The organism is Massilia sp. 05N420, assembly GCF_056397205.1.
The window spans coordinates 227,807-277,054 of the sequence record NZ_JBFTMX010000015.1; the positions used below are offsets into that span (position 1 = coordinate 227,807).

The following is a 49,248-nucleotide window of genomic DNA, read 5'->3' on the forward strand; positions in this document are numbered from 1 at the left end:
TATTTTTTCATCGGTTACACTCATGGTGGAAGTATATCCGAATTGCGAAAGCAAAAAACTTGCCAGACGTAACAGAGCGCACATATTTACGGGATCGTGACCACACCCCAGCATGACATCAGGCCTTGAATTAACTCTTCTGCTGCTGGGCAGCGCCGTTCTTGGCGTGGTTGCGTTCCGGATGCTCCACCTCCCCCCGATGCTGGGTTACCTGGCCGTCGGCGTCCTGATCGGCCCCCACGCCCTGCAACTGGCCGACAACGGTCCCAGCACCCATGCCCTGGCCGAATTCGGCGTGGTGTTCCTGATGTTCTCGATCGGCCTCGAATTCTCGCTGGCCCAGCTCAAGGCGATGCGGCGCATCGTGTTCGGGCTCGGGCTGGCCCAGGTTTCGCTGACCATCCTGATCACGGTGCTGGCCTCGCTGCTGGCCCCGCGCCTGCCGGCGCCGTTCAACACCGGCTGGCAGGCCGCGCTGGCGCTCGGCGGCGCGCTGGCGATGTCCTCCACCGCGATCGTCTCCAAGCTGCTGACCGAACGCCTCGAGCTCGAGAGCGAGCATGGGCGGCGCATCATCGGGATCCTGCTGTTCCAGGATCTGGCCGTGGTGCCGCTGCTGATCCTGATTCCCTCGCTGGCGCGGCCGGCCGAGGAACTGGCGATGAACCTGGCCTGGGCCGCGCTGAAGGCCGCCGCCGTGCTGGCCCTGCTGCTGTTCTTCGGCCAGAAGCTGATGCGCAAATGGTTCACCATCGTCGCCAAGCGCCGCTCGCAGGAACTGTTCATGCTGAACCTGCTGCTGGTGACCCTGGGCGCGGCCTGGATCACCGAGCGCGCCGGCCTCTCCCTGGCCCTCGGGGCTTTCGTGGCCGGCATGCTGATCTCCGAGACCCAGTATAAACACCAGGTGGAAGAGGACATCAAGCCCTTCCGCGACGTGCTGCTCGGCCTGTTCTTCATCAGCATCGGCATGCTGCTCAACCTCGAGCTGGTGCTGGCCAACTGGTGGCTGGTGCTGGCCATGCTGGCGATTCCGGTGCTGCTCAAGTTCGCCCTGATCGGGGCGCTGGCCAAGGCCTTCGGCTCCTCCGACGGGGTGGCGATGCGCACCGGCCTGGCCCTGGCCCAGGCCGGCGAATTCGGCTTCGTGCTGCTGAACCTGGCCTCCGGCTCGAAGCTGATCGATCCCTTCCTGATCCAGCTGGTGCTGGCGGCGATGGTGCTGTCGATGCTGCTGGCCCCCTTCATGATCGCCAACAGCGACAAGATCGTGATGAAGATGGCGTCCAACGAATGGATGCTGCAGTCGCTGCAGCTGACCCAGATCGCCAGCCGCACGATGGCGGCGCAGAAGCACGTGATCATCGCCGGTTTCGGCCGCAGCGGGCAGAGCCTGGCTACTCTCTTGTCGGAGGAAAAGCTGCCCTGGTATGCGCTCGACCTCGATCCCGAGCGGGTCCAGGAAGCGCGCGCGGCCGGCGCCAACGTCTCCTACGGCGACTGCTCGCGGCGCGAATCGCTGATCGCGGCCGGCATCAACCGCGCCAGCGCGCTGGTGATCACCTTCGCCGATACGCGCCTGGCGCTCAAGGTGCTGCACCTGGTGCACGAACTGGCGCCCAAGCTGCCGGTGATCGTGCGCGCCCACGACGACACCGAATTCGACGTCCTCAAGCGCGCCGGCGCCACCGAGGTGGTGCCGGAGGCGCTGGAATCGAGCCTGATGCTGGCCTCGCACGCGCTGGTGGTGATGGGGGTGCCGCTGCGGCGCGTGGTGCATCGCGTGCAGGCCGCGCGCGACGAACGCTATTCCTCGCTGCGCGGCTTTTTCCACGGCGCCAGCGACGTCAGCGACGATCCGGAGCACAGCTACGTGCGCCTGCACTCGGTGGTGCTGGCCGAGGATGCCGGCGCGGTCGGCCGCTGCATCGGCGACCTGGGCTTCGACGAAGTCGGCGCCGAGGTGACGGCGGTCCGGCGCGGCAACCAGCGGATCGAGCCCGAAGACGATACCGAGCTGCGCGCCGGCGACGTGGTGGTGCTGCGCGGGACCGGGACGGCGGTCAACCGCGCCGAGGGCCGGCTTTTACGGTAGAGTGGGCTCGCCGAGCCCGCCCTACGCGGCGCTGACTACCTGATTGCGGCCGTTCTGCTTGGCCTGATACAGCGCCTGGTCGGCTTGCGCCACCAGCGCCGAGGCCACGTCCTCGATGGGATCGTCGCCCTCGGCATCGTCCAGCGCCGCCACGCCGATCGACACCGTCACCGGCAAGGCCTCCCCTTCCGCCAGCAGGAAATCCTGGCCGGCCACGCCGGCGCGGATCCGCTGCGCCACCAGCTTCGCGCTCTCGAGGTCGGCGTCGATCAGCAGCACCACGAATTCCTCGCCGCCGAAGCGGCCCAGCGTGTCGGACATGCGCAGCTCGTCCTTGATGCGCGACGCCACTTCGCGCAGCACGTCGTCGCCGGCCTGGTGGCCGTGGGTGTCGTTGACCTGCTTGAAGTGGTCGACGTCGATGTACATACAGGCGATGCTGTAGCCCTGGCGGCGCGCACGGCCGACCTCCTCGGCCAGGCGGCGGTCCATGTAGCGGCGGTTGTAGACGCCCGTCAGCGCATCGGTCAGGCCGATGTACTTCAGCATCTCGTTGCTGATCACGTTCTCCAGGCAGATGGCGATGATCGACCCCATGTGCTCGACGAAGTCGGTGCCCAGCAGCGGCGTGAAGCGGCTCGGGTCGCGGCTGCCCAGGTTCAGGCAACCGATCAGGCGCTTGTTGCGCAGCAGCGGCACCAGCGCGACGCTGGCCAGGCCGGCCGGCGGATGGGGGAAGGCGCTCGCGTGGCTGACCGGGTGGTAGGGCACCAGCCGCGGCCGCGGCGGATGGCCGGACGCGAAGTCGAAGCCCAGCTCTTCGGGATGTTCGTGGAACAGCAGGTTGGGCAGGCTGTCGAAGTCCACGCCCAGCTTGTGCATCACGGTAAAGATGTCGGCGCCGCTGTCGACCAGCGACAAGGTCACGATGTCGAGGCTGGACACGATCGGCAGCTGGCGGAAGATGGTGGCGACCAGCTCCTGGAAGCTGCCCGCGCCCACGAGCTCGAGATCGAAGGCCTGGTGGCGCATCATGATCGCGTGGTTGCTCTCGGCCTGGTCGATCAGGCTGGCGAGCTGCCTGCGCAGCGCGGCGTTCTCGGCCATCAGTTCGCGCACACTGGCGCCCTGCTGCTCATGCATGGACATTCCTTTCCGCAATTAGCCCTAACATTACGCCAACTCGGCCGTATTGCAAATGGGCGCCACGAAAACGTTGTCAGAATGCGAGTTCGGCCGTCAAGTCCTGGTTCACGCGCAGCACGCTGCCGGCGCCTGCGGAAACGATGCAGTTCATGCCAAAACAGATCCCGCCGTCGAGTTTCGGATTGGCGCGGTAGGTCTGCAGGATGTCGAGCGGATCGGGGCCGGGCACGCCGGTGCCCTGGTCGATCGACGGAATCGGGCAGCGCGCGCAGGGTTTCACCGGACGGATCTCGGCCGCGCCGGTGCTGAGGAAGGCCGTGTAGTCCTCTTCGTAGGCTTCCAGTCCCGCCACCACCAGGTTGGGCCGGAAGCGGTCCATCGGCAGGGCCGCGCGTCCGGCCGCGCGCAGGCGGAGGTTCAGGTCGTCGAGCGAGGACTGGCCGATCAGCAGCAGCGGATAGCCGTCGGCGAAGCGGGTCTGCGAAGGCAGGCCGCCGGTCCACTTGACGCTGGTCGGGCGCACCACGTCCTGGCGGAAGCGCACCAGGCGCAGGCGTTCGCGCGCGCCGAGGGCTTCGGTGAACCAGCCGGCGGCGACGTCGCCGCAGTCGGCCGCGCGGACGGCGTCGTCCCAGATCTGCACGTGGCGGACAGGTTCGTCATGCCAGGCGAGCGGCAGCAGCAGGTCGCCCATGCCGGGGCTGCTCACGCGCAGGTTGCCGCCGTCGGGACGCGGCCGGATCAGCGCCATGCGCGGGAATTCGCGCTGGGTCAGGAACTGGCCGGACTCCGTGACCAGCATCCATTCGCGGTCGTGCACGCCATGCGCGGCGAGGCCAGTTTCGAGGAGAGTGGCTTCCCGCACCGACATGCCGGCGCAGGATTTGATCGGGTAGAGGAGCAGCTGGGACAGGGTGGGCATTGCGGCGCTTGAATCGACTTCAGGGCCGCATAGTATCGCACCAAAGCCTGCCGGCTTCAGGACTTTTGCCGGAATGCCGACGCCAGGACCGGGCCGTCGAAGCCGGGTGCATCGCTGCCGTAGAGGGCGTAACGGTACAGCACGGCGGAATAGATGCCGGTCAGCGTGGCGTGCATCAGCACGCAGCCCAAGAAGGCCAGCAGGACGATGGCGGCGAACACGCCCACCGCCACCGGCCCGGCGGCAACCTTCGCCAACAGCATGGCCAGCACGACGGCGCCGGCCAGCAGGCAGAGGTACAGCAGGCTGAAGGCGACGTTCAGGCCGACCTGGCCGGCCACGTTCTCGCCCCAGCTCCGCTTGAGCAGGGCCGTGCTCTCGGAGATCGAATCGAGCGCGCCGCGGTCGCTGGTGGCGATCACCGGCACGACCAGGAAGGTGGCGACCGCCCAGCCGGCGCCGAGCAGGCCGGCGATGAGGCGGCCGATGAAGCCGACCCGCTCCTGGATGGCGCGCAGGATCACGCCGATGGTGGCGGAAATGACCGCATAGCCGAAGATCGTGCCGATGCGGCTGTTGGCGATGCGCAGGCCGTCGCCCAGGGTCGGGCTGCCGCCTTCGAGCCGCATCACGACCGCGCCCACCAGCGCCGTGTTGAAGTAGAAGATGACGAAGTACTGGACCACGTAGAACAGGAAGGCCGTCGAATACAGGCCGCCCTGCTTGACGCCGTCGATCGAGTCCAGGCCGAGCAGCGGCAGCGCGAAGGCGAGCAGCACCAGGAACAGGGCGAGGCCGGAAATGATGGGGAACAGCATCAGGTGCTTATCCTGCCTGAGCACCTGGGCGCTGGCGCCGACGAGGCGGAAACTGCGGCTGAGACGGTCGAACATGGTTTTTCTCCTCGGTGAGTTAGCGGGCGGGGTAGTCGCGCCACGGGGCCAGCTTCTGCGTTACAAAGGCCAGCCATCGGTCGTCGGGATTCGGCCTGCCGCCGGCCATCTCGATCTTCTCGAAGCTGCGCCAGGTCGGCTGCAGCCCGAGAAACACGAGATAGGTGTTGCCGACCACGAAACCAGGGCGCAGGACGCAGTCGGAGCCGTTGATGGTGCGGCCTCCGCCACGCTTCCAGAACGCGGGGTCCCAGTGGTTGTTGAAACTGGTGTCCTTGTCGTTGAAGCCTTCGGGGCCGCCGATCACGGTGAATACCTGCCGGCCCGTCCCCCTCAGCTGCTCCAGCGTCTGGAATCGGTATTCGACCAGGTAATCGCCCAGTGGCGTGGCGCCGATCGCCTGCGCGACAGCCACATCCCCCGCCATCAGGACTTGCTCGTCGGGTGTGACGATCTGTCCGGCCGGCGGTACACGGCATGCCTCGGATGCCGCCGCGTGCAGGGCCAGCAGCGTGAACGCAAGGCTGCGAATGGTCGTCATCTTTTTCATCGTGCGAAGCTTAGCAGGACGGATGGCGCAGAAATGCGCGCATTCTCACGGGCGATACGCACGTTCGATGCGACCACATTGCCATTGTCCCAAAACCCACGTACACTCCGCCCGTCGCCTTTTCATGAGGCGGCAACAACGCTAGGGGTCCTGCGCCATCAACCGCGCGGGTGAGAAATACCCTCCGAACCTGATCTGGATAATGCCAGCGAAGGGAAGCTACAGAGTCCGCGTACGCCCTCGTGCTACGTTTCTTTGCACTCCTCCGCTGGATCGCCGATCTTCAGTGATACAAGGAGTGCACTTGAACGCCGATCCGAAATTCCTGTCCGCCAGCGCCACGGTCGATGCCGCGGCCGTGACGCCTCTTCCCAACTCGCACAAGGTCTACGTGGCCGGCTCGCGTCCCGACATCCGGGTGCCGATGCGCGAGATCCACCAGTCGCCTACACCGGCATCCTTTGGCGCGGAGCCGAATCCGCCGGTCTGGGTCTACGACACCTCAGGGCCCTACACCGACCCCGAGGCGCGCATCGACATCCGCTCCGGCCTGCCCTGCCCACGCTCCGGATGGATCCGCGAGCGTGGCGACACCGTCGAACTGGCCGGTCCCAGCTCGCGCTATGGCCAGGAGCGCCTGCGCGATCCGAAGCTGGCCGAACTGCGCTTCGACCTGCAGCGCAAACCGCGCCGCGCGGCCGGCGGCCGCAACGTCACCCAGATGCACTATGCGCGCAAGGGGATCGTCACGCCGGAGATGGAATTCGTCGCCATCCGCGAGAACCTGCGGCGCCAGGAATACCTGCGCAGCCTCGAAGCCGCCGGTCCGACCGGGAAGAAAATGGCCGCCCTGCTGGGGCGCCAGCATCCGGGCCAGTCCTTCGGCGCTTCCATTCCCGCCGTGATCACGCCCGAATTCGTGCGCGACGAGATCGCCCGCGGGCGCGCCATCCTGCCGGCCAATATCAACCACCCGGAATCCGAGCCGATGATCATCGGCCGCAACTTCCTCGTGAAGATCAATGCGAATATCGGCAACTCCGCCGTCACCTCTTCCATCGGCGAGGAAGTCGAGAAGATGACCTGGGCGATCCGCTGGGGCGGCGACACGGTGATGGACCTCTCGACCGGCAAGCACATCCACGAGACGCGCGAATGGATCATCCGCAACAGCCCGGTCCCGATCGGCACCGTGCCGCTCTACCAGGCGCTGGAAAAGGTGAACGGCAAGGCCGAGGAACTCACCTGGGAAATCTACCGCGACACCCTGATCGAACAGGCCGAGCAAGGCGTCGACTACTTCACCATCCACGCCGGCGTGCGCCTGCCCTTCATTCCGATGACGGCGGACCGGTTGACGGGCATCGTCTCGCGCGGCGGCTCGATCATGGCCAAGTGGTGCCTGGCCCACCACAAGGAATCCTTCCTCTACACCCGCTTCGAAGAGATCTGCGAGATCATGAAGGCCTACGACGTCGCCTTCAGCCTCGGCGACGGCCTGCGCCCCGGCTCCATCTACGACGCCAACGACGAAGCCCAGCTGGCCGAGCTGCGCACCCTGGGCGAACTCACGCAGCTGGCCTGGAAGCACGACGTGCAGACCATGATCGAGGGACCGGGCCACGTGCCGCTGCACCTGATCAAGGAGAACATGGACCTGCAACTGGAACAGTGCCATGAAGCGCCCTTCTACACCCTCGGCCCGCTGACCACCGACATCGCTCCCGGCTACGACCACATCACCTCGGGCATCGGCGCCGCCAACATCGGCTGGTACGGCACCGCCATGCTGTGCTACGTGACCCCGAAAGAGCACCTGGGCCTGCCCGACAAGGACGACGTCAAGGACGGCATCATCACTTACAAGATCGCGGCGCATGCGGCCGACCTGGCGAAGGGCCATCCGGGCGCGCAGATCCGCGACAACGCCTTGTCGAAGGCGCGCTTCGAATTCCGCTGGGAAGACCAGTTCAACCTCGGCCTCGATCCGGACAAGGCGCGCGCCTTCCACGACGAGACGCTGCCGAAGGACTCCGCCAAGGTGGCCCACTTCTGCTCGATGTGCGGGCCGCATTTCTGCTCGATGAAGATCACCCAGGAAGTGCGCGACTACGCGGCCGGCGGCATGCAGGAGAAGGCGGTCGAGTTCATGCGCAAGGGCGCCGAGCTTTATCTCAAGAACTGAGCACAAGGAGTAGCGATGCTGGAGATAGAACTGAACGGCGCCCCGCACGTACTGCCAGGCGCATCCAGCCTGCACGAACTGGTCGACATGCTCGAGCTGTCCGGCCAGGCGCTGGCACTGGCGGTCAACCACCGCGTGGTGCCGCGCGAGCAGTGGCGCACGACCCTGCTGCAGCCGCGCGACCAGGTGGACGTGGTGCGCGCCATCGGCGGCGGCTGAAACTTTACGGAATCGGAGAACACATGAACCAGACCAAGGACCGGCCGCTCGTCATCGCCGGCAAGGAATACAACTCGCGCCTGCTGGTCGGCAGCGGCAAATACCGCGACCTGGAGCAGACCGCGGCGGCCACCGCGGCCGCGGGCGCCGAGATCATCACGGTGGCGATCCGCCGCGTGAACATCGGCCAGGATCCGCATGCGCCCAACCTGCTCGACGCGGTGCCGCCCTCGCGCTACACCATCCTGCCGAACACCGCCGGCTGCTACACGGCGAAGGATGCCGTGTACACGCTGCAGCTGGCGCGCGAACTGCTGAACGGGCACAAGCTCGTGAAACTCGAAGTGCTGGGCGACGAGAAGACCCTGTTCCCCAACATGCCCGAAACCCTGCGCGCCGCCGAGGAGCTGGTGCGCGACGGCTTCGACGTGATGGTCTACTGCAGCGACGACCCGATCCAGGCGCGCATGCTGGAGGACATCGGCTGCGTGGCGGTGATGCCGCTGGCCTCCCTGATCGGCTCCGGCATGGGCATCCTGAATCCCTGGAACCTCTCGCTCATCATCGAGCAGGCCAAGGTGCCGGTGCTGGTCGATGCCGGCGTCGGCACGGCTTCCGACGCCACGGTGGCGATGGAGCTGGGCTGCGACGGCGTGCTGATGAACAGCGCCATCGCGCTGGCCCAGGACCCGGTGCGCATGGCGCGCGCGATGCGGCTCGCGGTGGAGGCCGGCCGCGAAGCGTATCTGGCGGGCCGGATGCCGCGCCGTTTCGCGGCTTCGCCCTCGTCGCCGATGGCGGGACGGCTCATGGGAGTCAAATGAGATGAAACCCTGCGTGCTGGTGTTTTCCGGCCTCGACCCCTCGGGCGGGGCCGGCATCCAGGCCGACATCGAGGCGATTGCGGCCCAGGGTGCGCACGCGCTGCCCATCGTCACGGCGCTCACGGTGCAGGACAACGAGCGGGTGTTCGAGGTGGCGCCGGTGGACGCCGGCCTGCTGACGCGCCAGGCCGCACTGCTGGCCGACACCATGCCGATCCGCGCGGTCAAGCTGGGCATTCCGGGCAATCTCGAGAATGCCGAAGCCATCGCCGGCATCGTCCTGTTGCTGCGCGCCCGTCAGCCGGCGCTGCCGGTGGTGCTCGACCCGGTGCTGGCCAGCGGCCACGGCGATGCCCTCGCGCGTGGCAATGCGCTGGCGGCGCTGGCGCCGCTGCTGGCGGTGGCGACGGTTGCCACGCCCAACCTGCCGGAAGCGGCGGCGCTGGCGCTGTCCGGCTGTCCGCACGTCCTCGTCACCGGCGGCCATGACGATGGAGACGAGGTCGTCAACCGCTGGCACAGCCGCGACGGCATGCGCGAATGGCGCTGGCCGCGCCTGCCCGGCGAATTCCACGGCAGCGGCTGCACCCTGGCCTCCAGCCTGGCTGCCCGCCTGGCGCTGGGCGACGCCATGGCCCAGGCCCTCGAGCGCGCCCAGCGCTGCTGCAACCAGTCGCTGGCGGATTCCTATGCGATCGCCCCCGGCCAGCGCATTCCGCGCCGTATCGAACATCGAGGAGCATGAAGTGACAATGAAAACACTGAAAGGACTGTATCTGGTGACGCCCGACTGGATCGATACCGGGCGCCTGCTGGAGGCGACGCAGCGCGCACTGGAAGGCGGCGCCGCGCTGGTCCAGTACCGCAACAAGACGGCAAGCGAGGCGCTGCGCGAGGAACAGGCGGCCGCCCTGCTCGCCCTGTGCCGCCGGCATGGCGTGCCGCTGGTGATCAACGATCATCTGGAGCTGTGCCTGCGCCTGGATGCCGACGGCGTGCACGTCGGCGGCACCGACGCGCCGGTGGCCGCCGTGCGCGCGGCGCTCGGGCCGGGCAGGATCGTCGGCGCTTCCTGCTATGGCCAGTTTCCGCTGGCTCTGGCGGCGCAGGAGGCGGGCGCCAGCTATGTGGCGTTCGGCGGCTTCTATCCGTCGAAGGTGAAGGTGTACGAGGTGAGCACGCCGCCGGACATCGTCGTCGGCGCCAGGGCGCGGCTGGCGGTGCCGGTGGTGGTGATCGGCGGGATGACGGCGGAGAATGCGCGGCCGCTGGTGGCGCGCGGGGCGAATATGGTGGCGGCGATCAGCAGCGTGTACCTGGCGGAGGATCCGGCTGCGGCTGTGAGGAAGTTCGCGAACCTGTTCATAGGGTGGGCGCGGCCTGCGTAGGCACCCCGTGCCCACCCTGCATTATCAAGCCTTGGCCAGCTTGAACTGGGTCAGCTCGCCGGTCAGGTAACCCACCGCCGCACCGAACTTGTCCTTGTAGTTCGCGCGGATCAGCGGATCCAGCGTGGTCTTCACGTTGGCGTGGATGCTGCCCCAGTCGCCCGCGTGCTGGAAGTTGCTCATGATGTAGGTCCAGCCGTTGATGTCGTCGACCGCGTGCAGGCCGGTCGACTCGCCGCCGGCCGGCACCGACAGCAAGCGCGAGAGCTGCTTGGTGTCGACGTTGTAGGCCCACAGGTAGTTGTTGACGTGCTGGCTGCTGTCCTCGCCGATGAACAGGGTGCGCATCTTTTCCGAGAACTTCAGGTTGTCCGGATTCGCGACCTTGTTCGGGTTGGCGGTATTGCCCAGTGCGTCGGCGGCGATGTCTTCGCCCACCAGCAGGGCCTTGGTGTCGGCCGGCATCCACTCGCTGTTGATGGCGTTGCCCGCGGTATCCTTCTGGCCGCCCTTCAGGCTCAACATCATGACGGCGCCGGCAACGATCGCTTTCGGGATCGAGACGCCGTTGCCCGGCACGTTCAGTGCATTACCGGCCACCATCGAGCTCTGGCAGTTCTGCAGGGCCGAGTAGGCGATCTTGTCCTTCAGGTTGACGGTCGTGCCTTCCATCTTGGTGAAGCCCATCGAGGCGCCGACCAGCGCGGCGTAGCGGTGGGTCTCGAGGAAGGCGGCGGCCTTTTCCATGCCCGGCTTCAGCTTGAGCCACTCGGTGCGGCCGTTGGCGGCAACCTTGGTGTGGCTGGCGTCCTGCGGATCGCTGCTCTTGACGTCCATGATGTCGGTCGGCTTGAGCGAGGCGGCCAGCGAGCGGATCTCGTCGCTGGTGGCGGAACCCAGCTTGATCCAGCTGAGCGGCGCGGCGGCGGCGGCCGGATCCAGCGAGAAGCCGGCGCCCACCTTGGCCACGTACAGGGTGCCCGAGGACAGGTCTTTTTCCTTGTCGGCGACGAACACGAAGTAGCCGCTGTTGGTGGCGTCGTCGCCCATGATCACGGTGCGGTTGTCGCCCAGCACCTGCACCAGCTCGTGCGAGATGCGGCCCATGCAGTAATGCTTCCTGATGCTGCCGGTGCCGTCGGCATTGACGGTCACTTCCGGCAGGTGGCCGTAGTTGTAGGGGTTGGCGCGGGTCTCGTCGCCGTACAGGTTCTTGCTGAAGGCCTTGAACTGGGCGTCGGTGGCGGCGGTGAAGGCGTTCGGCTCGTATTCCTCGCTCGACAGGTGGGTGCCCCACGGCGACAGGCTGGCACCGCAGGTGATCCACAGGCCGTTCACGCCCGAGGTGTCGACGTTGTGGTATTTCACCAGGCTCAGCTTGCCGTTGGCCGGGTCCTGGTCCAGGGTCAGCACGGCGATCGGCGACGGCAGCTTGCCGTACATGTCGCTGGTGCCGTCCTGGGCCCAGGTGGTGTATTCGAACTGCACCACGGCGAACACGGTATTGCCCTTCACGCCCGCCACTTTCGCATTCGGGACCGTCAGCAGCGAGGTGCCGTCCGGCGAGTCCGAGAAGAACTGGCGTTCCTTGCCGGCCACGGTGGTGTCGACGATCGGGCGGTTAGCGATGTCGTAGTAGCCGCCGGCCAGGATGGTGCCGCCGCTGCCGTTCGGGACCATGTCGCCGGTGATGAAGAAGGGTTTATAGGACAGCTTGAAATCGAGCTTGCTGCTGTCGCTGAAGCTGACCGTCATGGTCGAGGCGACCGAGGTGGTGGCCATCGCGGCGGCGTCCGTCAGGGTCGGCGCATTCATCGAGCCGAACGAGACGCTGGACAGCGTCACGGCCGGCGGCGTGGTCTGGCCCGGGGTGGTCGGCGCCGTGGTCACCGGGCCGTCGTCACCGCCACCGCAGCCGGCAAGCATGGCGCCCACGGTGCCGGCGCCGATCGGCAGCATCGGGGTTGCGCCGAGAAGGCGCAGCAGGCGGCGGCGGGACAGGTCGGTATTCGCATTCATACGTCAACACTCCAGGATCAGGTCATTGGGACCGCGCCGATGGCACGGAGAACGCTGGGCAGGATAGTGGAGACGTATGTCAGGAAGATGACGGAAATTTAACGGTTCTGTGACACGCGCAGCCAGGCCGCGTAACAGCGTTTTCCGTTCGCTCTTCAAACTTGTAAGTATTCGCAACAGAAACGCATTTACCATCTGCCGCCAATTTGCAGCGATACCCCTGCCAACTTCACTCATCTTTCCGATCATAAACACATGCATATCTGACTTTTCAGTCATTTATATGCACACAGGTAACAGTTTCTTACCAACTCGACAGTTTTTAAAAAGAAACAAGCTGCTATCGTTTTTCACGCCGCGATGCCCGCTGCATCCCGGCAAAGTGAAAACCAAAACAAAAGGAAGAACGATGAAAAAGACGATTTTCGCAGTGCTCGCAGGGTTCCTCGCCATGGGCGCCGCCCAGGCCCAGTCCACCGCCAATGACGCGCCGCGCACCTACCTGGGCATCGGCGTGGGCGCCGTCAAGGATTCCATCACCGGCGACCACAAGCGCAGCACCAAGATCTTCGGCGGCTACGAGTTCGACCAGAACTGGGCCGTCGAGGGCGGCTACAGCTACCTGGGCAAGAGCGGCTTCTATGTGCCGCTGGAGAACGATATTTACCACGTCGGCGTGAAGAGCCAGAGCTTCTACGCGGCCGCCAAATACACCTTCCCGCTGACCGAGCGCACCGCGATGTACGGCAAGCTCGGCCTGGCCCATACCGAGGCCAAGTACTCGAGCCCGTTCAAGGGATGGAACTTCAAGGACAACACCAACGGCGTGTATGCCGCGGTGGGCGTGCAGACCAGATTGACCGAGAACGTGTCCCTGTTCGCCGAATACGAGCGTAACGGCAAGCAGCTGCGCAACGGCGCGGACAACAAGGTCTTCAGCGCCGGCGTGAAGTACGGTTTCTAAGCCGCCGCCACATTCAGCGCATCGAGGGAGGCGACCAGGTCCGTAAAGCGCTGGCCCTGCACCGCCACATGGCTGCGCAGCAGGTCGGCCGCCTTCTGGCCGTCGCCCTCGATGATCGCATTCACCACCGCATCGTGCTCGCTGAACGAGTGCTTCATGCGGTCGCGCACCCTGAGCTGCAGGCGCCGGTAAGGACGGAGCCGGCGCGACAGGGCGCCCGCCTGTTCCGCCAGAAAATGGTTGTGGCTGCCCGCAAAGATCGTCTGGTGGAACACCTCGTTGCGGTAGTAGTACTCGTCCGGGTCGCGCGCCTCGTAGGCGCTGCTGCAGGCCCGGTGCGCTTCCAGCAGCTTGTCGTGCTCGGCGGCCGACATGCGCCGCGCCGCCAGGCGTGCGCACATGGCTTCCAGCTCGGCCATCACCTCGAACATCTCCACGATCTGATGCGGCGACACCGTCGCCACCACCGCCCCGCGGCGCGGACGGATCTGCACCAGTCCCGCCGACGCCAGCTGGATCAGGGCTTCGCGGATCGGGGTACGCGACGCCCCGAATTCGGTGGCCAGTTCCGTCTCATCCAGATGCTGTCCGGGGAGTAATTTCCCGGTGGCGATCTTCTCTTCAATCTGTTCGCGTAGCCGATCAGAGAGCTTTTTCATGGTGCTGCTTCCCGCTCAAAAAAATCATAGTAACCAGATTGACATTGTATTTTTTCTACGTCATCTTGTATACACAGACAAAAAACTTGCATGCACCAGCATGTGTTCCCGTGAAGAGAACTGAGGAGATAGCATGGTATCAATCAAGCGACGCAGCACCCTGGGCGCCCTGGCACTCGGCATGAGCATGGTCCTGGCCGCATTGCCGGCATCGGCCCAGAACACGGTCATCAAGATTTCGCACCAGTTCCCCGGCGGGACCATCGACAAGGGCGATTTCCGTGACCGCCTGGTGCGCATGTTTGCCGCCGAGGTCGAAAAACGCACCAAGGGCAGCGTCAAGTTCGAGATCTACCCCGGCTCGTCGCTGATGAAGACCAATGCCCAGTTCTCCGCGATGCGCAAGGGCGCGCTCGACATGTCGCTGGTGCCGCTGTCGTACGCCGGCGGCGAGGTCCCCGAGACCAATATCGGCCTGATGCCCGGCCTGGTGACCTCCTACGAGCAGAGCGCCGCATGGAAAAATGCCGCGGTCGGCAAGGAACTCACGAAGATCCTCGCCGACAAGGGCGTGGTGATGGTCAGCTGGATCTGGCAGGCCGGCGGCATGGCATCGCGCGGCAAGCCGATCGTCGAGCCGGAAGACGCGAAGGGCATGAAGATCCGCGGCGGCTCGCGCGAGATGGACCTGATCCTGAAGGAAGCCGGCGCCGCCGTCGTGACCCTGCCGTCGAACGAAATCTATGCCGGCATGCAGACCGGCGCCATGGATGCGGCACTGACCTCCTCGACCTCGCTGATCTCGTTCCGCCTGGAAGAAGTATCGAAGGCGCTCACCACCGGCCGCGGCAAGTCCTACTGGTTCATGCTGGAGCCGCTGATGATGTCGAAGGCCGCCTTCGACCGCCTGAGCAAGGAACAGCAGGCCGTCATCCTGCAGGTCGGCGCCGACATGGAAGCCTTCGCGCTGAAGGCCGCCAAGGAAGACGATGAAGAAGTGGCCAAGGTGTTCGCCAAGGCCGGCGCCAAGACCGTCGACCTGAGCGACGCCACCGTCAAGAAATGGCAGGACATCGCCCGCCGTACCGCCTGGAAGGACTTCGCCGCCAAGAACCCCAACACCGCCAAGCTGCTGCAGCTCGCCGAACAGGTGAAGTGATGAGTGCCCACGGTTACGAGGCCCAGGCGCCGCAAGCACCTGCGCTGCCCTCGCACCGCGGGGTGGCCACCCTGGCGGTGTTCCTCAACAGGGTCAACCACCTGCTGCTGGTGATCTCCATGCTTGCCATGATCCTCACCGCGCTGGTGCTGAGCTACTCGGTGGTGATGCGCTACTTCTTCAAGGTCGCCACCGACTGGCAGGACGAGGCCGCGGTCTTCATGCTGGTCGGCGCCACTTTCTTCTGCGCCGCCTACGTGCAGTCCTTCCGCGGTCACATCGGCATCGAAGCGCTGGCCGGCCTGCTGCCGGCGAGGGTGAACCGGGTCCGCCTGATCCTGGTGGACCTGCTGTCCTTCCTGTTCTGCGCCTTCTTTTCCTGGAAATCGTGGACCCTGTTCCACGAAGCCCTGGTCGAAGGCCAGACCACCTCGTCGACCTTGGCGCCGCCGCTGTGGATCCCGTACTCGCTGATGGCGTTCGGGATGACCTTGCTGACGCTGCAGATCCTGGTCCAGCTGATCGGCCGCCTCACCGAAAAGGAATAAACCCATGAGCGCACTTTCCCTCGGCGTCGGCTACGCCGCCGCCACGCTCGTCGTCATGTTTTCGGGCATGCCGATCGCCTTCGCGCTGGGCGCGGTCGCCACCGTGTTCATGTATTTCTTCATGCCGGCTTCCTCGCTCGACACGATCACCCAGAACGTGTACGAGGAAATGGCATCGATCACGCTGCTGTCGATCCCGCTCTTCATCATGAAGGGCGCGGCGATCGGCAAGTCGCCGGCCGGGCGCGACCTGTACTCGGCCATCCACGCCTGGCTGAACAAGGTGCCCGGCGGCCTCGGCATCGCCAACGTGTTCGCCTGCGCGCTGTTCGCCGCCATGGCCGGCTCCTCGCCCGCCACCTGCTCGGCGATCGGCTCGGCCGGCATTCCGGAAATGCGCAAGCGCGGCTATTCGCCCGGTTTCGCGGCCGGCATCATCGCCGCCGGCGGCACCCTCGGGATCCTGCTGCCGCCGTCGATCACGATGATCCTGTACGCGGTGGCCGCCGAGCAGTCGCTGGGCCGCCTGTTCCTGGCCGGTATCGGCCCCGGCCTGATGCTGGTCCTGCTGTTCGCCGGCTATGCCGTGCACCGGGCGCGCAAGGAATACCGCCTGGCCCATGAGCTCTACCAGCGCGGCGGCGAGAAGTCGGCCTACCTGGACGCCCACACCTACACGCTGGCGGAGAAGGTCGAGATGCTGCCGCGCGTGCTGCCCTTCCTGGTGCTGCTGACCGGCGTGATGATCGCGCTGTACGGCGGCTATGCGACGCCGTCGGAAACCGCCGGCCTGGGCGCCCTGCTGGCCATCGTGCTGATGGCCGTCGTGTACGGCATCTGGCGGCCGAAGGAACTCGGGCCGATCCTGAGTTCGACGATCAAGGAGTCGACCATGCTCCTCATGATCATCGGCATGTCCCTGCTCTACTCCTACGTGATGAGCTACCTGCACATCAGCCAGTCGGCGGCGCAGTGGGTGGTCGGGCTGCACCTGTCGAAATGGGTGCTGTTGTCGGTGATCCTGCTGATGGTGATCGTGTTCGGCTTCTTCCTGCCGCCGGTATCGATCATCCTGATGACCGCGCCCATCATCCTGCCGCCGCTGCGCGAAGCCGGCTTCGACCTGATCTGGTTCGGCGTGGTGATGACCATCGTGATGGAGATGGGCCTGATCCACCCGCCGGTGGGCCTGAACATCTTCGTCATCAAGAACATCGCGCCCGACATCCCGCTGTCCGACGTGATCTGGGGTGTGATGCCCTTCGTGGTGCTGATGTTCGTGGCGGTGATCCTGCTGTGCGTGTTCCCGCAGATCTCGACCACCCTGCCCGACATGATCATGGGAGCGCGCTAGATGGGTAACAAGGAAAGAAGCTGGGACCGCCAGCGCGCCAACCGCGAGCGGCGCCTGGCGCGGGCGCGCGGGCAGCTGGGCGCCGGGCTGCGGGGCAAGATCGTCGACACCGGCCTGGCGCGCGAGCTGCTGCACCAGGTGATCGAATGCGGCGACCGCGTGTGCCTGGAAGGGAACAACCAGAAGCAGGCCGACTTCCTGGCCAGGACCCTGGCCGCGCTCGACCCCGGCCGGGTCAACGGCCTGCACATGCTGCAATCGGTGCTGGCCCTGCCGGAACACCTGGACGTGTTCGACAAGGGCATCGCCGCGCGCGTCGACTTCTCGTTTTCCGGACCGCAGGCCGGCCGCCTCGCCAAGCTGGTTTCAAACGGGAAGATCAACATCGGCGCGATCCATACCTACCTGGAGCTGTTCGGCCGCTACTTCATCGACCTGACGCCGCAGGTGGCGCTGGTGGCGGCCCAGGCGGCCGACCGCCACGGCAACCTGTACACCGGCCCGAACACCGAGGACACGCCGGCCATCGTCGAAGCCACGGCCTTCAAGAGCGGCATCGTGATCGCCCAGGTGAACGAGATCGTCGACGTGCTGCCGCGCGTCGACATCCCGGCCGACTGGGTCGACTTCGCGGTGGCGGCGCCGACCCCGCACTACATCGAGCCGCTGTTCACGCGCGACCCGGCATTGATCTCCGAGATCCAGGTCCTGATGGCGATGATGGCCATCAAGGGCATCTATGCCGAGTACCAGGTCGAGCGCCTGAACCACGGCATCGGCTTCGACACCGCCGCCATCGAACTGCTGCTGCCGACCTATGCGGCCTCGCTGGGCCTGAAGGGCAAGATCGGCCGCAACTGGGCGCTGAACCCGCACCCGGCCCTGATTCCCGCGATCGAGGCCGGCTTCGTCGAGACCGTGCACTCCTTCGGCTCCGAGCTCGGCATGGAAGACTATGTGCGCTCGCGTCCCGACGTGTTCTTCGTCGGCCCGGACGGCAGCATGCGCAGCAACCGCGCCTTCTCCCAGGTGGCCGGTCACTACGCCTGCGACATGTTCATCGGCTCGACCCTGCAGATCGACCTGCAGGGCAACTCGTCGACGGCGACCCTGGGCCGCATCTCCGGCTTCGGCGGCGCGCCGAACATGGGTGCCGACGCGCGCGGCCGCCGCCACGCCAGCCCGGCCTGGCTGAAGGCCGGCGAACAGGCGCGGCGCGGCACGCCAGCCATCCCGCGTGGCCGAAAGCTGGTGGTGCAGATGGTCGAGACCTTCCGCGAGCACATGCAGCCGGCCTTCGTCGAAACCCTCGATGCCTGGCAGCTGGCCGAGCAGGCCAGGATGGCGATCCCGCCGGTGATGATCTACGGCGACGACGTCACCCACATCCTGACGGAAGAAGGCATCGCCAACCTGCTGCTGTGCCGTACCGACGAGGAGCGCGAACAGGCGATCCGCGGCGTGGCCGGCTACACGCCGGTCGGGCTGGCGCGCGACCGGCGCATGGTGGAAAACCTGCGCGACCGCGGCATCGTCCAGCGTCCCGAGGACCTCGGCATCGACAAGCGGCTCGCCACGCGCGACCTGCTGGCGGCCAGGAACATGAAAGACCTGGTGCGGGCATCCCACGGCCTGTACAAGCCGCCCAAACAGTTCAGGAACTGGTAATCATGGAAACCCTACGATTCAATTTCAACGGCGGCCAACGCCGGATCATTGGTGCCCGCCTGGTGGGCGTGGTCGGCTCCGGCAACCTGGAGATCCTGATCGAGCGCCAGCCGCTGGACGGCGCCTGCGCGATCGAGATCAGCACCGCCGCCCACGGCTTCGGTCCGATCTGGGAAGCGGTGGTGCGTGACTTCCACCAGCGCTGGCAGCTGGCCGACGTGCGCGTGTCCATCAACGACATGGGCGCGACCCCGGCGGTGGTCAGCCTGCGGCTCGACCAGGCGGCCGAATCCATCACAGGAGAGGCCTCATGAGCAGCTACCAGGAAGCCACCGCGCGCCAGCGCATCGCCGGCATGCTGGATGAAGGCAGCTTTACGGAATTCCTGCCGCCGCAGCTGCGCGTGGTGAGTCCTCACCTGCACCAGCTCGATGCGCCGGTGTCCTTCGACGATGGCGTGGTGGTCGGCAAGGGCAGTATCCAGGGCAGACAGGTGTTCATCGCCGCCCAGGAAGGCGGCTTCATGGGCGGCGCGGTCGGCGAAGTCCATGGCGCCAAGCTGGTGGGCATGCTGCGCCGCGCCGTCGACGAAAGCGCCGGCGCCGTGCTGCTGCTGCTGGAGACCGGCGGCGTGCGCCTGCACGAAGCGAACGCCGGCCTGATCGCCGTATCGGAAGTCATGCGCGCCGTGCTCGACACCCGCGCCGCCGGTATTCCGGTGATCGCCCTGGTGGGCGGCTCGAACGGCTGCTTCGGCGGCATGGGCATCGTGGCCCGCTGCACCAACGGTGTCGTCATCTCCGAAGAAAGCCGGCTGGCGATGTCGGGCCCGGAAGTCATCGAGACCGCCGGCGGCGTCGAGGAATTCGACGCCCGCGACCGCGCCCTGGTCTGGCGCGTCACCGGCGGCAAGCACCGCTACCTGATCGGCGACGCCCAGGCCATCGTGGCCGACGACGTCGCGGCCTTCCGCGATGCGGCGCTGCGGCTGGCCGATGCGGCGCGCGGCGCGGGGACCGGGCTGACGCTCGAAGCGCTGGAAGCCGAGCAGCGCATGCTCGGCAGCCGCCTCGATCGCTTCGGCAAGCTCGACGATCCACTGGAGATCTGGGAAGACCTCGGCATCGGCGAGCCGCAATCGGTGCCGCTGCTGGAAATCGACGCATTCCGCGAACTGGCCGATGGCCACCGTGAAGGAGCCGCACCATGAACTGGCAACAAGTGGCGGACGCCCTGTTCCCGCAGGGCCACCGCATCGTCGAAGGCGACTGCTTCCTGAGCGGCGAAGCCCAGGTGGACGGAAAGACGGTGACCGTGATCGGCACCACCGGGCACACGCCGATCGGCGTCGAGATCGCGCTGGCGCAGGCCAGTGCCATCCTCGACACGGTCAGGCGCCATCCCGGCCGGGCGATCGTGATCCTGGTCGACACCGAAGGCCAGCGCCTGCGCCGCCGCGACGAGATGTTGGGCATTAACAGCTACATGGCCCACCTGGGCAAATGCGTCGAGCTGGCGCGGCGGAGCGGCCACCGCATCGTCGGCCTGGTGTACGACCAGGCGCTGTCGGGCGGCTTCATCACCAGCGGCCTGATCGCCGATGCCTGCTATGCCCTGCCCGAAGCCACCATCCGCGTGATGGGCCTGCCGGCCATGGCGCGCATCACCAAGGTGCCGCTCGAACGGCTGGAAGCGCTGGCCCAGGACAACCCGGTGTTCGCGCCCGGTGCGGAAAACTACCTGCGCATGGGCGGCGTGGCCGGGATCTGGCACGAGAACCTGGCGGCGGCGCTGGAGGATGCGCTGGCCCAGGCGGGACCTGGAGACCGCCGCGCCGAACTCGGGCTGGAACGCGGCGGCCGCAGGCTGGCCTTCGCGGTCGCGCAGGCGGTACGCACGGGATCCGATGTACAGGCGGCATGACCTGGTCTGGCTGACGCCGCAGGGCTGGGCGTCGGCCCTGGGCGGCCTGGACGGCGCGGCGCGCGAGCTGGCCCTCGGCTGGCAGGCGCGCGGCTTGCCGGCCGTGGTGCGCCGGCTCGAGCCGGACACGCCGCCCGGCCTGCTCTGCCTGGGCATTCCCGCCCCGCCCGATCCGCACAGCGGCCGGAAGGTCAGGCTCGGCTTTGCCGTCGAACGCAGCGAAGTCGCGGCAACGCGGGGCGCGCTGGCGCTGGACGAAGCCGAGGCGCCGGCCGCCTGGCAGCCAGGCCTGCGCAAGCTGCGCATCGCACTGCGCGCCGCGGGCGTGGACTGCCGGGTGTTCGGCTCGATGGCGATGCAGACGCTGACCGGCGATTGCTATCTCGGCGCCGGTTCGGACATCGACCTGCTGCTGCGTCCCCTCGACGAGGCCCAGCTCGAGACCGGCCTGGCGCTGCTGGCGCGCCATGCGCAAAGCCTGCCGCTGGACGGCGAGATCGAATTCCCCTTCGGTCATGCGGTGTCCTGGAAAGAATGGCTGGGCACTGACACGCAGGAGGCCGGCAAACTCGATCGCGTGCTGGCCAAGCACCTAAATTCCGTGGCGCTGCTGCGACGCGACGCCCTGCTCGCCCAGTTCGGCACGGACGGTGGCCGTCATGGCTGAGGCCTGCCTGCGCGAGCGCGGCCACGCGGCCGCCGATGCCGACGATGCCGCCGCGGCCGGCGCCATCGTCGCGCGCCACGCGGTGCGCAGCCTGTACCAGGAACTCGCGCTGTATCCCAAGCCCGGCCTGGTGTCGCTGGTGGATACCGGCAGCCACGACGACATGGATGCCTCGACCTTCGTACGCAGCCTGTTCTCGCTGCGCCGCTACTTCCTCGACATCGCGCTGGCCGGCACCAGGCGAAGCGGATTCGAGACCCTGCGCCGGCTGGGCATCGAAGCGGAGCGGCGCATGCTGCTTGCCACCGGCGGCATCAACACGCATCGCGGGGCGATCTTTTCGCTCGGCCTGCTGTGCGCGGCGGCCGGGCGTGCGGCGTCCTCGTCCTGGCAGCCGGAGGTGCTGCGCGCCACGCTGGCGGACTGCTGGGGTGAAGCGCTGGCCGGCCACCGGGGCCCTGCCGCATCGAACGGTGCGCTGGTCCGCAGCCGTCATGCGGCGCCGGGCGCGCGCGAACAGGCGGCGACCGGTTTCCCCGCGATTTTCGAACTGGCCCTGCCCACCCTGCGCCGTACGCTGGCGGCCGGACGCGGCCTGCGCTGCGCCCGCATCGACACCCTGTTCAAGCTGATGGCCGAGCTGTCCGATACGAACGTGTACCACCGCGGCGGCGCGGAAGGGGCGCGCGTCGTGCGCGATACCTCGCTGCGTTTCCTGGAGCGCGGCGGCACCGCGGCCGACGACTGGGAGCGGGACGCCGTGGCGGCGCACCGCCGCTTCGTCGCGCACCGGCTGTCGCCCGGCGGCGCGGCCGACCTGCTGGCCGCGACCTGTTTCGTGCACTCCCTGGCTACCGAGGGAGTGCCCTGACGATGCGGCTGGCCATCCTGTGCCCCGGTCAGGGCGCGCAAAGCCCGGCGATGTTCGACCTCGCAAGCGGCGATCCGACAGCCTTCGGCCAGGCCGAAGGCTGGCTGCGCGATGCGGACGGTCCGGTGGCGCAGACCCCGCTGCCGGCGCTGCTCGCCCATCCCTCGGCCATGTTCGACAACCGCTGCGCGCAGCCGCTGGTGGTGGCCGCCACCCTGATGGCCTGGACCATGCTGGCCGAACGCCTGCCGCGTCCTGCCCTGGTGACCGGCTACAGCGTCGGCGAAATCAGCGCCTATGCGGTGGCCGGCGCCCTGCCGCTGGAGCGGGCGGTCGCCATCGCCTCGCGGCGCGCCGCGATCATGAGCGAAGCGGCGGCGAGCGCCGGCGAACAGGGCATGGCGGCGGTGTCCGGCATCGCCTCCCGGGCCGCCCTGGACCTCGTGGCGCAAGCCGGCTGCGAAGCGGCCATCGACACGCCCGGCGCCCTGGTCGCCGGCGGCCTGCGCGCCAACCTGGACCGGCTGGCGGCGCTCGCGCCTTCGATGGGCGCCACGTATAAACCTTTGCCGATCACGGTCGCGTCGCATACCAGCCTGCTGGCGAGCGCAGTCGATCCGCTGCGCAGCCTGCTGCGGGACGATGCCGCAGCCCCTGCCCTGCCGCTGCTGGCGGGCGTGAACGCGTCCACCGTGCACGACGCCGCCCAGGCGGCCGAGCTGCTGGCGCTGCAGACGGCGACCACGATCCGCTGGACCGAGTGYCTGGACGCCCTGCTCGAGGCACGCATCGACGTCGCCCTGGAACTGGGTCCCGGCGGCGCGCTGTCGCGCATGCTGCGCGAACGGCATCCGCAGATCGCCTGCCGCTCGGTGGCGGATTTCCGCAGCGTGAAAGGCATCGCGGCCTGGGTCGCGGCCCAGGCCTGAGGCCAGGCGCTAGAACTGGTGGCGCAAGCCAACCATCACGCCCTTGCGGGCCGCGTGGCCGATGCCAAGGACCGGTCCCGAGCCCCAGTATTCGGTCTCTCGGCCCACCGCGCCGTCGTGCGCATCGTTCACATCCGCTTCYAGGAACAGGCTGGTGCGCCTGGACAGCGCATAGTCGGCCACGGCGGCGAACACATTCGTGCGCCCGCTGCCGAGAAGGATCGGCGCCGCCTGGAACTGGGTCGTCACGCCGCCGCTCTGGACGTAGCGGTAAAAGGCGCCCGACAGGTGCAGGGCCGGCGTGATCTGGTAGCCCAGGCCGATGAAGGAGATGACAAAGCGCGCATCGCCGGCGCTTTCGTGGCGCCCCATCCGGCCGATATAGGTGGTCGCCTTGCCGGCGGCCCAGGACGCGCCCAGGGTGTAGTTGCCGACCGTGTTGCCGTCGCTGGATGACGCGCGGCGCTCGTCGTAGGCTGCGCCCAGCCCGAGGCCATCCTTCGAATACATGATGCCGCCGCCGAAGGTCGAGCCGCGCGTAGCGCCGCCCGTCTGCTCGCCCGCCCCGTAGTCGAGCTGCAGGCTGACCGGGCCGACGGTGCGCTTGTAGATGACGCTGTTGTCGATGCGGTAGCCCTGCATGAAGATGTCGCCGCCCGTGTAGTAGGGATCGGACCAGTAGTTGCCCCAGCTCTGGTCGAGCGGATTGAAGGACCAGCCCACGTTGTTCACGGCGTTGTACTGGCGGCCGAAGGTCAGGCTGCCCCAGGAACCGCTCAGGCCCACGAAGGCCTGCCTGCCGAACAGGATGCCGTATTCCGGCTGGCCGGTATCGGTGCCGAAGCCGCTCTCGAGCTGGAAGATGGCCTTGTTGCCGCCGCCGAGGTCTTCGGTGCCGGAGATGCCCAGGCGGCTGCCGCCGATCCCGCTGGCCACCACTTCGGTCTTGTTGCCGCCTTTGCCGTCGATGTTCGAGGTATATCGCAGCGCCGAGCTGATCACGCCATACACCGTCACGCCCGACTCGGCGGCCGCCGCCAACGGCGCCAGCGGCATCAGCATGCCTGCGCCCAGGCACACGACGGCTGCCCGCTTCCACGAACCTGCATCTTTCATCATTGTCTCCTCCATGGCGCGCTGTTCTATCTCGCTAGCGCTCTCTTGGGAATTACAGGTCCAGCACCAGCTTGCCGCTCCGGGCGCGCGACACGCAGATCATCATGGTCTGCTGGGCGTCCTTTTCGGCATTGCTGAGGTATTGGTCGAGGTGTTCGGCTTCGCCTTCGAGGATGCGGGTCTCGCAGGTCCCGCACACGCCTTCGCGGCACAGGCATTCCACCTGCACGGCGTTGTCCCGTTCGATCGCCTTCAGGATCGATTCGCCGGCGCCCACTTCGACGGTCTTGCCGGACTTCGCCAGCACCACCGTGAAAGCACCGTCGTTCGCGGAAGCGGTGGCGGCAAACTGCTCCCAGTGCACGCGTCCGGGATCGACACCGGCCGCCTGCGCCGCCTTGCGCACCGCCTCGATCAGCCCTGCCGGGCCGCAGACGTAGACGTGCGCGCCTTCGGCCAGGCCGCCGAACAGGCCGCCCAGGTCGAGCTGCTGGCCGAGGCGGTCGACGTAGAAGCGGACCTTGCCCGAGGACTGTCCGGCCAGTTCTTCCAGCTCCTCGCTGAAGGCGCCATGCTCGGGCCCGCGGAAGGCGTAGTGCAGCTCGTGGGAGCCGCCGCGCCGGCGCAGCTCGTGCATCTGCGACATGAAGGGCGTGATGCCGATGCCGCCCGCGATCAGCACGTGATGCTGCGCCTCGTCCGACAGCGCGAACAGATTGTTCGGCGTGGTGATGTCGAGCAGGTCGCCCTCCTTCACGCGGTCGTGAAGGAAGGCCGAGCCGCCTTTCGACGGCGTCTCGCGGCGCACCCCGATCTGGTAGGCGCCCAGGGCTTCCGGTGAACTCATCAGCGAATAGGCATTGCTGTAGCGCCGGTCGCCGTCACGCATCTGCACGATGACGTGGCTGCCGCCGGTGAACGCGGGCAGCGTGCCGCCGTCGGCGGCTTCGAGGGTGAAACGCTTGATCAGCGGGGTGACGGTGTCGACACGCGCCACCCTGACCGGGATGGTCCGATATGAATTTTCCATTGCTGCGATCTCGTCTTTCCTCCGCTACGCCTGGACGGCCATGCAGAGGTACTTCATTTCCATATAGTCTTCGATGCCGTAGCGCGAGCCTTCGCGGCCGAGCCCCGACTGCTTCACGCCGCCGAAGGGCGCGACTTCGTTCGAGATCAGGCCGGTGTTGATGCCGACCATGCCGTACTCGAGCTGCTCCGCCACGCGCCAGGCGCGGCCGATGTCCCGGCTGTAGAAGTAGGCGGCGAGCCCGTAGATGGTGTCGTTGGCCATGCGCACGACCTCGTCCTCGGAACGGAAGCGCACGATCGGCGCCACCGGTCCGAACACCTCCTCGTCGAGGATGCGCATGCCGGGCGCGACTTCCGTCAGCACCGTCGGCGCATAGAAGCCGGGGCCGGCGGCATGCATGGCGCCGCCGACCGCCACCCGGGCGCCCTTGCCGACCGCATCGGCCACCAGCTCGGCCACCTTGTCGATCGCCTTGCCGCTGATGAGCGGGCCGATCTCGGACGCGGCGTCGAAGCCGCTCCCGACGCGCAGCTGCGCGACCCTGGCCGAGAAGCGCTCGACGAAGCGTTCGTAGACGGCGTCGTGCACGTAGAGGCGGTTGACGCAGACGCAGGTCTGGCCGGCGTTGCGGTACTTGGCCTGCAGCGCGCCGTCGACGGCGGCGTCGATGTCGGCATCCTCGAACACGATGAAGGGTGCATTGCCGCCCAGTTCGAGCGAGACCTTCTTGACGGTGGCGGCGCATTGCTGCGCCAAGAGGCGCCCGACCGGCGTCGAGCCGGTGAAGGACAGCTTGCGCACCAGCGGGTGGCCGGTGAGCTGGCTGCCGATGGCGACGGCATCGCCGGTGACGACGTTCAGCACGCCGGCTGGAATGCCGGCCCGCAGCGCGAGTTCGGCCAGCGCCAGCGCGCTGAACGGCGTCTCGTTGGCGGGCTTGACGACCATGGTGCAGCCGGCGGCCAGCGCCGGCCCGGCCTTGCGGGCGATCATCGCGGCCGGGAAGTTCCACGGCGTGATGGCGGCGCAGACGCCGATCGGTTCGCGCACCACCAGCAGGCGCTTGTCGGCACTCGGCGAGGGGATCACATCGCCGTACACCCGCTTGCCTTCCTCGGCAAACCATTCGATGAAGGAAGCGGCGTAGCGGATCTCGCCGCGCGCCTCGTGCAGCGGCTTGCCCTGCTCCCAGGTCATGATGGCGGCCAGGTCGTCTTCATGCCGCAGGACCAGCTCGTACCATGCGCGCAGCAGCGCCGCGCGTTCCCTGGCGGTGCGGGCGCGCCAGGCCGGCAGGGCGGCGTGGGCGGCTTCGATGGCCGCCACCGTCTCGGCCTCGCCCATGCAGGGCACGCATCCGATGCGGCCGGCGCCGGCCGGATCGAATACCTGCACGGTGGTGCCATTGACCGCGTCGCGCCATTCCCCGCCGATGCAGGCCTGCCGGCGGAACAGGGTCTCGTCGTTCAGGCGCGGCGCGCCTTCCAGGTGGCCGCGCTCACTCATCGCCGTACTCGTTCGCCATCTTGCGGTGGAAGTGGACGATGCCGTGTTCGCTGATGCCGCTGCGTTCGCGGTCGACCATGATGCGGCCCTGGCCGCGGTAGCCGCGCGACTTCAGGCCGCGCTGCACGCTTTCGACCAGGTTCAGGTCTTCCGGGCGGAACACGTTGCGGTACCACTCGACCAGCTTGGCCTGCTCCTCGGTCAGCTCCTTGTTGAGGAAGTAAATGTCGTAGTGCTGCAGCGTGACTTCGGCGCTGACCGGCAGCTCGTAGATGACGGTCATGAAGTCGGCGCCCGGCGGCACGTTGAACATGGTGCAGGGCCAGGCCCAGAAGCCGGCGAAGCTCGGGTCCTTGATCGACGGGTCGAGCTTGAACGATTTTTCCGAGGACTTGGCCAGACCGAACTGCAGGGTCCAGTTACCGTGCAGGGTGTGGACGTATTTGTCGACCTGCACGGAGTCGGAAAAGCCCGGGTGGGCCGGTCCGCAGTGATAGCACTCCATGTAGTTGTCGACGATGCTCTTCCAGTTGGCCGCCGTCTCGGTGACGAAGCGGGCGCCCAGCTGCAGCTGGTCGATCACCGGGCAGGCGGCGCGCAGACGGCTTTCCAGGCCGGGCAGCTGCTGTTCCACCGTGCCGGCCTCGGGATCCATGTTGATGAAGACGAAGCCGGCATACTCTTCGACCTTGACCGGCACCAGGCTGGACTTGTCCTTGTCGAAGTTCGGCACGTTGTCGCAGTTACGCGCATGGGCCAGCTCGCCGTCCAGCTTGAAGGTCCAGGCGTGATACGGACAGGTGATCACGTTGCGCGCCCGGCCGCTGCCGCTCAGCAGCTGGTGGCCGCGGTGCGGGCAGACGTTGTAGAAAGCGCGCAGCACGCCGTCGCGGTCGCGCAGCACCACGATGTTCTCGCCGATCACCTCGCGGGTAATGTAGTCGTTCTTCTCCGCCAGCTCGCTGCGGTGGGCGACGCAGATCCAGCTGTGGGCGAAGATCTTTTCCTTCTCGTACTCGAAGACGGCAGGGTCGGTGTAGCAGGACGCCGGCAGCGTCCAGGCGTTTTCGGTATCGGCGCAGAAGTCGGCCGGCAGCTTGACGGTTTGATTCATTGTATCCTCACATTTAACAGATAACCGTTGGTTAACATAACGGTAAAAAAATATAAAAAGAATTCGACGTGCCGGGTGCGGGGCGACGGTGCCGGGGAACTCACTCCGCGATCGCGGCCTGCTTGCTGCCGGCGTCCCGGTCCGGCGATGCAGGCTTCGCATGCGGCGGCGGCATCGTGGACGACTCGATCAGGTGGGCCGGTATATTGCCGTAGTCCTGGCTCAGCCAGCGGAACAGGCCGAACAGCTTCACGGCGAGGATGGCCAGGAAGGGAATCGCGGTCAGCACCACGGCGGTCTTCATGGTCTCCAGCGATGCCTTGGTGAACAGCATGGCCAGCGGCACCAGGGTCAGCATCACGCACCAGAACACGCGGCTGGTCGGCGTCGGATCCTCGCCTTCGCGCAGGTTGCGGGTGGTGGTGGCGGCCACTGCGTAGGCGACGGCGTCGACGTGGGCGGCCAGGAAGACGACCATGATGGCCAGGTAGACGCCGAGGAAGAACTGACCGGCCGGCATGGCGTTCAGCAGAATCTGGACCGCCTCCTCGCCGCCGTGTTCCTTCAGGATGCGCGGGACGTCGATGGCGCCCGACAGGAACTGGTGCATGCTGTAGCTTTCGAGGGCGCCGAAGAAGAACCAGCATCCGACGCTGCCGCCCAGCAGGAGGGCCATGATCACTTCGCGGATCTTGCGGCCCTTCGACACGCGGGCGACGAACATCGCGACGCCGGGCGAATACGAGACCCACCAGAGCCAGTAGAACACGGTCCAGCTGCGGCTGAAGGAACCGTCGCCGGCCGGGTCGGTGAAGAGGCTCATGTGCACATAGTCCTGCAGCATGCGCCCCAAACCGTTCACGATGTTATTACCGGTGAACTGGGTCGGACCGATCACGAACACCACCGCGGCCAGCAGCAGCGCGCCCCAGCAGACCATATGGCTCAGGCTCTGCATGCCGCCGTCGATGCCCACGTAGGCGCTCAGCGAGAACAGGATCGACACGCCGACGATGATGACCAGCTGGGTGGTGAAGGTATCGGGCACGCCGGTCAGGCTGGCCAGGCCGCGCGTCAGGGTCGATGCGGTCAGCGCGATCGAGACGGTGAGTGCGCCGAACATCGTCAGCAGGAAGATCAGGTCGACCACCCGCCCGACCGGGCCGGAAGCGCGGAAGCCCGTGATGGCCTCGACGATGGACGCCAGGTTCAAGCCCTTGTTCTTGCGGACGTGGAAGTGGTAGGCCATGGCCAGGGACGGCAGAGCATAGATCGCCCAGGCGCTCAGGCCCCAGTGGAAGAAGGAGTAGCTGATGCTGTACTCCAGCGCGTCGCGGCTGCCGCTGGCGATGTTCAGGCCCGGCGTCTGGTAGTAGTAGACCCACTCCATCACGCCCCAGTACATGGTGGACGAACCCATGCCGGCGCAGATGAACATGAAGATCCAGGAGAGGGTCGAATATTCCGGCTTGTCTTCGCCGAGCCGCACGTTGCCGTACTTGCTGAACGCGAGGGCCAGGCAGGCCAGCACGCAGCCGAAGGCGAGTACCTGGACCAGCGCCCCGAAGGAACGCGTCGACCATTCGAAGAGGTGGGAAGCGGTGGCGGCTGCCTGGGCAGGCCATTCCGCGAGGGCGACGACGGTCACCAGCACGGCCGCGATGGTGCAGCCGGTCAGAAACCCGTCGCTGCGTAGCGAGGTGTTTTTCATACTGTCTCCTCCTGTGCGCTCGCACATGGATTATTTATTTGTTCCGCATGTCTGGTCCAGTACTGGCACTCATCTGCGGAGTCATGTAAACTACTGGTTTACGGTAAAACTATGGTTTACGAATTCATTCTAGGGAATTTGCGAGCCGTGTACAAGCAGAATTTGCGAGTTTTTTACGCACCGGGTCGCTGAGCTATACTTTCGAACGGCACCTTGCCATACCGCCAACTTGGATCGATTTATGACAGAAAACAGTTTTGCGTTCCGCCTCAAGGAGCTGCTTGAACATAAGAACCTGACCTTGCAGGCAGTCGCGACTGTGTTAGGCGTGTCCCGACCGGCGGTGCACAAGTGGACCAAAGGCGGCGAGATCGATTACGAGAAGCTGCGCAAGCTGGCCGCCTTCCTGGGCGTGAACTGGGTCTGGCTGCGCTACGGCGAACAGGCGCAGCACGAAATGGAAAGCGCGACGACGGTCGACCTGCCGATGACCGACGTGCGCCGCCGCTACACCGCCGAGGTGGTGGCCAACGAAGCGCGCATGAAGCTGGCCCAGGAAGGTGCCCGCATCGTGACCTGGGAATGGGACCTCATCACCGACGACGTCAAGTACTCGTCGAACGTGGAGTCGGTCTACGGCTGGCAGGTCGAGAGCAACGAAACCTTCTATACGCACGTGCACCCGGACGACATCCCGATGATGCAGCGGATCTACGAGGAGTCGATCCGTCTCGGCAGCCCGCACGAATTCGATTTCCGCCTGATCCAGCCCGACGGCACCGTCCGCTGGATCAGCTCCCGCGCCACGCCGGTGCGCGAGTTCGACGGAAGAGTCATCAAGTTCGTCGGCATCAGCATGGAGAACACCGCGCAAAAGCTGGTCGAGCAGTCCTTGCGCGAAGAACGGGCGCGCTGCCGCGCGGTGCTCGAGCTGAGTGCCGGTTGCATGGCCCTGCTGGATGCGGACCTGCGCTGCGAGTCCGTCAACGATGCGCTGGCGGCCTGGCTCGGCTGGCCGAAGGCGGAACTGGAAGGCGAATCCTTGCTGAAGCTGTTCACGGACGGCGGCGCGCGCCTGCGGCGCAGTGCGCGCGCCAAGTCGCCCTCTCCCTTCGAGACCGTCCTGCAGGACAGCCGCGGCGAAGCGCTGCCGGCGCAAGTGCGCCTGGCGGCCGGACGGCGCGAGGATGGCGGGCTGGCCTGGGTGGTGGTGGCGATCGAGGCCCTGTAGAGCGGCTCAGTCCTCGTTGAACCACTCTTCCAGGAAGGCGATGCAGACCCGCACATTGGCCGTCGTTCCCAGCCGCGCCGGATAAATGGCCCAGAMGTCGGCTTCCTGCGCGTAGTCCGGCAGCACCCTCGCCAGGCGCCCGTCGTCCAGGCTGCGGCCGACGTCCCAGATCGAGCGCAGGATGATGCCGTGGCCGTCGATCGCCCACTGGTGCACCAGTTCGCCGTTGTTGGTCGAGAGCGCCCCCTTGACGCGCACGCTTTCCTCGCCGGCCGGCCCGCTCAGCTTCCAGCGGCCGAAGTCCTGGTCGCGCTCGCGGATCACGATGCACTGGTGCTGCGCCAGCTCGGCCAGCTGCCGCGGCATGCCGTGGCGCTCGAGATAGGCCGGCGCGGCGCACAGCACGCGCTGGTTCCTGGCGATGCGGCGCGCGATCAGGTGCGGCTCCTGGACCTGTCCCACCCGGATGTCGAGCTGGAAGCCCTCGGCGATCAGGTCGACCGTCCGGTCCAGCAATTCGAGCTGGACTTCCAGCTCGGGATACTTGCGGGCCAGCGCGGAGACAGCCTGGCCGACGCGGTTGCGCCCGAATCCGGAACTGGTACACATGCGCAGCAACCCGCGCGGCGTACTCCCCTTCTGCGAGATGGCCTCGCCCAGCTGGTCGACGTCTTCCTGGATCCGCAGCGCCCACTGGTGGACCACGGTGCCGTGGTCGGTCAGCGCCAGCGTGCGCGTGGTCCGGTGCAGCAGGCGCACCCCGAGGGTCTGTTCCAGCACCGCGATGCGCTTGCTGACGAAGGCATTCGAGACCCCGAGCTCGGCCGCCGTCGCGGAAAAGCTGTGCTTCCTGACGACGGTACAGAACAGCTTGAGGTCTTCCAGCAGGGAGCGGCTGGCATGGAGATCTGGGCGCATGGGAAGAGGAAGCATCGGCAAGATTATTTACGTTTCGTGTCTTTTCGATTCACGAATCTACCGATTATATGCCTGATCGTATTCGATATGATGTTAGCCAACGTCAACCCATGTTCAAGGAATCACCATGAAAAAGCAGAAGATTGCAGTCATTGCCGGCGACGGCATCGGCAACGAAGTGATGCCGGAAGGCCTGCGCGTGCTGGAAGCCGCCGCCGCCCGCTTCGGCCTCGACCTCGAATTCACGACCATGGCCTGGGCCAACTGCGACTACTACCTCGAGCACGGCCAGATGATGCCGGACGACTGGCGCCAGCAGCTCGAAGGCTTCGACGCCATCTATTTCGGCGCCGCCGGCATGCCCAACCTGGTCCCCGACCATATCTCCCTGTGGGGCTCGCTGCTGAAGTTCCGCCGCGAATTCGACCAGTACGTCAACCTGCGCCCGGTGCGCCTGATGCCCGGCGTGCCGAGCCCGCTGGCCAACCGCAAGCCCGGCGACATCGACTTTTATGTGGTACGCGAAAACACCGAGGGCGAATACTCGTCCGTGGGCGGCAAGATGTTCGAAGGCACCGACCGCGAATTCGTGGTGCAGGACGCCGTGTTCACCCGCAAGGGCACCGACCGCATCCTGAAGTACGCCTTCGACCTGGCCCAGAGCCGCCCGAAAAAACACCTGACCTCGGCCACCAAGTCGAACGGCATCTCGATCAGCATGCCCTACTGGGACCAGCGGGTCGAAGCGATGGCCGAATCCTATCCGGACGTGAAGTGGGACAAGTACCACATCGACATCCTGTGCGCCCGCTTCGTGCTGTCGCCGGAACGCTTCGACGTCGTGGTCGCCTCCAACCTGTTCGGCGACATCCTGTCGGACCTGGGCCCGGCCTGCACCGGCACCATCGGCATCGCACCGTCGGCCAACCTGAACCCGGACCGCAGCTTCCCCTCGCTGTTCGAGCCGGTGCACGGTTCCGCGCCCGACATCTACGGCAAGAACATCGCCAATCCGATCGGCATGATCTGGTCCGGCGCGATGATGCTGGAATTCCTCGGCAACGGCGATGAGCGTTACCAGGCCGCGAACGATGCCATCATGAAGGCGATCGAGCTGGTGCTGGCGCAGGGGCCGAAGACGCCGGACCTGGGTGGGACGGCGAATACGACCGAGGTTGGGAAGGCGATTGCTGCGGCGATTTGAGCATCGGATTTTCGCTGGATGAAAAAAGCCGCGTGGGTATGAACTGMACCCCAAAAGTTGGACACCAACTTTTGGGGTTTTTCATGACGAAGTACGATGAGCAGTTCAAGCTCTCGGTAGTCCATAGCTGACATGGTTTTTCAAACCTTTATCAGCCCCAAAGTCCATACCACCTCATGGCGAGCACTTACGCAGGCTAAGCAAGGGTTGCGATGCTCCGGCCTTCAGGTCCTTGGAATCTCAAACTGGGCCTCATATCGAGGAAATCAACTTTGCACCGCAAGCCGTGAGGTCGTTGTCATACGCATACGGCCGGCCCTTGTGTTTGGCGCCGGCAGCGTCCGGCTTGATAGGAAACTTGCCTTTGCATTTGGGACAATAGGTGAGATCGTCGGCAAGCGCTGCTTCAGTACCCATCACGATAGTGCCGGATGAAACAGAAATAACCTGGCCACCGTGGTCCGTCTTGTCATTCAATCGAATTACGCCACGCCCCTCATGCTTCATGTTCAATCACCTCCCGATGCGAATTGATGGCCGGCCCGCCGCAGTGCGCTGCCCAAAGCAACGGAGTTGAGCGAGCGCGACCTTTCGACATAATCAGCCCGAGTCATTTCCCCGTTGGTTTATCCGCCTCCAGCAGGTGCCATTTCAACTCGGCGCTCTCCAGCGGCAGCATCCAGTCGCGCTTGGGGTCCGGGAAGGCTTGTCCTGCGGTCAGCCAGCGCTGCCGCCACGCCTGATTGACTTCCTGTTCCAGCGGATGGCCAGGTACAAGCCATGGCTGCCAGGTTCCCGTGATCGGACAAACTTTGTTCCCGCTACATTCCACGGGCGGGGCTAAGCGCGGGACTTGCCGGGACAACCTGGGCGCCGTGCGCGGCGCGACCATGCCGCCGTTGTTGTGGACGGTAAGCACTCGCTGCCAAACGATCCCGAGAATAGTCCTCTTTCCCGTCTCGCTCGGGTAGCGCGGCTGTTCGAATGCCTCGCCCCTGCTGTAGAGGCCAGCTGGAATCGTGGACAGGAAGGCGCGTACCTCGGCGGATTCCTTTGGCGCTGTAGGTTGCCAGTAGCTGGCGAAAGGCGCGTGGAGCGCGTCGGTCGTTTCCGCTACAGGCCGGAAGGCATAGGCGCTGTCGAGGAAGTGGCGGCCCTTCCTGAGCGAGGCTTCGGTCGGTGCCGGAGCCTCCGGCACTGGCACGACGGCCATGGCTGCCGTGAGCAGGCTTTCGCGCTTGCCGTCCCATGGTGGCAGCGGTTCCGGCGGCAGGGGCAGGATCTTGTCGATGTTCGGAAAGCGGCGGTCGGGGTTGAACTCGAGTGCGTTGCGCAGCATGGCGTAACGCTGGCCGCGTGCCTTATCGATGAAAGGCACGAACATGTTTTCCAGTTCGTCTGGATGGTCAAACTCGATAGCCAATCTGCTTGCGCAGTACTCGCAGCCACCTCTTACGCCTTCGTGCAGGGCACGCATCACATGGTTACGGGTTGCCGGGGTTTCCCTGCCGCTTTCGGTTCCGTCGGGCGCCCTGGGTACTTCGTATATGGGCTTCATTTCGACGGCGGCCGGACCGTAACCCTGGGCCAGCGCGCATTCCAGCATCTTGATCGCAATCGGGATATTGCCCCAGTAGCCCGGCTTCAGATTGTCCGCTCCCGCGTCCATTTTCTCGCCCAGGAAGGCCATCGCGTGCGGGCTGCCCATTGCTGCCGCCTTCTGGAAAAAGGCGTAGGCCCTGTCGGGATCGCCATTCACGCCCGTGGCGTTGAGGTAATAGGTACCCATCCTGTCATAAGCGGCAGGCACGCCCAGTTCCATGGCCTCGGACACCAGGACCACCGCCTCGGTCGCGCCACGCGGCGGATCGTGCTTTTCCAAGTACAGGCTGGCCAGGTTCAGCATTGCCTTCCAGTGATGCCGTTCGGCGGCCTGGCGAGTCAGCTGGACGATTTTCTTGTAGTCGGGGTCTTCGACGAAGAATGTGCGATCTTCCAATGCACGCGCCTCGAGGAACCAATCCTCGGCCTGGGCGTCGATCGGCGGCACCTTGCTCGCCTCGGTCTGGCATTCGAACGAGGCGATGTGCGGGTCGAACGACGGCAGGGGTTGCATGTGAGGAGGAACCTTGGTCTTGTCCATATGGCAGGCCACCAGAAAAGTGAGGAGCATCAGTAAAGTTGCCAAGTCACGGCAACGCCGTAGGGGGAAATCGGCAAAAGTACGCATGGTTCAGGCGTAGCGTGTGGTCGAGCTTCGGCCATCGTCCAGCGGGACGATGAAGCCCTTCATCTGCTTCTTCTTCGGGTCAGGTGACTGCGCCTTTTGTTTATCCTTGTTTTCGTTCATCAGCGTTACCCAATCAAAGAAGGTTTTCTCGATCTCCTGTGGTGTAGCGCTTCCACCGCTATTTCCTTCGGTCGCGAGCTGCGTCCAGATTTTTTTGCGCAGGACAGTCGCATGGCGCGAGTCGTTCGTGGCCAGGTTGATCTCGCTGTCCACCGCCATGCTGCGCTGGTTCAGGTTGGCACTGCCGAGCGTGAAAAAGCCGTCGTCGACCAGCAGCAGTTTGGAATGGATATAGATCTCACGGTAACGCCACTGGCGGCGCGCCTGGTTGAATTCGCAGGCGTTGAGTACGGCGACGCATACCCGCATACCGAACGTCTCTTTGAGAATTTGCTCGGACGGCTTGTCGATCTTGTTGGCAGTTGGGATGACGTCCGTTAACGCTTGCGGCACGCTTGCGACCCTGTCAGCAACGTTTCTCAAGAGCGGCTGCTTTGACGCTGTTCCCTGAGCCCTAGCCTTCTCTTTTTCATTCGCGTCCTCAATCATCTTGACCTGACCGGTCATGCCGTCCTGCTGTCCCAAGGTTGCCAAGGTGTCGTACGTACGCGGAACCATCTCTGCACGTTCAGGCGCTGGGATGACCACGAACACATGCATAACCGGCAGGTCCTCAATGCCCTTTCCGATCTTTGCGCAGTTGCGTTTCCACCCAGCGATGACTCTTTTTCGTACCGCCAGTAAGTGCTCGGCCCAGTCCTGATACTGGAAATACTGGTTTTCCATGTACAGATAGCCCGTCCCTCCGGCGGCTACACGGGTCGCGTTGAAGTAAATGTCTTTGATCGTAAAGTCGTCTTCTTCGGGCTGGGTCCTGACAATCTGCACCGTCGAGTCATCGGGTGCGGCTTTGCGCAACAAGGCGGCGGGAGGGGTGCCACACACATACGCCTTTGCCTTGACGTCCCCACCCGCGCGTGCCCATGCCCGCTCGAAATTCTCATGGAGCGGTATGAGTGCCCGACCGCCATCAATGCGGCAAGCGTAATCGCGGTAGGGCTTCAAGGTCTCGAAGTCGAAATTGCCGTCGACGCCCTGCGTATGCTCTTTCTTCGTCTTGGCTGCGCCTTGTTCGCGCAGCGGATTCTCGACGCCATGTTCGGGGGTGTCCCAGTAGTCAGTCAGCGAATTTAGCCCCATGATGTAACCGACCGCTTTCTTGCCGTCGTTGTAAGCGAAGTCGATCAGGATTGGCTTTTGATGGTGGGTTCCGCAGTATGTCAATAGGTTGCTCTCGACGGCATCGGGTTTTCTCGTCTCGTGGCCAAGCGAGTCTTCGATGCTGCTTGAATCGCCGTCGCGCTTGCGAATGGTGATTCCCTGCAGCCGGCCGGCAAATGCCGCTTTGTACCAACTGCAGCAATACTCCTCCCTGGCCATGGCCGCCAGTCTGTCGCCAGAGAGATTCCATTCTTTCTTGTGACGGTTATTCCGGGCATGCTCCTGTATCAGTTGCAGACTGCGTTTGGCATTGATTTGCTGGACTTCCACATCGCTGTCCTGAATGCGCCAGGGGCTTGTCCCATGAGTGTGCCCCGGCATATGCTTTTGTATGAATCCTCCGCTGTGACTGTACCAGACCAACAGCCGGACCTGCACGCCCCGCTTTCCCGCAGCAATCAATAGGTCGCCATATGTCTCCGCTCGCGGCCAGTTGTATCCATTGCGTACCAGTTCCATTCCAGGATCGAAACCCCAGCACACCAAGTCGATGCTGCCTTTCGCTTCCTGAATGTCCTTGGCGATGGCGGCGAAGCCCTCCTTTCCGCATATATGGACGCTCAGCTTGTTATTGTGCGTAATGGGATGGCTGGCGTTTCCCTTCTTGTTCTTGTTCTCCGCAAACCACTGGATGGTGCTGGTCGCATTGCAGCTGACTTCATCGATGTGAACCGTCTCGGTTCGCAGATAGTTTTCAGAGCCCATGAGATCCCCTGTTCAGTTCGCTGCCAATTCAGGAATGCAAGCGCCCGTCCGCCGAACCATCGAACGAGCGCGCCCCTTGGTTCGACTGCACCTGCTCGCTGTGCAAGGCCTTGTCCCTGGGATCGAACTTTTCCCAAGCCTTCAGATCGAATTTATCGCCGTTCGCCAGCTCGATCATGTAACCCGGCGTCCCGCCCGCATGCTCGATGGCGATACGTCCCAGGTCATCGGTGATGCCTTCATCGACCTGGCTGCCGTTCTTGTAGAGGGTGTAGGGAACGTTCGCAAACGGGCGTCCGTTCTCGACATGGGTTTTCAGCATGAAGAGCAATTGCTTCGGGTCGTCCGGCGTCTTCGGTTCCGCAATGGTGACCTTGTGCTCCGTGGACGCTTGCGGCCGATTCTGGGGCGCGAGGGTTTCGAGGTTGCCGTGGAATAGCGCCGGCTTGGGCGCGAAGACCTGCATGCGGTCGGTGATTTCGACCATGCATTCGGGGCCGTGCAGCCGCACCCCTTTCTTCCCCTTCAGGTCGATCCAATCGGTTTGGCTGATCAGGGACAGGACCTTGTTGGCGATGACCTGGATGTCGTCGTCATGCGCCTGCACCGTGATCTTGCCGGCCGCCGCAACCAGCTTCATGCCCGCCTTGTGGACGAACAGGCGGAAGGTTTGCTTGATGCTTGCGAACAGGCTGTCACCCGTTGCGATCGAGAGGCTGCATCCAGCCGTCAGCGCCGTGTGCTCGGCGCTGGCGATGTGGGTCGATTGTGCCGAGGTCGTCTCGATTCCGGCCGGGCTGGCCAGGACGAGGTGGGGCTGGGATAGCTCAGGAAACTTGTTACCGGCGCCGCGTACTGCGTCGTTCTGCGCCTTCAGCGCATCGGCGACGTCATGCTGCTGCCCACTTTCCTGTGCCAGACCTTGCAGTGCGGCTGTCGCCTGGTCATCGTGCAGCTTGTGCGCGGCGTCCAGCCGGTTTGCCGTTTCGCCCATGTCCTTGATCGGCCCGCGCCCGGCTTGCCGCGCTTCGGTCGTGATCAACAAGCCCTTGGCTGCGCGCGCCACGCCATGCCCGTCGGTGCGCAGCTCCCAGCCCTCCCCGCGCTCGTCCTTGCGMCCMGCGTTGTCCTCGATGCGCGTGATGTGGCCGAGCGACAGTTGACTGCACTGGTGATCGCTTTTCAGCTGTGCCTGGATTCTATCTGGCGTGTCATCGAGCACGAGGTGGTTGCCGCGCGCCCCACCGCCCAGCTCCCGGCTGCGCAGGCCGGCGAGAGACTGCTGCTCCGGCAGGGACCACGGCGGCATGTGGATTTGGTTGTAGAGCGCGCCGAGGATGAGCGGATGGTCGATATTCCCGTTGGCGTACACAACGGCCACTTCTTCGCCAACACGGGGCAACCGGATCTGCCCGAACTGGTCGCCGGCCGCCGGGCTCAATACCCGAATCCACGGTGAGCTTTGCTCGTTGTAGTCACCCAGCCGGTCCCAGTGAAACTGCAGCTTCACCCGCCCGTAGCCGTCCGTGTGGATGTCGGCGCCGGCCGGGCCGACGATGATGGCCGTGTGCAGCCCCATGTAGGTAGCCGGTTCACTGTTGTAGTTGCGACCGGGACGCCAGCGGATGTCCTGGCGGATGCAAGTGAAGCGATTTTCGTAACGCGAGGGGGCTCCGGGGCCGGCCTGGTAATTGTTCGATACCTCATGGTTGGCAGACAGGATCAGGTAATAACGGTCTCCGATGCCGCTGCGCGGCTCGGCGCTGAAGTGGCCGCCGAGCTTGAACCTGCGGCCCGGCAGCACGAAGCGTTCATTGCCCTTTACCTCGAAATACTGCGTGTCCTTGTCTGCTTCGTCCATGCGCCGCGCTGCCAACTGTTCACCGTCGCGGAGCAGGCAAAAGCCGTAGGAGCCTGTGTCCTCATAGACCTCGTAAGGGAAGAAATCGCCTTGCTCGTTAAGTGAAGGGGCTTCAGCACGTTGCGCCCTTGGATTCTTGTAGTCGAATGTCGCCAGCGTGGTCCTGCCTGAGCCCAGGCGCCGGATTGCTGTCCACTCGTGAATGCCGTCGTCCTCGCGTGAGCCGCTACCGTCATGGAACGAGATCACGTACATTTCCTCGTCGATCGGCGCGGCCAGGAAGCTGTTATCCGAAATCATGAGCTTGTGGCCGTCGAATCTATGCTCGTACCAGTAGTACAGTCCGAGCGCTTCCCAGCGCCGGTGAAGGTGGTTGTAGTCGGTCTCGTTGTATTGGTTGGCGACAGTCAGCTTCGGCTCGTCGATGGGGTACACGTGCCAGTCGGCCTGACGGTAATGCCGCAGGGTTTCCTCGGTGATCTCCCGCACATTCTTATTGTGGAACGAGACGCAGTCCTTACGCAGTCGTGCAAACGCCAGCCAAGGTTCGAGCACCATCCGGTAAAAGGCGAAGCCGCCATCGCTGCGCAGGAAGCGGAATTCAGTGATGTAGCCGTTGAAGTAGCGTAGCGACCCATCTTCCCGGACCAGGGAGATCGTCACCATCCGGCCCATCAGCATTTTTAGCGGGATGCGCGCGTCGTCCGACAGCACTTCGACATCGAAGCGGAAGCTCCGCGAAACTTCCTCATGGGCGACCAATCTGTTCGGCAGCAGGATCGCGGGCGGCCCGTCGTTCAAGGGGAAATCGAGCCGCATGAGCCGGTTATGCTGGGACGCGCCGCTGAATGCCGACCGTGCGGCACCCGCCGCGATTTCCTGACTTTCGCCCATTGATTTCCTCCCAATGCCCGTGTCGCCTTGGCCGAAGTGAAAAATGTTCAGCGAACACCTTACCCGGGGGCTGCAAAGAAGAACTTAATCAGTATCAACACGTTTCCCTGCGCCCTGTCCAAGGTTTTTCTGACAGTTTTCCTGGAGGAGACCCGCAACGCCGAAAAACCCGAAGAGGGACAATCAAACGGGTGCCACAAACATGATTGGCCAACAGCTGGTAAGGATGAACAGCTTCGTCAACATCGGACCGGCGGTTGGTTCGCAGCCCTGTGACACAGCTTTTTGGCCGGGTCCCGGCACTCTGTGCAGGCGAATCAGGCGCGACCCGGTCACGGCGCAGGCCTGGCTGACAAAAATACGCCAACAAAGAAAAAGCCCCGGTACAACTAAGTAACCGGGGCTTTCCTGAGTCATCGGAATCCTGCGGAATCCGGACGCTTGCTTAGACGTTGAACAGGAAGTTCAGCACATCGCCATCCTTGACCACATATTCCTTGCCCTCGGCACGCATCTTGCCCGCTTCCTTCGCACCAGCCTCGCCTTTGTAGGCAATGTAGTCATCGTAGGAAATCGTCTGCGCGCGGATGAAGCCGCGTTCGAAGTCGGTGTGGATCACACCAGCCGCCTGCGGGGCGGTATCGCCGACATGGATGGTCCAGGCGCGCACTTCCTTGACGCCGGCCGTGAAGTAGGTCTGCAGGCCGAGCAGCTTGTAGGCGGCGCGGATCAAACGGTCCAGACCCGGCTCTTCCATGCCCATGTCGGACAGGAAGGCAGCCTTGTCGGCGTCGTCGAGGTCGGCGATTTCTGCTTCGATGGCGGCGGAAATCGCCACGATCGGCGCGTTCTGCGCTTTCGCGTATTCGGTCAACTGGTCGAGCAGCGGGTTGTTGGTGAAGCCGGTGTCGGACACGTTGGCCACGAACATGGCCGGCTTGGCGGTGATCAGGCACAGCGTCTTGATCATGGCCATCTCGTCCGCATCGAGGCCGGCGGTGCGCACCGGCTTGCCTTCGTTCAGGTGCGGCATCAGGCGCTCGCAGATCGCGACCAGCTTGGCCGCATCCTTGTCGCCCGAGCGCGCCTTCTTGTTCTCGCGGTGGATCGCCTTTTCGACGGCGCCCATGTCGGCCAGCGCCAGTTCGGTCTGGATCACTTCGATGTCGTCCAGCGGGCTGACCTTGCCGGCAACGTGGATGACGTTGTCGTCTTCGAAGCAGCGCACCACGTTGACGATCGCGTCGGTCTCGCGGATGTGGGACAGGAACTGATTGCCCAGGCCCTCGCCTTTCGACGCACCCGCCACCAGACCGGCGATGTCGACAAATTCGACGATCGCGTTGACCATGCGTTCCGGTTTGACGATATCGGCCAGCGCCTGCATGCGCGGATCCGGCACCTCGACCACGCCGACGTTCGGCTCGATGGTGCAGAACGGATAGTTTTCAGCCGGGATGCCGGCCTTGGTCAGGGCGTTGAACAGGGTGGACTTGCCGACGTTGGGCAGGCCGACGATGCCGCATTTGAGACTCATGGGAAGCTTTCAGGGGTCGAATTTACGAAACCTCATATTGTAACCCCGCTTGCCCCCGAAGACTGCAAATGCCTGATCAAAGGGGACGAATGCGCGACAGATCCGGCTTTTCGACGAAAGAGGCGAACTCGTCACGCAGCCGCCCGCCCTCGTCCATCGCCTGTTTCCAGGCAAGAATCCTCGCATCGTGGTTGAGGCCGTAGAACTTGAAGTCGCTACGGTCGATCAGTTTCCCGCGCGGCAGTTTGGCGAGGAATTCGGGGCTCGGCGCCACGATGAGCACATTGTCCAGCCAGCCGCGGTTCGGTCCGCGTGCGGCGCGGCGCCAGGGCAGCGCCTTGTCCAGCCAGCCCGGCACGATGTGCTCGCTAAAGTGCGGATACAGGACAATCGCGCCCTGCTCCTGCTGTGAAAGGCGCGTGTAAGGCAGCGCCAGGTTGTAATCGATGATGCCGCCGTCCCAGTAGTGGCCCTGCGGCGCCCCGGCGATGTCGCGCACCGGCTTCATCAGCATCGGCAGGGTGCCCGAGGCCAGCAGGCCGGACGCCAGGTTCTCGCGCGTCAGCGGCGAAAAGTGGGTGGCGAAGCTGTCGAACTTCTCGCCCAGCCAGCTTGCAGCGCTGCGCACGTCGCCGATCACCACCCGGTCCATCAGCCGGGCCAGGCGGTCGCGCGACGCCAGGTTGTGCAGCGCCGCCGCCGCGAATCCCTTCATTTCCGCATACCGGTGCCCGGGCGCTGCCAGGGAGCGCTTGCCGCGCACGGTCAGCAGGTGCAGGCGGTGCTGCTGGTGGTTGACGATGTCGTCCTCGTGGCCGCGCACGAATTCTCCCAGCAGGCCCTGCACCACTTCGTCGATCTGTTCCTGCGAGGGCTTCGTGCTGGTATAGCGCTGGCCGCTGTAGAGCTCGCCCAGGCTGGCGAAAGCCTTGACCGGATCCTTCTGGCAGGCGGCCGCCATGCGCCAGGCGCCGATCGAGGAGCCGATCAGGGTGCGCTCGCGCGGTGCGATTGGGAACCACTCGCCGAACACCCATTGGTCGAGCGAGCGGAAGATCAGTCCCTTGGGGCCGCCGGCGGCGGCGGGAACGACCGCGATGTCGCGGGCGCGCAGGCCATGCGCGCGGATCTGGGCCAGGGCCAGCGGCCCGGCGTGGAAGCTTAGTGCGCTCATCCCGAAATTATCGCAGGAAGAGCGCGCTTGCGTTCGCTCAAGGGTCAACAGGTCGGCCTTCGTAACATGGTCCGATCGCTCACTTCATGGAAGCCGCATGGCCACCCGCCGCTGCACAGCACAGTCCGCTATCGCGCCCTGCCCGGCCTGGCTTCCGGGCTTGCCGGCGCTTGCCGGCCTGCTGGTGCTGCTGGCCCTGGTGTTTGCCAGCGCCCCTGCGCGGGCGCGCGACACCGGCACCGATCCGGCGGTGGTGATCGACCGCTTCATCCAGCACTACGTGGTCGAGCCCGACGGCAGTTACCGGCTCAGCGTCGATCTTGCCAAGACCATCGTCCAGCAGCGCGCCCTGCGTGCCCACGGCCAGGCCACGATCAGCTACAACCGCAGCCTGGACGAGGTGCTGTCGCTCGAGGCCTGGACCATCAAGCCGGACGGCCGGCGGGTGCCGGTGCAGCCGGGCCAGGTGCAGGACCAGCAGGAAGCGGCGAGTGCAAGCGGCGAAGCGCCGATGTTCCAGGACACGCGCCTGAAAGTCGTGGTGTTTCCCGAGGCCGCGGTAGGCGACCAGCTGGTGGTGCGCTACGTGCTGAGGCGCAAGGCGGCGCTGTTCCCCGGTCACTTCGAAGACCTGTCGTCCGCGCCCTTCTACCTCAACAAACATTACCTGCTGGTCTACGACATGCCGGCCTCGATGCCGCTGCATGCGGACGCGGTCGGCTTCGTCCCGGTGCCAGGCGACAGTCCGCCGGGGCGCCGGCGCTACCAGTGGCGCTACGTGAACGGCGACAACGATCGCCTCGAGGCCGGCTCGGTCAGCTACCTCGACTACGGCAAACGGTTGGCGGTCTCGACCTTTCCCGATTACACCGCCTTCGCGCGCGCCTTCCGCCTCGGTGCCGCGCGCGCCGCCGGCAAGGCCCAGCCGTCGGCGACCATCACGGCCCTGGCGCGCCAGCTGACGGCCGGGCTGCCGGACGCGCGCGCCCGTGCACTGGCGCTGTCGGACTGGGTCAGGCACAACATCCGCGGCCACTGCAAGGACCACGCCGGCCTGCTGGAAGCCCTGCTGGCCGCGGTCGGCATCGAGAGCAGCGGCGCGCTGGTCAACAACGGCAACGCCTACCGCCTGCCGGATGCGCCGACCCTGGGCGTGTTCAACCACATGATCACCTGGGTGCCAAGCCTCGGCCTCTACCTGGATCCGACGACGGAGACGGTGGGCGCGGGCTATCTGCCGGCCGRCATCCTCGGCAAGCCGGTACTGCTGCTGAAGACCGGAACCTTCGCGATGACGCCGATCCTCCAGCCCGAGCGCAAGCGCACCACGACCTGGTTCGACATCCGCCGCGACGGCCAGAGCCGCTTCAGGCTGAGCAAGACGGCCAGCGGCGCGATGGCCGAGCCCTGGCGTAGCGCGATGAAGGATTCGCGCCAGGCCGAGCGCGACGCCTTCGCCCAGCGCATGCTGCAAGGCCTGGGGCGGAAAAGCCGCGGCGTCTTCGATGCGGTCCCGGGCGATGGCGCCGGCAGCGGCGACGAGGTCCGGTTGTCCTTTTCCGGCACCAGCGACGGTTTCCTCGACCTGCGCGGCCCGAGCGGGCTGGCCACCACCTACGATCTCTGGGGAGGGCTCGGCGAGGCCGTGTTCAAGCTCGGCGAGGAGAGCGAGCGGCGCCAGGACTTCGTCTGCCCGGCCATCGACATCGACGACGAAACCGGATTCCGCTTCCCGAAGGGGGTGCGCATCCTCGCCATGCCGCGCCCGGTGCAGCTGATGGACGGCGGCATCACCTATCGCGCCAGTTACGCGCGGCGCGGCAGCGAGGTCGTGGCCAGGCGCCGCCTGACCTTCCGCCATGGCCGCGCCACCTGCACCCCGGCCGACTTCCGTGCCATGCAGCCGGCGCTGGAGCGCATCATCCGCGACCTGCGCAGCCAGATCGTCGTCGCCGGCAAGCAGGCGCTCTAAGTGCGCAGCCGCGCCACCGCCTCGTCGCTCAGTTCGAAACGCAGGTCCACCCGCTCGCGTCCCGAGCGGTAGCCGCCGGGCCAGCGCGCGATCACCTCGAAGCCGCAGCGCTGGAAGAAGCCGGCCGTGTGCGGATGCGTGTCGACCGTCACCCAGCGCGGCCTCAGCTTGCGTCCCGCCATGTGCAGCAGGCGGTAGTTCAGCAGAAGACGACCGATGCCGCTACCGTGGCGATCGGCGCGCACCAGGCCGAACACCAGCGTGCCCAGGTCGTAGAACGCCGAGAGTTCATAGCCGCCGAAGGCGACCACCTCCTCCCCCTCGACCGCGACGAAGAAGGGACCGTCCGGCTCGTCCAGGGCCGAACGCAGCCAGGCCTCTTCGGATGCCGGAAAATGGTCGGGGACATTGCTGCGGAAAGCGGCCAGCACCGCCTTGCGGTCGGCCGGGCGATAGCGCCTGATGCGTAGTTTCATGCGTGCTCCTTGTTGACTCTCATGTTGGCCGTTACATTATGGCCATGCAACTCGACGAAACCATCAGCGTGGAAGATGCCGTGCAGGTGCTGGCCATGGTCGGCGACCTGAGCATGGGCCTGCCGCCCGATCACTCGATCCGGACGGCGCGCCTGGCCGCGCGGCTGGCGGAAGAAAACGGCGATGCCGCGGACGCCTGCACCAGCACCCGCCTGGTCGGGCTGCTGCGCTGGTCGGGCAGCACGGCGACGGCGGCCGGCTTCGCCAACCTGCTCGGCGACGACGTCCTCGGCCGCCACGCGATGGTAACGCGCACCATGTCCGGCAATCCCAACCTGACCCTGCCCAATGTGCTGCCGCTGGCCCAGATGCAGTGCGAAGTCGCGGGCGACATCGCCGCGCTGCTGGGCCTGTCGAACGATGTCGAGGAAGCCCTGCGCCACCTGTTCGGCAGCCACCACCGCGGCGACATGCAGGATGCGCTGTTCGCGCCGAACATCCCGCGCGCCGTGTACTACGTGCGCCTGGCCGGCGACCTCGAGGTGCTGGCGCCGGCCCACGGCACGGACGGTGCCTTGAAGCTGATCGGCGAACGGGCCGGCGTCAAATATCCGGCGACGCTGGTGCAGCGCCTGCTGCCCCACGCCCAGGACTGGCTGGCGGCGCTGGACGAGCCCTCCTGCGCGGCCGACTATCCCGGCCACGACCGCCGCGTGCCGCTCACCATCATCGCCGACGTGATCGAGCTGAAGCTGCCCTGGCTGGCCGGCTACTCGCGCCGCGTGGCCGAGCTGGCGAAACGCAGCGCGGTGCCGGCGGGCCTGATCGCGCTCGAGGAAAAGCCGCTGGTGCGGGCCGCCCTGCTGCATGGGATCGGGCGGGTGGCGGTGCCGAACGCGGTGTGGCAGCGCCCGGGAAAACTGTCCGTGCTGGAGTGGGACCAGGTGCGGCGAGTGCCGTTCTGGACCGCGCGCGCCGGCGACCAGGTGCCCGCCATCGTCCAGGATGCGACCCTGGCCTCCTTCGTCTACGAGCGCGTGGACGGCAGCGGATACTTCCGCAAGGCGCGCGGGGAAGCGATCGGGATGCAGGAAAGGGTGCTGGCGGTGGCGGCCGCCTACACGGCGATGTGCTCGCCGCGCCCCTGGCGTCCGGCCCATGGCGAGGCCGCCGCCGGGACCCTCCTCGTCGCCCAGGCCGGCGCCGGACGCTTCGACCGCCAAGCAGTTGCCGCCGTGATCGAGGCGGCGCGGGCGATGGCACCGAAGCCCGGCAAGGTGAAGCCGGTCCGCGATCCCCTGCTGTCGCCGCGCGAGATCGAGGTGCTGCGCCACATCAGCCTGGGAGAAACGAGCCGGGAAGCGGCGCGCGCCATGAAGATCAGTCCGGCCAGCGTGCGCACCCACGTCGACCATATCTTCGAAAAACTGGAGGCGAGTTCGCGGCCGGCGGCAACTTTAAAAGCGCTGGCACGCGGATTGATCTAGGCAGGGTGGGCTCGGTGAGCCTACGCCGGCCGCGCCCACCCTACATCAATCGGTGTGGAGTTGCGTCGTGGCCTGGTTCAGCTTGCCCTCGCAAACCATCGGAATGATGCGCAGCGACTTGTCGATCGCCTCTTCGATCAGGGTCTGCTCCTCGCGGCGCGGACGGTGCAGCACGAAGTCGGCCACGCCCTGCTGCAGGTTGAGGGTGCGCGGATGGCCGATGCCGAGGCGCAGGCGCCAGTAGTCCTGGGTACCGAGCGCCGAGGTAATGTCCTTCAGGCCGTTATGGCCGCCCGAGGAGCCGCCTCGTTTGAGCTTGGCTGCACCGGGAGGAAGGTCGAGTTCGTCGTGCACCACCAGGATCTCTTCCGGGGCGATCTTGAAGAAGCGCGCCAGGCTGCCGACCGACTGGCCGGAGCGGTTCATGAAGGTCAGCGGTTCCAGCAGCCACACCTCATTGCCCGAGATCGAGGTCTTGGCGACCATGGCATTGAAGCGCGATTCGCGCTGCAGGCGGCAGTTGGGCAAGGTGTTGGCAAGGTTGTCGACCAGCCAGAAGCCGGCGTTGTGGCGGGTTTGTTCATATTCCGGGCCGGGGTTGCCGAGGCCGACGATCAGGCGGATGTGCATAAAACGGTCAAGTTCGCGTAAAACTCGATTATCGCGGAAAACCGCGAATGGCTGAACAAAACAAAAAACCCGCCGAACGCGAGTCGGGCGGGTTTTTGTCAAACCGCTCCCGAAAGAGCGGTAGCGAGTACAAATTACTCGGCAGCGGCTTCGGCCGTAGCGGCACCACGCGGCACCGACGAGGTGGCGATGGTCTGGTCTTTGCCGTGAGCAACCACGGTCACGCCTTCCGGCAGGGTCAGGTCGGACACGTGGACCGATGCGCCGGTTTCCAGCTTGCTCAGGTCGACGGTGATGAATTCCGGCAGTTTGCCCGGCAGGCAGGACACTTCCAGTTCGTTCAGCACGTGCGACACGATGGCGCCGCCCAGCTTGACTGCCGGCGAGATCTCGGCGTTGACGAAGTGCAGGGCGACCTTGGTGTGGATCTTTTGCGAAGCATCGACGCGCTGGAAGTCGACGTGCAGGACCAGTTGCTTGTATGCGTGCATCTGGAAGTCACGCAGCAGCACTTGCTGAGCCTTGCCATCCAGTTCCAGGTCCAGAACGGCACCGTGGAAAGCTTCTTTCTTGAGCGCGTGGAACAACGCGTTGCCGTCAACGGCGATCAGTTCCGGGGCAGCGGCGCCACCGTAGATGATGCCAGGGGTCTGGCCAGCGTTGCGCAGGCGGCGGCTCGCTCCGGTACCTTGCTGTTCGCGTTTGAATGCGACTACTTTCATGTGAAACTCCAAAAATAAATGGGCACGAATGCCGGAAAGCTCCGGCCCGGTTGCCCGAATTGTGAACACCCCCGCGACCAGGGGTGTCCGTGGAATGAGCGCATTGCTACGCACTCAAGAAATCGACAACGCATGGACGTGGGCACGGGGTGCCCACGTTCTTATTCTCTTAGTCGACGAACAGCGAAATGACCGAGTCACCCTTCACGATACGCTTGAAGGTTTCGGCCAGCAGCGGCGCGCTGGTCAGTTGACGGATCTTGCCGCAAGCCTGGCCTGCCGGGCTCAGCGGAATCGTGTCGGTGACGACCAGTTCGTCCAGCGGCGAATTCGCGATACGCTCGATGGCCGGGCCGGACAGGACCGGGTGCGTGCAGTACGCCACGACTTTCTTGGCGCCACGCTCTTTCAGGACTTCGGCGGCCTTGCACAGGGTGCCCGCGGTGTCGACCATGTCGTCCATGATCACGCAGTTACGGCCCTGGACTTCACCGATGATGTTCATGACTTCCGACACGTTCGCCTTCGGGCGGCGCTTGTCGATGATCGCCAGGTCGCAGCCGAGGCGCTTTGCCAGCGCACGCGCGCRCACCACGCCGCCGACGTCCGGCGACACGACCAGCAGGTCGTCGTAGTTGCGCTTCTGCAGGTCGCCCAGCAGGATCGGCGATGCGTAGATGTTGTCGACCGGGATGTCGAAGAAGCCCTGGATCTGGTCGGCGTGCAGATCCATGATCAGCACACGTTCCACGCCGGCTTCCTGCAGCATGTTGGCGACGACCTTGGCCGAGATCGCAACACGCGCCGAGCGCGGGCGACGGTCCTGGCGGGCATAGCCGAAGTAGGGAATCGCCGCGGTGATGCGGCCTGCCGATGCGCGCTTGAGAGCGTCGACCATCAGCATGATTTCCATCAGGTTGTCATTGGTGGGAGCGCAGGTCGATTGCAGAACGAAGACGTCCTTGCCACGAACGTTCTCGTTGATTTCGACCATTACTTCGCCATCGGAGAACTTCGAGACCACGGCCTTGCCAAGCGGGATGCCGAGGTTTTTTGCGACCCCTTCTGCTAGCGCCGGATTGGCATTGCCGGTAAAAACCATCAGGTTTTCGTAAGCCATGGGGAGTCCCAGAAGAGTAAGCGTTGAAAGAAACTGAAAAGACGTTAATGCAAGAAGATTAACGCTTGGACTACAAAAAAAATGGGCCGCTCTAGGCGGCTCCCACTTCCATTGCCTGCTGGAGCACTAGTCATCCACAGCTCAGGCAAAATCTTTGGCAGGGGAACAAGGATTCGAACCTTGGTATGCCGGAATCAAAATCCGGTGCCTTAACCAGCTTGGCGATTCCCCTACACTGAAACTTGTACTGCTTTTGCTTCTTATCACCGCTTTAGCTTGTTGC

Annotated in this window: 44 protein-coding genes, 1 tRNA gene and 1 riboswitch (1 of these 46 running past the window's edge); of the genes, 21 read left to right on the forward strand and 24 right to left on the reverse strand. The window is 65.3% G+C overall.

The annotated features are described in order from the left end of the window. Positions 1–24: the beginning of a KpsF/GutQ family sugar-phosphate isomerase gene (locus tag AC1DIX_RS12270; protein WP_477324558.1), read on the reverse strand. Its footprint begins 1,011 nt before the window's first position; the window shows 24 of its 1,035 coding nt (coding positions 1–24); it begins with the start codon at positions 22–24; its stop codon lies off the left edge, out of view. 88 nt (positions 25–112) lie between these two features. On the opposite strand from AC1DIX_RS12270, the gene AC1DIX_RS12275 reads away from it, so the two are divergent. Beyond that, positions 113–2,095, forward strand: coding sequence for a monovalent cation:proton antiporter family protein (locus AC1DIX_RS12275; protein WP_441934925.1), 1,983 nt, complete (start codon positions 113–115; stop codon positions 2,093–2,095). A gap of 21 nt (positions 2,096–2,116) precedes the next feature. On the opposite strand, the gene AC1DIX_RS12280 is transcribed toward AC1DIX_RS12275, so the two are convergent. The 4 genes from AC1DIX_RS12280 to AC1DIX_RS12295 form a co-directional block, all read right to left on the reverse strand. Beyond that, on the reverse strand, positions 2,117–3,238 hold the full coding sequence (locus AC1DIX_RS12280; protein WP_477324560.1) for a GGDEF domain-containing protein: 1,122 nt from the start codon (positions 3,236–3,238) through the stop codon (positions 2,117–2,119). A 76-nt stretch (positions 3,239–3,314) separates the two neighbouring features. After that, complete coding sequence (locus AC1DIX_RS12285; protein WP_441934923.1) at positions 3,315–4,163, reverse strand: MOSC domain-containing protein; 849 nt, start codon at positions 4,161–4,163, stop codon at positions 3,315–3,317. A gap of 56 nt (positions 4,164–4,219) precedes the next feature. Continuing rightward, positions 4,220–5,056 carry a DUF6159 family protein gene (locus AC1DIX_RS12290; protein ID WP_477324563.1) on the reverse strand — a complete coding sequence of 279 codons (837 nt, stop codon included), beginning with the start codon at positions 5,054–5,056 and terminating at the stop codon, positions 4,220–4,222. Between the two features lie 19 nt (positions 5,057–5,075). After that, complete coding sequence (locus AC1DIX_RS12295; RefSeq protein WP_477324565.1) at positions 5,076–5,597, reverse strand: hypothetical protein; 522 nt, start codon at positions 5,595–5,597, stop codon at positions 5,076–5,078. Positions 5,598–5,739: 142 nt separating this feature from the next. Next, positions 5,740–5,840: riboswitch (TPP riboswitch) on the forward strand. Between the two features lie 70 nt (positions 5,841–5,910). Here AC1DIX_RS12295 and thiC point away from each other — a divergent pair. The 5 genes from thiC to thiE are packed head-to-tail and all read left to right on the forward strand — an operon-like array spanning position 5,911 to position 10,222. Next, a complete protein-coding gene (thiC, locus tag AC1DIX_RS12300; RefSeq protein WP_477324567.1) occupies positions 5,911–7,791 on the forward strand; it encodes a phosphomethylpyrimidine synthase ThiC in 1,881 nt (626 codons plus the stop codon). A 15-nt stretch (positions 7,792–7,806) separates the two neighbouring features. Next, the gene (thiS, locus tag AC1DIX_RS12305; protein WP_477324569.1) at positions 7,807–8,010 is read left to right on the forward strand and encodes a sulfur carrier protein ThiS; all 204 of its coding nucleotides are present in this window, start codon (positions 7,807–7,809) and stop codon (positions 8,008–8,010) included. A 23-nt stretch (positions 8,011–8,033) separates the two neighbouring features. Then, positions 8,034–8,834 carry a thiazole synthase gene (locus AC1DIX_RS12310; RefSeq protein ID WP_477324571.1) on the forward strand — a complete coding sequence of 267 codons (801 nt, stop codon included), beginning with the start codon at positions 8,034–8,036 and terminating at the stop codon, positions 8,832–8,834. Position 8,835: 1 nt separating this feature from the next. Then, complete coding sequence (gene thiD / locus AC1DIX_RS12315) at positions 8,836–9,579, forward strand: bifunctional hydroxymethylpyrimidine kinase/phosphomethylpyrimidine kinase (protein ID WP_477324573.1); 744 nt, start codon at positions 8,836–8,838, stop codon at positions 9,577–9,579. Between the two features lie 16 nt (positions 9,580–9,595). Further along, complete coding sequence (gene thiE / locus AC1DIX_RS12320) at positions 9,596–10,222, forward strand: thiamine phosphate synthase (RefSeq protein ID WP_477324632.1); 627 nt, start codon at positions 9,596–9,598, stop codon at positions 10,220–10,222. Positions 10,223–10,246: 24 nt separating this feature from the next. On the opposite strand, the gene AC1DIX_RS12325 is transcribed toward thiE, so the two are convergent. Next, the gene (locus tag AC1DIX_RS12325) at positions 10,247–12,241 is read right to left on the reverse strand and encodes a PhoX family protein (protein ID WP_477324575.1); all 1,995 of its coding nucleotides are present in this window, start codon (positions 12,239–12,241) and stop codon (positions 10,247–10,249) included. 409 nt (positions 12,242–12,650) lie between these two features. Between AC1DIX_RS12325 and AC1DIX_RS12330 the strand changes: the two genes are divergently transcribed. Then, positions 12,651–13,205 carry a porin family protein gene (locus tag AC1DIX_RS12330; protein WP_477324577.1) on the forward strand — a complete coding sequence of 185 codons (555 nt, stop codon included), beginning with the start codon at positions 12,651–12,653 and terminating at the stop codon, positions 13,203–13,205. Here AC1DIX_RS12330 and AC1DIX_RS12335 read toward each other — a convergent pair. Continuing rightward, positions 13,202–13,864: a GntR family transcriptional regulator gene (locus AC1DIX_RS12335; RefSeq protein ID WP_477324579.1), complete on the reverse strand. Its 663-nt coding sequence runs from the start codon at positions 13,862–13,864 to the stop codon at positions 13,202–13,204. The genes AC1DIX_RS12330 and AC1DIX_RS12335 overlap by 4 nt on opposite strands. 133 nt (positions 13,865–13,997) lie before the next feature. Here AC1DIX_RS12335 and AC1DIX_RS12340 point away from each other — a divergent pair, with 133 nt between their 5' ends. From AC1DIX_RS12340 to AC1DIX_RS12385, 10 genes are read left to right on the forward strand one after another with little or no spacing between them, the layout of a single operon-like run. After that, positions 13,998–15,023: a TRAP transporter substrate-binding protein gene (locus AC1DIX_RS12340; RefSeq protein WP_477324581.1), complete on the forward strand. Its 1,026-nt coding sequence runs from the start codon at positions 13,998–14,000 to the stop codon at positions 15,021–15,023. Further along, positions 15,023–15,571 carry a TRAP transporter small permease gene (locus AC1DIX_RS12345; RefSeq protein ID WP_441934912.1) on the forward strand — a complete coding sequence of 183 codons (549 nt, stop codon included), beginning with the start codon at positions 15,023–15,025 and terminating at the stop codon, positions 15,569–15,571. The genes AC1DIX_RS12340 and AC1DIX_RS12345 overlap by 1 nt, the downstream gene beginning before the upstream one ends. A 4-nt stretch (positions 15,572–15,575) precedes the next feature. Next, positions 15,576–16,925 (forward strand): TRAP transporter large permease, encoded by a 1,350-nt coding sequence (locus AC1DIX_RS12350; RefSeq protein WP_441934911.1) that lies wholly within the window; start codon positions 15,576–15,578, stop codon positions 16,923–16,925. Next, positions 16,926–18,593 (forward strand): malonate decarboxylase subunit alpha, encoded by a 1,668-nt coding sequence (gene mdcA, locus AC1DIX_RS12355; protein ID WP_477324583.1) that lies wholly within the window; start codon positions 16,926–16,928, stop codon positions 18,591–18,593. A gap of 2 nt (positions 18,594–18,595) precedes the next feature. Further along, complete coding sequence (gene mdcC, locus AC1DIX_RS12360) at positions 18,596–18,907, forward strand: malonate decarboxylase acyl carrier protein (RefSeq protein WP_441934909.1); 312 nt, start codon at positions 18,596–18,598, stop codon at positions 18,905–18,907. Continuing rightward, positions 18,904–19,803 (forward strand): biotin-independent malonate decarboxylase subunit beta, encoded by a 900-nt coding sequence (locus AC1DIX_RS12365; protein WP_477252048.1) that lies wholly within the window; start codon positions 18,904–18,906, stop codon positions 19,801–19,803. Before mdcC ends, AC1DIX_RS12365 begins: the two co-directional genes overlap by 4 nt. Further along, the gene (gene mdcE / locus AC1DIX_RS12370; protein WP_477324585.1) at positions 19,800–20,516 is read left to right on the forward strand and encodes a biotin-independent malonate decarboxylase subunit gamma; all 717 of its coding nucleotides are present in this window, start codon (positions 19,800–19,802) and stop codon (positions 20,514–20,516) included. Before AC1DIX_RS12365 ends, mdcE begins: the two co-directional genes overlap by 4 nt. Continuing rightward, positions 20,500–21,183, forward strand: a complete 684-nt coding sequence (mdcG, locus tag AC1DIX_RS12375) for a malonate decarboxylase holo-[acyl-carrier-protein] synthase (RefSeq protein WP_477324587.1) — start codon at positions 20,500–20,502, stop codon at positions 21,181–21,183. Before mdcE ends, mdcG begins: the two co-directional genes overlap by 17 nt. Continuing rightward, on the forward strand, positions 21,176–22,054 hold the full coding sequence (mdcB, locus tag AC1DIX_RS12380; protein WP_477324589.1) for a triphosphoribosyl-dephospho-CoA synthase MdcB: 879 nt from the start codon (positions 21,176–21,178) through the stop codon (positions 22,052–22,054). The genes mdcG and mdcB overlap by 8 nt, the downstream gene beginning before the upstream one ends. Before the next feature lie 2 nt (positions 22,055–22,056). Next, positions 22,057–22,983 (forward strand): ACP S-malonyltransferase, encoded by a 927-nt coding sequence (locus AC1DIX_RS12385; protein ID WP_477324591.1) that lies wholly within the window; start codon positions 22,057–22,059, stop codon positions 22,981–22,983. 9 nt (positions 22,984–22,992) lie between these two features. On the opposite strand, the gene AC1DIX_RS12390 is transcribed toward AC1DIX_RS12385, so the two are convergent. The 5 genes from AC1DIX_RS12390 to AC1DIX_RS12410 form a co-directional block, all read right to left on the reverse strand. Continuing rightward, positions 22,993–24,102, reverse strand: a complete 1,110-nt coding sequence (locus AC1DIX_RS12390; RefSeq protein WP_477324593.1) for a porin — start codon at positions 24,100–24,102, stop codon at positions 22,993–22,995. A 49-nt stretch (positions 24,103–24,151) separates the two neighbouring features. Further along, on the reverse strand, positions 24,152–25,129 hold the full coding sequence (locus AC1DIX_RS12395) for a PDR/VanB family oxidoreductase (RefSeq protein ID WP_477324595.1): 978 nt from the start codon (positions 25,127–25,129) through the stop codon (positions 24,152–24,154). 24 nt (positions 25,130–25,153) lie between these two features. Continuing rightward, on the reverse strand, positions 25,154–26,638 hold the full coding sequence (locus AC1DIX_RS12400) for an NAD-dependent succinate-semialdehyde dehydrogenase (RefSeq protein WP_477324597.1): 1,485 nt from the start codon (positions 26,636–26,638) through the stop codon (positions 25,154–25,156). Further along, the gene (locus AC1DIX_RS12405; RefSeq protein WP_477324599.1) at positions 26,631–27,752 is read right to left on the reverse strand and encodes an aromatic ring-hydroxylating oxygenase subunit alpha; all 1,122 of its coding nucleotides are present in this window, start codon (positions 27,750–27,752) and stop codon (positions 26,631–26,633) included. The genes AC1DIX_RS12400 and AC1DIX_RS12405 overlap by 8 nt, the downstream gene beginning before the upstream one ends. Before the next feature lie 100 nt (positions 27,753–27,852). Beyond that, positions 27,853–29,463, reverse strand: a complete 1,611-nt coding sequence (locus tag AC1DIX_RS12410; RefSeq protein ID WP_477324601.1) for a BCCT family transporter — start codon at positions 29,461–29,463, stop codon at positions 27,853–27,855. 241 nt (positions 29,464–29,704) lie between these two features. Between AC1DIX_RS12410 and AC1DIX_RS12415 the strand changes: the two genes are divergently transcribed. After that, positions 29,705–30,694, forward strand: a complete 990-nt coding sequence (locus tag AC1DIX_RS12415) for a PAS domain-containing protein (RefSeq protein ID WP_477324603.1) — start codon at positions 29,705–29,707, stop codon at positions 30,692–30,694. Positions 30,695–30,700: 6 nt separating this feature from the next. Here the strand turns inward: AC1DIX_RS12415 and AC1DIX_RS12420 are convergent, their stop codons facing one another. Further along, the gene (locus tag AC1DIX_RS12420) at positions 30,701–31,612 is read right to left on the reverse strand and encodes a LysR family transcriptional regulator (protein WP_477324605.1); all 912 of its coding nucleotides are present in this window, start codon (positions 31,610–31,612) and stop codon (positions 30,701–30,703) included. Between the two features lie 127 nt (positions 31,613–31,739). On the opposite strand from AC1DIX_RS12420, the gene AC1DIX_RS12425 reads away from it, so the two are divergent. Next, complete coding sequence (locus AC1DIX_RS12425) at positions 31,740–32,816, forward strand: tartrate dehydrogenase (RefSeq protein ID WP_477324607.1); 1,077 nt, start codon at positions 31,740–31,742, stop codon at positions 32,814–32,816. A gap of 252 nt (positions 32,817–33,068) precedes the next feature. Here AC1DIX_RS12425 and AC1DIX_RS12430 read toward each other — a convergent pair whose 3' ends face one another. From AC1DIX_RS12430 to AC1DIX_RS12455, 6 genes are all read right to left on the reverse strand, one after another. Beyond that, positions 33,069–33,323: a PAAR domain-containing protein gene (locus AC1DIX_RS12430; protein WP_477324609.1), complete on the reverse strand. Its 255-nt coding sequence runs from the start codon at positions 33,321–33,323 to the stop codon at positions 33,069–33,071. A 103-nt stretch (positions 33,324–33,426) separates the two neighbouring features. Next, on the reverse strand, positions 33,427–34,959 hold the full coding sequence (locus AC1DIX_RS12435) for a tetratricopeptide repeat protein (protein WP_477324611.1): 1,533 nt from the start codon (positions 34,957–34,959) through the stop codon (positions 33,427–33,429). A gap of 90 nt (positions 34,960–35,049) precedes the next feature. Continuing rightward, a complete protein-coding gene (locus AC1DIX_RS12440) occupies positions 35,050–37,092 on the reverse strand; it encodes a phospholipase D-like domain-containing protein (protein ID WP_477324613.1) in 2,043 nt (680 codons plus the stop codon). A 28-nt stretch (positions 37,093–37,120) separates the two neighbouring features. After that, positions 37,121–39,847 (reverse strand): type VI secretion system Vgr family protein, encoded by a 2,727-nt coding sequence (locus tag AC1DIX_RS12445; RefSeq protein WP_477324615.1) that lies wholly within the window; start codon positions 39,845–39,847, stop codon positions 37,121–37,123. A 445-nt stretch (positions 39,848–40,292) separates the two neighbouring features. Next, on the reverse strand, positions 40,293–41,384 hold the full coding sequence (ychF, locus tag AC1DIX_RS12450) for a redox-regulated ATPase YchF (RefSeq protein WP_441934895.1): 1,092 nt from the start codon (positions 41,382–41,384) through the stop codon (positions 40,293–40,295). Between the two features lie 76 nt (positions 41,385–41,460). Further along, a complete protein-coding gene (locus AC1DIX_RS12455) occupies positions 41,461–42,558 on the reverse strand; it encodes a patatin-like phospholipase family protein (RefSeq protein ID WP_477324617.1) in 1,098 nt (365 codons plus the stop codon). 97 nt (positions 42,559–42,655) lie between these two features. Here AC1DIX_RS12455 and AC1DIX_RS12460 point away from each other — a divergent pair, with 97 nt between their 5' ends. Beyond that, entirely contained in the window at positions 42,656–44,530 is a 1,875-nt protein-coding gene (locus AC1DIX_RS12460; protein WP_477324619.1) for a DUF3857 domain-containing protein, read from the forward strand. Here the strand turns inward: AC1DIX_RS12460 and AC1DIX_RS12465 are convergent. After that, a complete protein-coding gene (locus AC1DIX_RS12465; protein WP_441934892.1) occupies positions 44,527–45,006 on the reverse strand; it encodes a GNAT family N-acetyltransferase in 480 nt (159 codons plus the stop codon). The two genes, AC1DIX_RS12460 and AC1DIX_RS12465, sit on opposite strands and share 4 nt — an antisense overlap. 44 nt (positions 45,007–45,050) lie before the next feature. Between AC1DIX_RS12465 and AC1DIX_RS12470 the strand changes: the two genes are divergently transcribed. Further along, entirely contained in the window at positions 45,051–46,493 is a 1,443-nt protein-coding gene (locus tag AC1DIX_RS12470; RefSeq protein ID WP_441934891.1) for an HD domain-containing phosphohydrolase, read from the forward strand. 45 nt (positions 46,494–46,538) lie between these two features. Here the strand turns inward: AC1DIX_RS12470 and pth are convergent, their stop codons facing one another. The 4 genes from pth to AC1DIX_RS12490 form a co-directional block, all read right to left on the reverse strand. Continuing rightward, a complete protein-coding gene (gene pth, locus AC1DIX_RS12475) occupies positions 46,539–47,123 on the reverse strand; it encodes an aminoacyl-tRNA hydrolase (protein WP_441934890.1) in 585 nt (194 codons plus the stop codon). Positions 47,124–47,257: 134 nt separating this feature from the next. Further along, positions 47,258–47,845 carry a 50S ribosomal protein L25/general stress protein Ctc gene (locus AC1DIX_RS12480; protein ID WP_441934889.1) on the reverse strand — a complete coding sequence of 196 codons (588 nt, stop codon included), beginning with the start codon at positions 47,843–47,845 and terminating at the stop codon, positions 47,258–47,260. A gap of 169 nt (positions 47,846–48,014) precedes the next feature. Continuing rightward, positions 48,015–48,965, reverse strand: coding sequence for a ribose-phosphate pyrophosphokinase (locus tag AC1DIX_RS12485; protein ID WP_477324622.1), 951 nt, complete (start codon positions 48,963–48,965; stop codon positions 48,015–48,017). Between the two features lie 155 nt (positions 48,966–49,120). Then, positions 49,121–49,197, reverse strand: a tRNA-Gln gene (locus tag AC1DIX_RS12490). Between the last annotated feature and the right edge of the window lie 51 nt (positions 49,198–49,248).

Excerpts from the sequence above, each read along its gene's own strand:
- AC1DIX_RS12280 (WP_477324560.1), bottom strand. The coding sequence starts at position 3,238 with ATGCATGAGCAGCAGGGCGCCAGTGTGCGCGAACTGATGGCCGAGAAC.
- AC1DIX_RS12435 (WP_477324611.1), bottom strand. The coding sequence starts at position 34,959 with ATGGACAAGACCAAGGTTCCTCCTCACATGCAACCCCTGCCGTCGTTC.
- AC1DIX_RS12285 (WP_441934923.1), bottom strand. The coding sequence starts at position 4,163 with ATGCCCACCCTGTCCCAGCTGCTCCTCTACCCGATCAAATCCTGCGCC.
- AC1DIX_RS12310 (WP_477324571.1), top strand. The coding sequence starts at position 8,034 with ATGAACCAGACCAAGGACCGGCCGCTCGTCATCGCCGGCAAGGAATAC.
- AC1DIX_RS12465 (WP_441934892.1), bottom strand. The coding sequence starts at position 45,006 with ATGAAACTACGCATCAGGCGCTATCGCCCGGCCGACCGCAAGGCGGTG.
- mdcA (WP_477324583.1), top strand. The coding sequence starts at position 16,926 with ATGGGTAACAAGGAAAGAAGCTGGGACCGCCAGCGCGCCAACCGCGAG.
- AC1DIX_RS12325 (WP_477324575.1), bottom strand. The coding sequence starts at position 12,241 with ATGAATGCGAATACCGACCTGTCCCGCCGCCGCCTGCTGCGCCTTCTC.
- AC1DIX_RS12365 (WP_477252048.1), top strand. The coding sequence starts at position 18,904 with ATGAGCAGCTACCAGGAAGCCACCGCGCGCCAGCGCATCGCCGGCATG.
- thiS (WP_477324569.1), top strand. The coding sequence starts at position 7,807 with ATGCTGGAGATAGAACTGAACGGCGCCCCGCACGTACTGCCAGGCGCA.
- AC1DIX_RS12430 (WP_477324609.1), bottom strand. The coding sequence starts at position 33,323 with ATGAAGCATGAGGGGCGTGGCGTAATTCGATTGAATGACAAGACGGAC.
- mdcB (WP_477324589.1), top strand. The coding sequence starts at position 21,176 with ATGGCTGAGGCCTGCCTGCGCGAGCGCGGCCACGCGGCCGCCGATGCC.
- AC1DIX_RS12275 (WP_441934925.1), top strand. The coding sequence starts at position 113 with ATGACATCAGGCCTTGAATTAACTCTTCTGCTGCTGGGCAGCGCCGTT.
- AC1DIX_RS12330 (WP_477324577.1), top strand. The coding sequence starts at position 12,651 with ATGAAAAAGACGATTTTCGCAGTGCTCGCAGGGTTCCTCGCCATGGGC.
- mdcG (WP_477324587.1), top strand. The coding sequence starts at position 20,500 with ATGTACAGGCGGCATGACCTGGTCTGGCTGACGCCGCAGGGCTGGGCG.
- thiD (WP_477324573.1), top strand. The coding sequence starts at position 8,836 with ATGAAACCCTGCGTGCTGGTGTTTTCCGGCCTCGACCCCTCGGGCGGG.
- AC1DIX_RS12480 (WP_441934889.1), bottom strand. The coding sequence starts at position 47,845 with ATGAAAGTAGTCGCATTCAAACGCGAACAGCAAGGTACCGGAGCGAGC.
- mdcE (WP_477324585.1), top strand. The coding sequence starts at position 19,800 with ATGAACTGGCAACAAGTGGCGGACGCCCTGTTCCCGCAGGGCCACCGC.
- AC1DIX_RS12470 (WP_441934891.1), top strand. The coding sequence starts at position 45,051 with ATGCAACTCGACGAAACCATCAGCGTGGAAGATGCCGTGCAGGTGCTG.
- AC1DIX_RS12345 (WP_441934912.1), top strand. The coding sequence starts at position 15,023 with ATGAGTGCCCACGGTTACGAGGCCCAGGCGCCGCAAGCACCTGCGCTG.
- AC1DIX_RS12395 (WP_477324595.1), bottom strand. The coding sequence starts at position 25,129 with ATGGAAAATTCATATCGGACCATCCCGGTCAGGGTGGCGCGTGTCGAC.
- AC1DIX_RS12340 (WP_477324581.1), top strand. The coding sequence starts at position 13,998 with ATGGTATCAATCAAGCGACGCAGCACCCTGGGCGCCCTGGCACTCGGC.
- AC1DIX_RS12295 (WP_477324565.1), bottom strand. The coding sequence starts at position 5,597 with ATGACGACCATTCGCAGCCTTGCGTTCACGCTGCTGGCCCTGCACGCG.
- mdcC (WP_441934909.1), top strand. The coding sequence starts at position 18,596 with ATGGAAACCCTACGATTCAATTTCAACGGCGGCCAACGCCGGATCATT.
- AC1DIX_RS12455 (WP_477324617.1), bottom strand. The coding sequence starts at position 42,558 with ATGAGCGCACTAAGCTTCCACGCCGGGCCGCTGGCCCTGGCCCAGATC.
- AC1DIX_RS12415 (WP_477324603.1), top strand. The coding sequence starts at position 29,705 with ATGACAGAAAACAGTTTTGCGTTCCGCCTCAAGGAGCTGCTTGAACAT.
- AC1DIX_RS12440 (WP_477324613.1), bottom strand. The coding sequence starts at position 37,092 with ATGGGCTCTGAAAACTATCTGCGAACCGAGACGGTTCACATCGATGAA.
- AC1DIX_RS12410 (WP_477324601.1), bottom strand. The coding sequence starts at position 29,463 with ATGAAAAACACCTCGCTACGCAGCGACGGGTTTCTGACCGGCTGCACC.
- AC1DIX_RS12400 (WP_477324597.1), bottom strand. The coding sequence starts at position 26,638 with ATGAGTGAGCGCGGCCACCTGGAAGGCGCGCCGCGCCTGAACGACGAG.
- AC1DIX_RS12425 (WP_477324607.1), top strand. The coding sequence starts at position 31,740 with ATGAAAAAGCAGAAGATTGCAGTCATTGCCGGCGACGGCATCGGCAAC.
- AC1DIX_RS12290 (WP_477324563.1), bottom strand. The coding sequence starts at position 5,056 with ATGTTCGACCGTCTCAGCCGCAGTTTCCGCCTCGTCGGCGCCAGCGCC.
- AC1DIX_RS12350 (WP_441934911.1), top strand. The coding sequence starts at position 15,576 with ATGAGCGCACTTTCCCTCGGCGTCGGCTACGCCGCCGCCACGCTCGTC.
- AC1DIX_RS12405 (WP_477324599.1), bottom strand. The coding sequence starts at position 27,752 with ATGAATCAAACCGTCAAGCTGCCGGCCGACTTCTGCGCCGATACCGAA.
- pth (WP_441934890.1), bottom strand. The coding sequence starts at position 47,123 with ATGCACATCCGCCTGATCGTCGGCCTCGGCAACCCCGGCCCGGAATAT.
- AC1DIX_RS12335 (WP_477324579.1), bottom strand. The coding sequence starts at position 13,864 with ATGAAAAAGCTCTCTGATCGGCTACGCGAACAGATTGAAGAGAAGATC.
- ychF (WP_441934895.1), bottom strand. The coding sequence starts at position 41,384 with ATGAGTCTCAAATGCGGCATCGTCGGCCTGCCCAACGTCGGCAAGTCC.